This window comes from Myxacorys chilensis, from assembly GCF_059505265.1.
This window is the reverse complement of record NZ_JCACKG010000265.1, coordinates 1-41,536: the sequence shown is the minus strand read 5'-3', so window position 1 is coordinate 41,536 and position 41,536 is coordinate 1. Positions and strand designations below refer to the sequence as shown.

Annotated in this window: 38 protein-coding genes and 1 tRNA gene; 14 read left to right on the top strand and 25 right to left on the bottom strand. The window is 48.4% G+C overall.

What is annotated here, in order from left to right:
* Window positions 1–19: 19 nt before the first annotated feature.
* On the bottom strand, window positions 20–289 hold the full coding sequence (locus AC5JLB_RS27345; protein WP_495876989.1) for a hypothetical protein: 270 nt from the start codon (window positions 287–289) through the stop codon (window positions 20–22).
* A gap of 966 nt (window positions 290–1,255) precedes the next feature.
* On the opposite strand from AC5JLB_RS27345, the gene AC5JLB_RS27340 reads away from it, so the two are divergent.
* From AC5JLB_RS27340 to AC5JLB_RS27320, 5 genes are all read left to right on the top strand, one after another.
* Window positions 1,256–2,293, top strand: a complete 1,038-nt coding sequence (locus AC5JLB_RS27340) for a YaaC family protein (protein ID WP_495876988.1) — start codon at window positions 1,256–1,258, stop codon at window positions 2,291–2,293.
* 188 nt (window positions 2,294–2,481) lie between these two features.
* A complete protein-coding gene (gene pyrE, locus AC5JLB_RS27335) occupies window positions 2,482–3,018 on the top strand; it encodes an orotate phosphoribosyltransferase (RefSeq protein ID WP_495876987.1) in 537 nt (178 codons plus the stop codon).
* 249 nt (window positions 3,019–3,267) lie between these two features.
* Entirely contained in the window at window positions 3,268–4,203 is a 936-nt protein-coding gene (locus AC5JLB_RS27330; protein WP_495876986.1) for an alpha/beta hydrolase, read from the top strand.
* A gap of 68 nt (window positions 4,204–4,271) precedes the next feature.
* Complete coding sequence (trpD, locus tag AC5JLB_RS27325) at window positions 4,272–5,291, top strand: anthranilate phosphoribosyltransferase (protein WP_495876985.1); 1,020 nt, start codon at window positions 4,272–4,274, stop codon at window positions 5,289–5,291.
* A gap of 20 nt (window positions 5,292–5,311) precedes the next feature.
* Window positions 5,312–5,485, top strand: a complete 174-nt coding sequence (locus AC5JLB_RS27320; RefSeq protein ID WP_495876984.1) for a hypothetical protein — start codon at window positions 5,312–5,314, stop codon at window positions 5,483–5,485.
* Between the two features lie 83 nt (window positions 5,486–5,568).
* Here the strand turns inward: AC5JLB_RS27320 and AC5JLB_RS27315 are convergent.
* Window positions 5,569–6,319, bottom strand: a protein-coding gene (locus AC5JLB_RS27315; RefSeq protein WP_495876983.1) for an IS1 family transposase whose coding sequence is annotated in 2 segments (ribosomal slippage) — window positions 5,569–6,066 and window positions 6,068–6,319 — 750 coding nt in all. Because the reading frame shifts where the segments join, the coding sequence is not laid out codon by codon here.
* 322 nt (window positions 6,320–6,641) lie between these two features.
* Between AC5JLB_RS27315 and AC5JLB_RS27310 the strand changes: the two genes are divergently transcribed.
* A complete protein-coding gene (locus AC5JLB_RS27310) occupies window positions 6,642–7,055 on the top strand; it encodes a hypothetical protein (RefSeq protein WP_495876982.1) in 414 nt (137 codons plus the stop codon).
* 240 nt (window positions 7,056–7,295) lie between these two features.
* Here AC5JLB_RS27310 and AC5JLB_RS27305 read toward each other — a convergent pair whose 3' ends face one another.
* The 5 genes from AC5JLB_RS27305 to AC5JLB_RS27285 form a co-directional block, all read right to left on the bottom strand.
* Window positions 7,296–7,976: a hypothetical protein gene (locus tag AC5JLB_RS27305; protein WP_495876981.1), complete on the bottom strand. Its 681-nt coding sequence runs from the start codon at window positions 7,974–7,976 to the stop codon at window positions 7,296–7,298.
* Window positions 7,961–8,230, bottom strand: coding sequence for a hypothetical protein (locus AC5JLB_RS27300; protein WP_495876980.1), 270 nt, complete (start codon window positions 8,228–8,230; stop codon window positions 7,961–7,963). Before AC5JLB_RS27300 ends, AC5JLB_RS27305 begins: the two co-directional genes overlap by 16 nt.
* A 22-nt stretch (window positions 8,231–8,252) precedes the next feature.
* A complete protein-coding gene (locus AC5JLB_RS27295; RefSeq protein ID WP_495876979.1) occupies window positions 8,253–8,687 on the bottom strand; it encodes a hypothetical protein in 435 nt (144 codons plus the stop codon).
* Window positions 8,688–8,746: 59 nt separating this feature from the next.
* Window positions 8,747–9,058 (bottom strand): hypothetical protein, encoded by a 312-nt coding sequence (locus AC5JLB_RS27290; protein ID WP_495876978.1) that lies wholly within the window; start codon window positions 9,056–9,058, stop codon window positions 8,747–8,749.
* A gap of 226 nt (window positions 9,059–9,284) precedes the next feature.
* On the bottom strand, window positions 9,285–9,533 hold the full coding sequence (locus tag AC5JLB_RS27285; RefSeq protein WP_495876977.1) for a helix-turn-helix domain-containing protein: 249 nt from the start codon (window positions 9,531–9,533) through the stop codon (window positions 9,285–9,287).
* 199 nt (window positions 9,534–9,732) lie between these two features.
* On the opposite strand from AC5JLB_RS27285, the gene AC5JLB_RS27280 reads away from it, so the two are divergent.
* The 3 genes from AC5JLB_RS27280 to AC5JLB_RS27270 all read left to right on the top strand — a co-directional run bounded on the left by AC5JLB_RS27280 (window position 9,733) and on the right by AC5JLB_RS27270 (window position 13,488).
* Window positions 9,733–9,996: a hypothetical protein gene (locus tag AC5JLB_RS27280; RefSeq protein ID WP_495876976.1), complete on the top strand. Its 264-nt coding sequence runs from the start codon at window positions 9,733–9,735 to the stop codon at window positions 9,994–9,996.
* 148 nt (window positions 9,997–10,144) lie between these two features.
* A complete protein-coding gene (locus AC5JLB_RS27275) occupies window positions 10,145–12,571 on the top strand; it encodes an AAA family ATPase (protein WP_495876975.1) in 2,427 nt (808 codons plus the stop codon).
* Window positions 12,572–12,582: 11 nt separating this feature from the next.
* Window positions 12,583–13,488: a site-specific integrase gene (locus AC5JLB_RS27270; protein ID WP_495876974.1), complete on the top strand. Its 906-nt coding sequence runs from the start codon at window positions 12,583–12,585 to the stop codon at window positions 13,486–13,488.
* A 47-nt stretch (window positions 13,489–13,535) separates the two neighbouring features.
* On the opposite strand, the gene AC5JLB_RS27265 is transcribed toward AC5JLB_RS27270, so the two are convergent.
* The 4 genes from AC5JLB_RS27265 to gshA form a co-directional block, all read right to left on the bottom strand.
* Window positions 13,536–13,608: transfer RNA gene (locus AC5JLB_RS27265), tRNA-Met, on the bottom strand.
* Window positions 13,609–13,726: 118 nt separating this feature from the next.
* A complete protein-coding gene (locus AC5JLB_RS27260; protein WP_495876973.1) occupies window positions 13,727–15,667 on the bottom strand; it encodes a peptidoglycan DD-metalloendopeptidase family protein in 1,941 nt (646 codons plus the stop codon).
* A gap of 837 nt (window positions 15,668–16,504) precedes the next feature.
* Window positions 16,505–16,966, bottom strand: coding sequence for a tRNA (cytidine(34)-2'-O)-methyltransferase (locus AC5JLB_RS27255; RefSeq protein WP_495876972.1), 462 nt, complete (start codon window positions 16,964–16,966; stop codon window positions 16,505–16,507).
* 647 nt (window positions 16,967–17,613) lie between these two features.
* A complete protein-coding gene (gene gshA / locus AC5JLB_RS27250; RefSeq protein WP_495876971.1) occupies window positions 17,614–18,762 on the bottom strand; it encodes a glutamate--cysteine ligase in 1,149 nt (382 codons plus the stop codon).
* A gap of 233 nt (window positions 18,763–18,995) precedes the next feature.
* Here gshA and AC5JLB_RS27245 point away from each other — a divergent pair, with 233 nt between their 5' ends.
* Window positions 18,996–20,078 carry an AI-2E family transporter gene (locus AC5JLB_RS27245; RefSeq protein WP_495876970.1) on the top strand — a complete coding sequence of 361 codons (1,083 nt, stop codon included), beginning with the start codon at window positions 18,996–18,998 and terminating at the stop codon, window positions 20,076–20,078.
* 112 nt (window positions 20,079–20,190) lie between these two features.
* Here the strand turns inward: AC5JLB_RS27245 and AC5JLB_RS27240 are convergent, their stop codons facing one another.
* From AC5JLB_RS27240 to AC5JLB_RS27220, 5 genes are all read right to left on the bottom strand, one after another.
* Entirely contained in the window at window positions 20,191–21,270 is a 1,080-nt protein-coding gene (locus tag AC5JLB_RS27240) for a peptidoglycan-binding domain-containing protein (RefSeq protein ID WP_495876969.1), read from the bottom strand.
* Between the two features lie 154 nt (window positions 21,271–21,424).
* A complete protein-coding gene (locus AC5JLB_RS27235) occupies window positions 21,425–22,072 on the bottom strand; it encodes a DUF3318 domain-containing protein (protein WP_495876968.1) in 648 nt (215 codons plus the stop codon).
* A 245-nt stretch (window positions 22,073–22,317) separates the two neighbouring features.
* The gene (locus AC5JLB_RS27230) at window positions 22,318–22,500 is read right to left on the bottom strand and encodes a TLTLP motif-containing protein (RefSeq protein WP_495876967.1); all 183 of its coding nucleotides are present in this window, start codon (window positions 22,498–22,500) and stop codon (window positions 22,318–22,320) included.
* Between the two features lie 183 nt (window positions 22,501–22,683).
* Window positions 22,684–23,040 (bottom strand): DUF8631 domain-containing protein, encoded by a 357-nt coding sequence (locus tag AC5JLB_RS27225; RefSeq protein WP_495876966.1) that lies wholly within the window; start codon window positions 23,038–23,040, stop codon window positions 22,684–22,686.
* Window positions 23,041–23,218: 178 nt separating this feature from the next.
* Window positions 23,219–24,007, bottom strand: a complete 789-nt coding sequence (locus AC5JLB_RS27220) for a DUF1350 family protein (protein WP_495876965.1) — start codon at window positions 24,005–24,007, stop codon at window positions 23,219–23,221.
* Between the two features lie 225 nt (window positions 24,008–24,232).
* Here AC5JLB_RS27220 and AC5JLB_RS27215 point away from each other — a divergent pair, with 225 nt between their 5' ends.
* The 3 genes from AC5JLB_RS27215 (at window position 24,233) to AC5JLB_RS27205 (ending at window position 27,567) form a co-directional block, all read left to right on the top strand.
* Entirely contained in the window at window positions 24,233–25,723 is a 1,491-nt protein-coding gene (locus AC5JLB_RS27215) for a sensor histidine kinase (RefSeq protein WP_495876964.1), read from the top strand.
* A gap of 437 nt (window positions 25,724–26,160) precedes the next feature.
* Window positions 26,161–26,820, top strand: a complete 660-nt coding sequence (locus AC5JLB_RS27210) for a (2Fe-2S) ferredoxin domain-containing protein (protein ID WP_495876963.1) — start codon at window positions 26,161–26,163, stop codon at window positions 26,818–26,820.
* Between the two features lie 39 nt (window positions 26,821–26,859).
* Window positions 26,860–27,567, top strand: a complete 708-nt coding sequence (locus AC5JLB_RS27205) for an SAM-dependent methyltransferase (RefSeq protein ID WP_495876962.1) — start codon at window positions 26,860–26,862, stop codon at window positions 27,565–27,567.
* Window positions 27,568–27,632: 65 nt separating this feature from the next.
* On the opposite strand, the gene AC5JLB_RS27200 is transcribed toward AC5JLB_RS27205, so the two are convergent.
* From AC5JLB_RS27200 to AC5JLB_RS27175, 6 genes are all read right to left on the bottom strand, one after another.
* Window positions 27,633–30,527 carry a methyl-accepting chemotaxis protein gene (locus AC5JLB_RS27200; RefSeq protein ID WP_495876961.1) on the bottom strand — a complete coding sequence of 965 codons (2,895 nt, stop codon included), beginning with the start codon at window positions 30,525–30,527 and terminating at the stop codon, window positions 27,633–27,635.
* 260 nt (window positions 30,528–30,787) lie between these two features.
* Window positions 30,788–33,805: a hybrid sensor histidine kinase/response regulator gene (locus tag AC5JLB_RS27195; protein WP_495876960.1), complete on the bottom strand. Its 3,018-nt coding sequence runs from the start codon at window positions 33,803–33,805 to the stop codon at window positions 30,788–30,790.
* Window positions 33,806–33,938: 133 nt separating this feature from the next.
* Window positions 33,939–36,758, bottom strand: a complete 2,820-nt coding sequence (locus AC5JLB_RS27190; RefSeq protein WP_495876959.1) for a methyl-accepting chemotaxis protein — start codon at window positions 36,756–36,758, stop codon at window positions 33,939–33,941.
* Between the two features lie 107 nt (window positions 36,759–36,865).
* Complete coding sequence (locus AC5JLB_RS27185; RefSeq protein ID WP_495876958.1) at window positions 36,866–37,372, bottom strand: chemotaxis protein CheW; 507 nt, start codon at window positions 37,370–37,372, stop codon at window positions 36,866–36,868.
* A gap of 1 nt (window position 37,373) precedes the next feature.
* Window positions 37,374–37,736 carry a response regulator transcription factor gene (locus AC5JLB_RS27180; protein ID WP_495876991.1) on the bottom strand — a complete coding sequence of 121 codons (363 nt, stop codon included), beginning with the start codon at window positions 37,734–37,736 and terminating at the stop codon, window positions 37,374–37,376.
* Window positions 37,737–37,822: 86 nt separating this feature from the next.
* Entirely contained in the window at window positions 37,823–38,818 is a 996-nt protein-coding gene (locus AC5JLB_RS27175; RefSeq protein ID WP_495876957.1) for a response regulator, read from the bottom strand.
* Window positions 38,819–39,924: 1,106 nt separating this feature from the next.
* Here AC5JLB_RS27175 and AC5JLB_RS27170 point away from each other — a divergent pair.
* Complete coding sequence (locus AC5JLB_RS27170; RefSeq protein ID WP_495876990.1) at window positions 39,925–40,470, top strand: uridine kinase family protein; 546 nt, start codon at window positions 39,925–39,927, stop codon at window positions 40,468–40,470.
* Between the two features lie 20 nt (window positions 40,471–40,490).
* Here the strand turns inward: AC5JLB_RS27170 and AC5JLB_RS27165 are convergent, their stop codons facing one another.
* From AC5JLB_RS27165 to AC5JLB_RS27155, 3 genes are read right to left on the bottom strand one after another with little or no spacing between them, the layout of a single operon-like run.
* Window positions 40,491–40,658, bottom strand: coding sequence for a hypothetical protein (locus tag AC5JLB_RS27165; RefSeq protein ID WP_495876956.1), 168 nt, complete (start codon window positions 40,656–40,658; stop codon window positions 40,491–40,493).
* 29 nt (window positions 40,659–40,687) lie between these two features.
* Window positions 40,688–41,251 (bottom strand): acyl carrier protein, encoded by a 564-nt coding sequence (locus tag AC5JLB_RS27160; protein ID WP_495876955.1) that lies wholly within the window; start codon window positions 41,249–41,251, stop codon window positions 40,688–40,690.
* 9 nt (window positions 41,252–41,260) lie between these two features.
* Window positions 41,261–41,443: a hypothetical protein gene (locus AC5JLB_RS27155; protein WP_495876954.1), complete on the bottom strand. Its 183-nt coding sequence runs from the start codon at window positions 41,441–41,443 to the stop codon at window positions 41,261–41,263.
* Window positions 41,444–41,536: the final 93 nt, after the last annotated feature.

Genomic DNA, 41,536 nt, shown 5'->3' with positions numbered 1-41,536 from the left:
CCCAGTTATCCCCTTCACACTAAAACTCAGCAGATTTTGCCTGAGTAGTTACGAAATTTTCTTGCTCTATTTCCAGCTTCTGAATTTCCTTGTCAGCATTTTGAATCAACTCAATGCTATTTGCCCAAATCTCACCCCAACTTTTTTCTAATTCTTTTTTTATCAATTCCTGAATTTCCTCAACTTTCTTCGTAGAGCAATATTTTTCTATATAACTGAAACTCTCTTTGAACCGGGGATCATTTAAGACTTCTTGAGTTAACTTTGGAAGCACATCATTTTTCTTCATTGTTAAAACCTCTATGACAAAAATGAAAACACAGAAAGGACTATTGAAAAATCTAAAAACTATCCAATTTGTTTAAGTTTTAGTTAAAAATTTTGTCCTCCCTAGCTACAACACATAAATTTTCACCGATTGATCGAGCAATCTTTATCGCGGTTTAGCTACGAATAGTGCCTTTGATACTTCGTCTTCTGAATAACTGATTTGCTCTATGACGCCAAGCATCAACGCATCTACTTCAGCATTTAAATTCTTGATCTGTTGATCAATCTTGCTCATCCGCTGCAGCATGCCCTTACGTTGATCGATGCTCCTGCTAGACATGTGATGTGGTCTGGCAAGTTGACAGTTTTCAGCTTCAGTTCCTTAGGCTTTCGCACCAAAAAATCTGCCGCTACTAGGATTATGTTGCGCTGGACTTCATCAAATACCTGTTGCGTCGCGAAGATATAGTTCAAGTGTTCTAATAGAGGCGCAAGCTGCTGCTTGCCCGTATTTATGCGATATAGACAGTCAAGATATTTATTGGCGTCGATAAATAGCAAGGAATCATCGGCTGGCATTAGATCTCCTCAATATCTAGTTTATCTACACCTCCACCGCCTAACGCTCCGGCGAGCGGATTCAATTAACTTCTGTAACACCACCCAATCTCTCGACAGCCGGCTTCAGCCGGGTTGTATGAATGGCTGCAAATTCGAAGTAGAACACAAAGCAACGCGATTAATCTATTGAGTTCAGGTTTATTACTTGATTTCAATTCAAACCCTCTCGAACGAGAGGGCTTTCTGCCTCATCAAGCAGGAGATCGCGCTTCAAGGATCAACTGGACTTCGTACCCCTCTGCCACCCCGATTGAGTACATGGGTATTTTGAGATGTTTGGCGGGTTGCTCAGCTTGGGACTCTTGGCGTGGATAGCTGGTTATCGATATACTGACCGTAGACGCATTAAGTACAGATAGCTTGCATGGGAGACCCTTGGGAAGTTTTAATCAATTATGAGTCGAATGAGCTGGTTCGACGCCGCTATAAAGAAATACACAACCGTGAAGCTAATGCAGCACATGCTTTGGAAATCTCTGCAAGCTTTTCCCAAGGTGCTGCTTATTTTTCTAGCGCCAAGAACGCAGATAGAGTTGTTCGCCCATTATTGCTGTATTACGGAGTCCTTTCTTTAGCAAGAGGGACAGCCATATTTCTACGCCGAGGAATTCGTGAAGCAAGCCTTAGTCCAGCACATGGACTGAGTACAGTTAATTGGGGGCAAACATTAGCGCAGTCCAATAGCGATATTGGCGACATTCGTATTCGTGTCACCAAAGATGGCTCGATTCATGAGTTTGCTGAGGCAACAGGGAATCAAACATTAATGCGGATAAGCAAGAGTGCCATTAACCAGACCTCTACTCATGACACACTCGTTAACAATCAAGAATTCACGCTATCCGACATTCTCTCTCGCTTTCCAGAATTAATGCAGCAATATATTCGATGGCGTTCAGATGGAAGGTGTGCAATTGGTGGCGTCGAAGAAAGCTCTCCAGCAGGCAGCGTTATCATTCGTATCAACAAAAAATGGGGCACGTTTTCCGCCAATCATGACCTAGTGAAGAGAGTCGTTGAGCATCTTGACGTATTGAGTATCCAAGAAGCCCCAGACTTTTGGCATGTTTCAATTGGCGTTCCACTGGGCGAAGTTGCTAGTGAACGAAACATTCCGGGACATTGGGACTACGTTCCATCTGATGGGTTTGGGATTGGATTCTCCTGCCTAGTTGGCCGTTATCCAGGCGGTTGGCTTGGTTCAAAGCCTGTAGCTTTGTTTTTACTTGCATATATTCTCGGAATGTTAGCTCGCTATTTTCCCTCTCAATGGACTTCGCTAGTACGAAATTATGGGAATGATGCTGCGTCCCCGACGTTGTTATCGGCAATGGACACAATCGAAAGGCAGTTCCCTCAAACAATTGCTGATTTTCTGGATAGGTCAGCCTTGAATAGTTGATTATGCGTTAAGCATAATCAAGGACTAGACAAAGCAAAATCTATCTTGGGAATAGATAGTATATTGTAAGTCTGCATTCGGCCTAACGCGTCACGGCAACGGACGGTCGAAAGTTGCTGGTGCTGAGTTCTAGGTTATCTGCCGCCGCTGCGTTTTGCCGTTATGCCGCATTCGCACGTTCTAAAAATATGGAAGCCGATAAACAACTTGCTCAACAGATCAATAAGGTGGCTCGACTGAATGGCACGTTTCGGCTTCGCTCCGGCGTCACGAGTTCTGAATACTTCGACAAGTATAGGTTTGAGGCTGACCCGGTATTGTTGAAAGCCATCGCTACGTCGTTGGCTGCACGCTTGCCTGACCATAGTGAAGCATTAGCAGGATTGGAGATGGGTGGGATACCGATAGCGACGATGCTTTCTCAGGTTTCAGGGCTACCAACGCTTTTTATTCGGAAGAAGGCAAAAGAATATGGCACGTGCCGTTTTGCCGAAGGTGGGGAAGTGCGGGGACGCCGACTTCTGATTGTGGAGGATGTGGTTACTTCTGGAAGTGCAATTATCGAGGCCGTTCGTGCACTGCGAGAAGAGGGCGCGATGATTACAGACGTGGTTTGCGTCATTGACCGGCAATCAGGTGGCGTCGAGAATTTACAGAAAGAAGGGCTTTCCCTAGTCAGTCTTTTTACAAAGGCATATCTTGAATCCACAGAGTACGCTGCCTAGCAGATCGGATGCAGCGAAGCCCGCGATCACGTCCCGGTTGTATTCTGAATATCATTGGTGCAGGCTTGCTGATCCGGAGTGTTAGGCGGCTTCATCTCTCGGCTGGGAGCGTAGTTGTAGATTACTTGTTGAAGCCAATATCAACTACCGCTAGTAGTTTTGATGTGATACGTTGAAATTGGCGATTTGAGTAGAGTTTTGATCAGCAGGTTAAGGTACTCCCAAAAACGGAAGCAGTTTCTGACTGTTGTGACAGCGGTTCTTGCACTTGCTTACTTGTCAACCTGTTTATTTCTACTTGTACGGCAACGTTATTTAATTTATCGCCCAGCATCAGAGCTTTCGATGCGACCTGATGCTTCAGACTTTAATCTTCCCTATGAGGATATCTGGATACCAATCCCAGGTTCTCAGTCACAACTACACGGTTGGTGGATTCCTGCTCCTGCACACTCCGAAAACTTTGTTCTCTTACCTGACGAGCCTACCAACATTTTCACTGCTCCTAAAGTGATGCTGTATCTTTGCGGAGTTGGGCGAAACATGGGGGACTACAATTATCTAGCTCGCATGTCAGCTTTGCGGCAGCTAGGGTTTTCAGTGCTAGTGTTTGACTACCGGGGATATGGTTTGAGTAAGGGGGATTTTCCCAGTGAGTTGCAGGTTTATCAGGATAGTCAAGCGGCTTGGCAATACTTACGGGATGTGCGCCAAATACCACCAGAGCAAATTTTTATTTATGGTGAATCTTTAGGAGGAGCGATCGCCCTGGACTTAGCAATAAGGCATCCGGAAGCAGGGGGGCTAATCATGCAAAGTTCGTTTACCTCAATGGCAGAAGCAGTTAGACATAGAGCATTTCTCCAGATTTTTCCGATTAATTTTCTTCTCAACGAACGGTTTGATTCGCTCTCAAAAATTCAATCCCTCGAAGTTCCAGTTTTATTCCTACATGGGAAATCTGATTCAGTTGTGCCATCTGAGATGAGCCAACGACTATATGATGCTGCTCCTGAGCCAAAACAATTGTTTATTATCTCTGGTGCTGACCATGTAAGAATCTATCAACCTGGGGAGCAGTCATACCTAAAAGTCATTCAGAAGTTTGTTGAGTTGACACAACAGCAAAATGCCAGCCAGTCACCTAACAATTTGGGTGCAGCGGATTTTACCAAAACTGATTGAGTGAGACGCAAAAGTATTGGCAACCGCTAACCCAAGCCGTTAGACCGACAAGAGTGGGAGGCAAATCTGTGTTCGACGAATACCTGAATAGAGCCCGAAGCGGTGAAAGCTTCTCCGAAAAAGAAGCGGCGGCGATTGCCTGGGACATCTTCGAATCTAACGTTAACGATAGGGCCGTCGCTGACTTCCTTGTGGCGCTGGCCCAGAAGGGTGAAACAGCGGCTGAAGTTGCTGGTTTTGCCAGTGAGTTGGTTCGTAGAGCCTTACCTGTAAATGCTCCTGCAACTTGTGTGGATCTCTGTGGTACCGGTGGTAGTGATCTAGCCAGGTTTAACGTCTCGACAGCCGCTGCGTTTGTCGCAGCGTCATGTGGGGTACCAATTGCCAAACACGGTAATCGGGGATCTCGCCGTCCAAACGGTGCATTTGACTTACTCGAGGCCCTGGGGATTCCCATTGAGCTGCCTCCGAAGTTGATTGAAGAGTGCTTGGCGCAGGTGGGTGTCGCGTTCATCTTCGCTCGAATGTATCATCCCGGTATGAAGCGCGTCACCCAAGCACGGAAACTTGCAGGACGGCGAACGATATTCAATCTGATCGGTCCGCTGTCTAATCCAGCAGGAGTAACTCACCAGCTCGTAGGTACGGCGGACGCGGCAAGGTTATGGGTTCTCGGTGAGGCGCTCCAACGGATCGGGCGCACCAGGGCTTTGGTGGTCTACGGTGATCCGGGTATTGACGAATTCTCGGTCTCGGGCAAGTCAGTTGTCCTTGAGGTGACACCAAACGGAATCATTGAGTCCGAGTTTCAACTCTCTGAGGCGGGTATTGAGCGGGTTGATTACGCTGAACTCCCAACCGGGGATTGCCATGACAATGCGATCGTGTTTTACCAGCTCTTGGACGACAAGGCTCCTCAAGGTATACGTGACATGGTTGCTCTTAACGCTGGCGCTGTACTCTACCTGAGTGGACACACTCGCACGATTGCTGAAGGATATCGTGCTGCATCTGATGCAATCGGCGATGGCCGTATGAAGAAAAAGTTCGTGACCCTCAAGGATTACTTGGCTGATAACGTTCGCTGAAGCTTGGTCTAACCGATTGCATGGTGGTCCAACCGGCGTATCGAGCGGACGGGTCGATGCAGGATATTCTGGCGGAAGACATTCGTGCCGCCGCTCATACGCAACTTCGTTGTCAAATTCATTTTCTCAAGATTTGGGACTTCTACTGTGTGGAGCAGGACACCTATTTCTGTAATTGTTCGATTGAGGGGTAATATGCGGAATGTGAGTTGGTCTCATGTTTCTCATTCGGGTGTTAGGCAGAAAGAGGTCATGTTCTAGACGTGTGGAAGGAGAGCTAAATGGGTAATCCAAACTCAAATCGGTTGATGAATAACCCGATGACCACATCATGCAACCATTCTGATTTGGAAAAGCAAATGGTTTTACGCGCCAATCGTTTGATCCGAGTTCGCAACGTCAAATGCTTGCGCTCAATCGTCTGAGTATGTACTTTACCCACGGTATGAAATACAGGTTCAACATGACGTTCATACGTCCCCCAACCGTCGGTGTAAAACTGAGTGATACCGAAGGGTTCCAGCAAAGCTTTCAGTTCTAGAAAGGCTGCATCTTTGTGTTCCGCCAACACGTACGCCAACACTGCTCCAGTCTTGTGGTCAACAGCGTGCCACAACCAGCGTTGCTGCTGCTTTGAGCCAACGAAACTCCACATTTCGTCGAGTTCTGCTTCCGTATCCTCCCACTGACAAAGCTGCACAATCGTTTGGCTCGGTTCCAATTCTGCTAGTCGCGCTTCATTCACCGTCTTCAGGGAGAGACTTTTTTTTAAGCTTTTCAATCACGGTCGTTGGGCTGATCCTCAGCACTCGCGCCGTATCTCGGATGCCACTGCCATTGAGTGCCATCTCTACGATCTGCTGCTTCACTTCCGGCAGATAGCCTCGATAGCGGTAATCTCGAATAAACGTGCAACGAGAACACTCTGCATTTCGACATTTATAGCGCTGTCTCCCTGCCTGCGACTGACCATGTTTGACGACATCTTTGCTGCCACAACTGGGGCAAAGAACGGGTTCGAGAACCATCGGATTCATCCTGGCTTGAACGACACTCCTTCAGGATTATAGAATCCACACCTCTAGAACACGACCCAACCGCTGACCCGAACCGTTATCAAATTCATTTTCTCAAGAGTTAGAACTTCTGCTGTGTGATGCAGTTAACCTGATGATCGTCTGCGCCGTTACAGAAGCGGACGAGCAAAAGGCACCTGTAGGGTTGTCGAGATTATTTGCCGCCGCAGCCGTTTGCTTTTAAACCACTTGATTTAGTGGCTACGATATGGCCTGAAGATTACCTGTCTACATTAACATCGGGTGATTCTAGTAGGGGTTGACCTGCATCCTCATGCAAAAGCTTAGAAAGTTCGTTGTCCCCATTCTGATAGCCACCCCCTTAGTCCTGCTTCTAGCTCAGTGTAGTGTTGGGAACCTACTACCCGTTGTGCTCGGAAAGAAGATATGGCTCAATGATGACGAAAAGCTTTTTCAACAGAAGATTCGCCACCGTGTACCTGTTGGTATTTCAATCACAGAAGCTAAAAATCTTCTGCAATTGAATGGATTTAAATGTGGCTATCACAAGAATTCTAAGCCTGTAGATACTATCGAAACAGATATAAATATCAAGGATGCAGATTATTTATTCTGTTATTTAGAGGTATCTAGGCTAGTGTGTGCTAGGACCTATAAACCTTTTATCTACTACAAAAATGAAATTGTTACAAACGTCAATGCTGCTATCGGAGGATGGTGTTTGTAGCGAAGTTTAAGATAAGAAACAGTGTTTGAGTTAGGGATAAAATTTAAGTGTAGTGGTGTCTAACACATTGTTGGATCGACTGTTTCTGTCACTTCAAAGGTCAAAACATGTAGGGTCATAATTTTCGGCGTACTCATCGGCGCTATTGCGGCATAGTCATCGGCGTTGGGGTCGGCGTACTCATCGGCTTAAGGTTTGCCGAAGACCAGGCCGTGACCCCGAAATGCCGAAACTAATCGGTCAAGGTGTTAGGAGAAGTCGCCATTCCTTCAAGGTTGAATCTCGCCATTCTCCTAGTTGAATGTTGGAAAGAGCGATCAACAATTGTTTAAGGTGTTCAGTATTTAATCCAAAATGTTTGCCCCAATTAGAGCGCAACTTTTCAACTGTGATCCAACCCTCTGAATCACAGTACTGAGCACCTTTTCCTGACGTATATTCCACTAAGGCCCATCCCACATCGCCGCAAGCTTGCATCACTTCTTGTTGCACCTTCAGCAAGTAGTTGGCTTTGTCCGCAATCGGCAGTTCTACATGTGGAGTGGAATGTCTCTCTACTGCCTCATCCGCTGGGCCGGCTGGTGCATAGAGTTCTGATAAAACCTGCATCTCTGCCATGTGATCGACGTCGATTGCGGCCACATTGAACTGATGCCGGTTCATCACTTGACGACTCCATTCCCGCTCACTCAATGACTCTACTAAATCCGTCCGTCTACCCTCTTTCTGCCATTTGGGGAGAATGGAGTAGGCATAACCGAGACAGAGCAGAGGGATGAGCATCGTCAGCAGTTGCAATGGAGGGGGCAGCAGTTTCGCGAAACAAATTGCCGCGAACCAAGTAAACCCTCCCAGACCGAACGAAACGGCCCACTGTCGGCCATATCCCGTTTGAGGCAACCATTTCAAGAAACTAACCATCCGATCAGCCCCCCTAAAAAATAAGTTCCCGCCACCCCGATCGCTGCCCCTAGTGTCGTGTCGTCACTCCATCCAAAGTGCTGATCCAGCAATGGCCCTGCAAAATAAGCCATCAGAACCGACACCGCGAGAAGAATGAACACGACCCAGAGGCCCACGCCGATCGGGGGAATGTGTCTAGCCATTAGCCCTAATAAAGAACTAATGGCTAGACCGAACCCCGCGAGGGTAGCCAGTCTAGCCAATTTGAACATATTTAGATTCCTCTTAGAACAATTACCAACGCTTGTTGACTTCACTGTGCAGAGCCTGCAACTCTTGCACTCTCACTGCCGCTTCAGATTGAGCCGCTCCCAACGTGTAGCCCATTCCCGCATAAGTGGGAGTGAGGTTCGCTAGAACCTTAGCTTTCGCAACATCGGCCCCCTTCTTACCAGCAACGGCACGGGCCACCGTGGTTTGGTAGCCTCTAAACGCCACTTGATCGCGAACGTCAGCCGTCTCAATCTTGCGAAGTGCAGCATAGGCGGCTCGATTGTCCTTCGATTGTTTGGTTCGCGTTGCGGCTTTCACTCGCAACTGATCGGCCTCTTTCTTCGTGAAGTTCTGATGCTTTGAAATGACTTCCTGGGTTCTAATCTCGCTATTGTCGCCAGGATTCCAAGGAGTCGGAGCGCCCGACACAACCTGCATCACATCGTTAGGAGTCATACCCCCAGCTTTGCTGCTATTGCCGCTTCTTGTTTGACCTAATCTCATCATAAGAACCTCTATTTACAGAACAGTAGACAATTAGTCGGAACTACAACCTGCTTTTCGACGATGGTAGGTTTCTCGACCACCATCGGAGCCGGGGCCGAAATTTTGCTCGTGATGGCAGCCGTGACCCCAGCGATCGCCACGGCGCAGACGCCGATCGCTAACCAGGTTCGGTCAATTTTCTCGGCCTGCATTTGGTTAAACACTTCGGTCGGGATTAAGTGAAAGTCCTTCCCCTCATGGTTATAGGTCGGGAAGTCATAAGGCCGTGGGGCTTTGTGTTGCCACGCTGGGGGTGATCTGTGCTTGTCAATGTTTGGCATGTTAGGTAGCCCTAGTAGATGAACGAAAAAGAGCGATCGCACTGCTACCAAGGTGCGATCGCTCTTTTGTTGAACCTTTTACAAATAGAACAGGCATAATCTAAATCTCTGTAGTGGTAACTGAACTACGGAGCGCCGCCGGGGGAAGTGACCGCTTCCGCCTGGCTCTATCGAGTCTTTGATGCACCTCCTCATTAAGTAGTGATCGAGCGCTGAAGCATTTGAGTTAGGCTTCAGCGCTTTTGCTTGAGTAAGTATTGTTGAACGCTTCTACCAACTCATCAATGGACATCCCTGTAGCGTCCATAATTCGCTTCGTCTGTAAGAACGTTAAGCGAGGCACTTGAACACCTCGTTCCCAGTTACTCACGGTAGAGATGGTCACACCAAGAAGATCGGCTAATTGCCGTTGGGTTAAGCCTGCGTGCGTTCTAACTTTCATCAGCGTCAATGGTTGATCATTCGCTTCACTCATATTAGAGTTAACTCGTATACGAGTCAATTAGTACTGATTGGCTCGTATATATTTGATGGACGACATCCACGCGGGGCAAGATTGCTGTTCCTCCCCGCGTGGCTATCAAAAATCATCCCTCAAGGGGGTGACGGAATGCCTACGGATTACCGCCGTAATCAGTAGCTTTAACCAAAACACTTGAGCTCAAAAATAAACTATGCAGACTCGACAACTATCAGACGCAGCCATCCTCGAAGCTATTGCCGCCGAATGGGGCACGGACCTCGAGCAGTTCAGTTACGCCCAAAAGGCAGAAGCACTCGTCGTCCTGGGCCATCTGGTTCACAATGGCGACCTTGCAGACGTGCAGAGCAACTTGCTCCCCAGAAAGTTCCTGATGGTCGTCAACCAAATCAGCATCCGTGGAGTTCTGGGACTGATTACCAAGATTACGGCTGGGCTACACAGCGTCCACACCTAAAACTGACCTGAAACGCAAAAGGGGAAAGAGTGTCACTACCACTCCTCCCCCTTTTTTAGATGCTCGAAAGCTCGGATCTTCGCTCACGGTTTCACGATGTGCCCTTCAGTACAACGGTGAAACCACCTACCCTCATGCAATTAAATCAATGGTAGCCTCCCTCTTCGACATTCGCAATCACATTCAATTCAACGCTAAAGGTCGAGCCGAATGCCCCTCTTGCATTCTCTCCAAAGGCAATGACACGAAGTTAAACCTCTCCCTCGTTCCCCATACCGACGGCGCTTACAAATGCCATCGCGGTTGCACTCCCCAACAGATTCGAGAAGCGCTGGGGGCCGAGAAAGAACGAATCATTCCAACGGCAATCGCCAAACCCACAGCCAACATCACCGTCTCGCCTCAAAAGGTAAAAGAAGCGTGCGATCGCTTGCTGCAATCAGACGGACCTGCGAAGCAGTGGCTGCACGATCGCGGCATCGATGAGGGACTAATTGTGCGTCATCGGATTGGCATCTCGAGAGCCAAGGTGAACAACGGTCAGCATCTTCCAGCCATCACGATTCCGATTCCCGCCAATTTCCACGGCACACAGTTCTACCAGAAGAAGCGCCTCGCCCCTTGGCTCTCAGCAGAGCAACAGCCCGATGGCTATAAACCGTGGTCTCAATACGGCATTCCTAATAGCGTCTGGTTCACCTGGCTACCGGTTGAAGCGAAAACAACCTACCTCTGTGAAGGGGAGTGGGATGCCATTCGATTGGGGGCACTGCTGGCACAAGCTGACGCGCCAATCGCTTGTGCCACGTTTACGAGCGGCGCTGGCAATGTCCCAACGCAAGATCAACTCGACCTGCTACCCGGAGAAGTGGTCATCTTCTACGATCGCAATGACAAACCACTGCCGAGCGGGGAGCTGCCCGGTGAGGTGGGAGCGCTCAAGGTTGCCAAAGCATTAGGAGAGCGAGCCAAAATTGCCTTAGTGCCGATGCCGGATGACTGCGAGGTGAAAGGCTGGGACGTATCAAACGCTATTGATGCCGGCTATGGGGTAGAGGACTTCAAGACAGCAGCTGCGGCAGCTGCGACGCCTCAACTGAAAGAGCAGAAATCACGAGTCAACCCGCTGCGAGCCCGGATGGTAAAGAACCGTGACTTGATTGAGCGAGCGGCAGATTACATTGATTGGCTCGTGCCTGACCTGCTGACACCGAACGAACTCTTCATTCTCGGCACGCCTCCTAGAACAGGTAAATCGCTCTTTTGCTTGACCTTAGCGAAAGCGATCGCCACGGGTAGCAACTTTCTCGACCGGCCCACTACTCAAGGCTCAGTCGTGTATGTCAACTGTGAGGACGGCGAAACAAAGGTGAAGTACCGACAGACGGCGCAAGGCTGGGAACAGTGGGGCTACGACTTGCCCGTGTACTGGTTCAACGAATTTAAACTCTCTGAGTTAAACGACCTGGGAGAACTGATCGACGAGATTGGCGATGTGAGGCTATTGGTTCTCGACACCCTCAGCCGAGTGCGAAATGACAACGTGAAGGAGAGTAGCTCTGAGATGGGGCGTGTCCTCGAACCCTTGCAACAGATGGCACGGGATAAAAACATCTGCGTTCTCGTAACTCATCACGTCTCCAAAGCGGTGATTGAGGAAGGGCAAGACCCCTTCAACATGCTGCGCGGCAACTCCTCCATCCGCTCGACATGCCGAGGCGCGATGGTGATGATTCCCGACGATCGCAACTACCGACTGATCAGCGAGAACGGCTGGACTGACCAACTGGACTTGAAGGTGCAAATCAACCCTGACACCCTCGAATGGCGCTTGCTGGGCAATTGGAATCCGCGTGTCGATGGAGATATGAAGCAGCAAATCTTAGATCATTTCAACCTGGTTGGGCAGGCAACAATTCCCGAACTTTCGCAAGCACTTGGCTTTAACGCGGGGTCAGTGAGCACAATTCTCTACAGACTTCAGCGAGAGGATATGGTGGAAAAACAGGGGGGAAAAGGTCGCCAACTGGCACAATACCGCCGTAGCGCCAACTTGTGCCAACAGCTAGATGGGTTGTTGGCGCACCAGAACCCAGACGGGGCAGGCGATACAAGCTTGCGCCAACAAAATATAAAAGATAGTGCTCTAGGTTTAAAAGTGATCAATTCACCCAAAAGTGATCACGAAGCAGGGGTAGAAGAAAATTCTTCGCGAGAGAAAGGTGATCACTTTTCGCCAAATGATCACCTTTTTGAAAAAAGTTCTAGGGTGTTGGCGCAAAGCTGTGACGTAGACAGTGAAAGCGATTCCATGTGTCAACAGAGCGATCCGTTGTTGGCGCGAGTTGGCGCAAACTGTCACACCGAAAACAGGAGGATCGACCCTTTATTGACAGCCCTCCGGGTCGGAGATTTTGTCCTCTATCGCGGCTCGTACGGTCCAGCTGGAGTAATGTGCGGTGACCGACAGTTAGAAATCGTGGAGATTCATAACGGTTTGGCGACCGTCAAACACAAATCCTGGGTAGTCAATCAAACCTATTCAATAACAGACCTCCGCAAGGTGAGGGTTTAGGATAAGAAGCCATGCGACGGCACAGCGTCAACTCCTACGCGTTGCTTCAACTGTGGCTCGCCTACAGTGAGTTTCAATCCCACCAGCTTGAACCGTCCACGATCAAACGGGACTACGGCAAAATCTCGAAACGGGTTGCCTCTATGCCAGAGCTAGAGGATGAGATTGCGGTGAGGGGTTGGATCATGCAGCGCTACTCATCCGAAACTTGCAGGCGGATGCTGCAACAATTCTCTGCCTGCTGTGATTGGGCCGTGAGATCGCGCTATCTTCCATCCAATCCGTTCGAGGGACTCCATAAGGACTTTCGGAAGCGGTCCAACCAGGACAGGCGAGCCTTTACCGCCGGGGAACGAGATTGCATTTTGAGTGCGATCGCCGAGGATCTGTATGTCAATCCCTACTCGCAAGTTCCTCATTCCTTCTATCTGCCCTATCTCCGGTTCCTCTTCTGGACCGGCTGTCGGCTGGAAGAAGCCAATGCTCTGCACTGGAAGAACGTTTCAACAAACGACTCACGGGTGCGATTCTGTGAAGCATTGCCCTCTGACACACGCATCTTGGGAGATATCAAAACTCACCGACAGCGTGACTTCCCATGCAACCCGCGCTTGGTGGAACTGTTGCAACGCATCGAACGGGTCGATTCATTCGTCTTTCTCTCACCGAAGGGACACGCGATCGACTCACACAATGTTCTCAATCGCACCTGGAGGCCCGTGGTAGAAGAATTAGTCGATGAGAAAGTTGTGAGAGAATACTTGCCACTGAAGCACTGCCGTCACACGTTCATTACGCTGGCATTGGAAGCGGGAATTGAAGTGAAAGACGTCGCGGCACTGGTGGGAAATTCACCCGATGTCATCTACCGCCACTATGCGGCACGAAAACCGATGATGGAAATTCCAGAGTTCTGAGGTAATGAAACTGCCTCAAAATATCAAGTTAGAAATTCTGAAACGTATGGCTCAGGCGAGATTTGAACTTGCGACCTTGGGCTTATGAGTCCCCTGCTCTAACCACTGAGCTACTGAGCCGAATCATTTGCTTAGACAGTATAGCATCTTCGCGAGGTTAATGCTACGCTGCACTGATTTATGAAAGGAGATCTGTAAGACTAGATCTCCTTTCATAAATCACAAACTAGCGATATCTTTAGCCACGAGATTGAGGCAGGTATGCGATCGGATTAACAGCACCCCGTCCCGGCACATGTACCTCAAAGTGGGAATGAGGACCCGTACTGTAACCCGTGCTGCCCATTAGCGCAATTTGCTGACCTTGGGTGACCTGTTGACCTACCCGAACTAAAACACGGCTATTGTGGGCGTACAGAGTAACACTACCGTCACTATGCTCAACCTCGACCAAATTACCGTAGCCACCATCATTCCAACCTGCTGTCACAACTTTACCAGGAGCAGCAGCAACAATGGGAGTCCCAACAGGACCTGCAATGTCAATTCCTTTGTGCATGCGACCCCAACGCCAGCCATATGGAGAGGTCAGAACACCTTTAGCAGGCCACGCATACCCTTTAAAGCGACCATCAGTAGCATTCGGTAAATAGCTATCTGACTTGCCTAAAGGAGGGAGATTTGGAGAAACGGCCTTACCTACCTGAGTGCGAATCAAAGGAGTGTAGGTTTCAGACCCTAGAGCAGAGGTTGCAACCAATTGCTGTTTAGGCTTGGGGGCATCTGCCAACATCGCTTCCATTTTAGAGCTTGGCCGCTTAACACTCCGAGCTTCTGTCTGCAATGCTGCTAACCGACGGCTAGCCTTAAATTCTGGATTTTCACGGCGAGGAGCAGCAGATATATTTGGAACCGAGATTTTTGCAGATGGCTTCAGCTTTTGAGCGGCTGCTCGCGACTGATAGCTCTGGCGCAGTTTAGCAATCTCAGACATCAAGCTGTTCACATACGGAGAACTACCTCGCTGACCGGCATTGTAGGACACTGAGTCTGCACTAGAGCTTTTGCTATTTGCTCCGCCAAAGGCAAACTGTTGAGCATCTCCTCCAACGGCAAGAGGAACTGAAGCACTATCTACATTCTGAGTTGCAGCTAGACTAGGAACAACTGGTATTGCAACAGCAGCCTGACGTGGTGCAGACATCCCTGCGGGTTGAGCTGTCAGTGTAGCTTGAGGAACCTGAATGACCTGATTTGCTTTTAGCAGATTAGGATTGCTTAGCTGGTTTAGCTTCGCTAACTCAGCCATAGAGACGCCACGGCTTTGCGCGATCGCTGAAAGCGTTTCGCCTTTCTGCACTTGGTAGGGCGCTAAGTTTGCTGCTTCAAGTTGAGTATCCGTAGTGGAATTCACTTCGGGAACTGCTTGGGCAACGTTAGTAGACTCCTCAGACTTCAACTCCGCCAGACTCTGCTTTAGACGGTCTCGATTTTGCTTCAAACTGCTCAGAGCATTGGGCTGCTTAGCCTTGGGAAGCGTTTGTAAAGTGGATTCCGATGCCGCATTGTTGGGAATTGAATTTAATGCGACGGGAATTGCCGGAATCGTAGGAACCTGCTTCAGTTCAGGCATCTGCTTGACCGCCAGTTGAGGGATGGTCACCTGAGCATCAGAAGGAACTTGTAAAACTTGTCCAACGTCTAGAACTGCATTGACCTGGAGGCTATTCGAGGCTGCCAATTTTGCGACGTCAATGCCATAGAGTTCTGCAATTTTCCAGAGAGTTTGCCCATCTTGAACGGCGTGGTTAACGGTTCTAGGCTGTGATGAAGATGCAATTGAAATGGACTTGGTTACAGTCGGCTGAACAGAGGACGTGGAATTGGCTAGTGTAGGCTCAGCAACAACCTTAAAGGAGGCTTGCCCTGTGGGTTCTGCGGAGTTGCGCTCTGCATTAATTGCGTCCGATGTTGGCTCAGCAGCAGATGCATTATCGCCTTTCTGAGGGGCTAATAAGCCATAAGCTCCTACTGATATCGCAAGTCCTATCATAGCAGCAGAGGTACAAGCACGGCGATTATCCTCTGGGAGCGTCTGCCTGGGGTGCTCCTCTACAGCTTCGGCATCGGTGCCGTGCAAAGGAACTGAATTTGCATCTTGCGGAACTGCTCGTTTCAAAAAACGACCTCCTAAAAGTATCCAGCATTTAACTGTCTCGAGTTTCAAACCTTAGACGAACTATAAGGTTTGTTTGAGTGACTCTAACAGGATTTCGAGCGATCAAGACCGCAGTCGGTAAATACACTTACGCAAGGTTACCCTGCTTTCTTGATTTAGACAAGTTCACATCACTCAACGTTTCTCAACACTGCACTAGACCAAATCAGAATTGATACTAAAGGCGCTGAATGAGAGTTAACTTTTGTCAGTCGCGGCAATAAGCGTAACCCATTTTCTCAAAATGTCAAACCGAGGAATCGAAATCCTCAAATTTGGCGATCGCAAAACATGAATTATCAGCTTATGCCCTCTCTACCAAAAGAATCAGATTTAGAGATCAGCCTATTGGAAGATTCCCAAAATAAGCTGAAGTCTTAACGCCAAGTGGTTGAGATGTTTGTCTTCGCTGGCGCGAAATTAATGCAGAGTATATCAGTCCTCAACTGCAAATCCACGTAGAAGATCAACGTTTCACTAAAAATATTTCCAAACGAAAAAGATATGAGAATCGTCTGGAATCTTTTAGGAGTAAACTTCTTAGCCCTTAAGCTAACGCGATTGGAGAAATAGAAATGCAGCCTAATCTATTCGCTTAATGCCTGAGTTTTAGATATAAATTTCTTATCAAATAGAAAGGATTTAGTAGTTTATAACACTTAATTTAGGTTTCATTGCTTGCCATTTAATGCTGTCTAAACTCGTTCTAAGGTGACAATCGCGGTGTTCTTTCAGCTTCAAGGGCAACTCATCCTCACATATTTATATAGACATCTATATAGAGATAAGGACTGTTTTCTAATTGAGATATCCCAGTTGACGATGGGCTTCAAACAGTCCAATTGCCACACTAACTGAGAGATTTAGACTCCTAACTCCTGGCTCAGCAATGGGAATATGAACTGTTGCTGGGCAATCGTTTACTACATCAGTGGGAAGCCCATTCGTTTCGCTACCAAAGAGAAGCCAGTCATTCTGTTGAAACTCGAAGTGACTGTAATTTGTGCTGCCTTTGGTGCTAAAGCCAATCCAGCGTCCGCTCTGCTGTTGATGGAAGGTGCGGAAGGCATCTATCGATTCATGAATATGTAGCTTGACGTAGATCCAATAGTCGAGTCCAGCGCGCTTGAGATAGCGATCGCTGATTTCAAATCCTAGTGGGCCTACTAAATGTAATTCGGTCTGAGTAGCGGCACAGGTACGGGCAATGTTTCCAGTGTTAGGGGGAATAAGCGGATGAACCAAAACGACTTTAGGCATGGGGAAATGATACTTCGGGCACCTTAAGTGAACTACTCACACAACTTGAAAAAAATAAGCTTCCTATAGAATTTTTTAATGATTCGAGTGGTAGCGAGATAGATTAGATATTTTAATCGCTGATGACCGTGATTCTTACATCAAATTGAATTTCACATTCTGTCAAAAAGCGCTGATTTTCAAGAATTTCAGCTTGATTGCATCTCTAGTAAATGGCCGAGAGGTCTACTATAAATGGCGTAGATCGAAGTTAGGGCGTTTAGAAGTGGGTGATGAGGGAGAAGAATCTCGATAGTTTTCTGGATAATTCAATCTTCACAATGTTAGCCAAGATGAGTGTGAACAGGGTCTAACTCACCTTAACCGGAACGATCGCTGAGCCGTTTCAATCGCTAATAGAGAAATATCGATGATAAGTTTAGATATTTAAATTTAATTCAATGATTCATCAGTAGACCACCTTTAATCTCTAGTTTAGCGATCGCATTTTCCTCGTCTGTCAATCTGAATTTGGAAGACCAGTGAAGCAACAGATTGAATTTCATCCCTTTTGTACAACAATCTCTGACTTCTTCAGGAAATCAGAGATTGTTGTACGCAGCTTTAAGTTGACGCTGTCGTGATGGACTAACCTTGTTCAATGCTTGCTAGGCGACAAGCGGTAGGCACAATTCATCCTGAAACTCCAATTCCCTAGCCTGCATAGTCTGAATTTCTTGCATCAAAATCTGCTGATTGTCCCATCCTTGAGCTTGCAGTTTGAGCCATCGCTGCGCTTCATTGCCCTCTCGCAAGATTTTCTTTAGAGGAAGTAAGAAACAACTGAAGCCTTGCTGTTTCGCAATCGGCCAAACTTCACTATAAATTTCTTCAACCCACTCTTTAGCAAGAACGGGTTTGCCCGTGCGCCAATGAATCAGTTCAGCCTCTAAGCTCGATTGGGCAGCACGTTCCTCATTAGAATTCGTGAGGGCAATCAAAGCTTCAGCGCGAGTCGCTGTGGGTAACTCGCTCAGTTTTAGCGGATCTAGATTTGGATTTTCAATCAGTTGTATCAGCCGAGCTTCTAAAAGAGCGGTGATGGCAAGAAGGGCGATCGGGTCGGATACCAAATCGCAAATTCGTAACTCTAGGCGATTGAGATTGTAGGGGCGGCGATCGCCATTAGGACGCACCGACGACCAGAGATGCCGGACATTTTGCATAGTTCCGATCGCAATTTGTTCTTCTGTCCACCGAATGAAGTGAGCGTGGCTCTCAAATAGAGGAACATGCGCCGGAGTTTTTGGAAACACTGCCCATCGAGTCGAGTGAGCGCCAGTTGTTTCACCATTAAACCAAGGGGAGGCCGCACTTAACGCTAAATAAAGCGGAGCCTCGACACGAATTAATCGACAGGCACGCATTAAGAGTTCCGGATCGCTGATTCCAACATTAATATGGACGCTGGCGGTCACAACTTTAGTGCCGTAGGTCTGCTCGATATAGGTGTGATAAGGATTGCCTGGATCAGAGCGGTGAAAGCGATCAGCTCCTCCAAGGGCAAGAGTGCTGCCCGGAATCAAAGTGTAATCTCCCAATTGCTTGAGATATTGGCGCAATTGAAGGCGCGGCAGGACGAGATCGCACAGCGATCGCTCGTAGCGGTAACACGGCGGCGTGGTGTATTCTACATTGCGGCTGTCTGGCTCACGGACAAACCCATCCAGCGTCGCCACAATTTTGTCCGACATACCGACCACTTCGCCTTGGGGTGTCCCTGTGTAGACTTCAATTTCAAACCCTTTCGACAGCATGATTCCTCCACGAGGCTAGGCAGTTCTTCATTTAGTATCGAGGAAAAAGGCTTGGCATGGATCAGCGTGAGGGATGAGAGAGGAGCATCGTTCCTAAAGAATGATGTGAGAGACGGGTTCAAGCCCGCAAAGTAGAGATACAACTACAAAAGGGCAGAGAGAATAGTCTCTGTTCAAAGCATTTTATCTTGTGATTTGACTGTTTTTTGACTATTTAATGGTGAGGAGTGACGATGGCACTAGGAAAATGGGTTGGATTTCTCGCACTTGCGATCGCGCTCTATATATTGTGGGAAATTCGCCAACTGTTGCTTTTGGTCTTTGCGGCGGTTGTATTTGCCACGGCTCTAAATAGTCTGGTTCGTCGGTTGCATCAAGCAGGGGTGAAACGGGGCGGAGCAGTAGCGATCGCGCTCGTCGTGTTAATTATTCTGTCGATTGGCTTTGTCGGTTTAATTGTGCCGCCGTTTGTCAGTCAGTTTCAGCAGCTTGTCGAGCGAGTGCCTCAAGGGTTAGATCGGGTGCAATCGTGGGCACAAACTCTGCAAAATATGGTTCCAGGCTCATCGCAGTATCTTCCCGGAGTGAATGATTTAATTCGGGAGATTCAGCCTTTCGTAACGCGACTCGCCGGAAATTTCTTTGCGTGGTTCTCTAACGCGCTCAGCATTCTATTGAATCTATTACTGGTGCTGGTGCTGATGGTGATGCTGCTGATCAATCCGCAGCCTTATCGCAAAGGATTTATCCTGCTTTTTCCGTCTTTTTATCGTCGGCGTGCCGATGAAATTCTTTCTCTGTGCGAAATTGCATTAGTAAACTGGGTCGGCGGTATTTTGATCAACATGGTTGTGATTGCGGCGGTCAGTGGCATTGGGTTACTGATTCTTCGTGTACCGCTGGTGTTGGCAAACTCGCTCTTAGCTGGACTGCTTGAAGCGATTCCCAACGTTGGCCCCGTGCTGAGTGTTATTCCTCCTATGGCGATCGCGCTCTTAGACGCGCCTTGGAAAGCTGGTGCTGTCCTGATTCTTTACATCGTGATTCAGCAATTGGAGCAGTATTTGCTGGTTCCATTTGTGATGTCGAAACAGGTTTCGATTTTGCCCGCAGTGACGTTGCTCTCTCAAGTTGTTTTCGCCGTATTTTTCGGATTTTTGGGGCTGTTTCTCGCGATTCCCCTAGTGATTGTGGGAGAAATTTGGGTTCGGGAAATTTTAGTCAGAGACATTCTCGACCCGTGGGACAAAGAGGGACGCAGGCAAACGCCTCAGGAGTTACCTGAACTGCCCGAAGTTGAAGACCACACTACTTAATGGCATTGCCACACTGAATCTTTATTGCGATATGTCAAAGCAACGGATAAGCAGACCCTCTCCCACTGTTGGGAGAGGGTCTGTCTGTGAGAACAAAAACGCTTACAAAAAATTAATAGCCATCGACCGACCAGTGTGGCGGGTCGTATTCTAATTTGTAGACCCCGTAAGTTGCCCCGATATCCCAAAGACGAGGATTTTGATCTCCATTACGAGGCGACCCAATATTGACGATCGCACCGTTACCATCTCGAATTCTCAGCGTATCGTTCCACGTAATGCCCCAGTCAACAGCGAGGGCTTGAGTGTGGCGCGATCGCAAGGCTGCCGGATTGCTGCCAATATCAAAGGCACGAACCATATCGCGTGCGGCTTGATAAGAAATCGGATCGGAGTAATGCACCCACTGAATGTCAATGCCCAACATCCCTGGTACTTGGGCAGGCGTAATGTCGCGGTTGTTAAGCAGCACCGCGTAGTGCATCATATATGCTCGCTCTGGCGGACGGTAGGTGTTGGTGATATTGACTTTAGCGCCTGCATCTAGCAAGGCTTTTTGAAACGCTTGCGCCCGTTGCCGAAATGGAGAAGCCAGATCATCGAGAGAGCTACTCGCAGGAAAATAGCGAACCCACTGTGCTCCACTCAGCCGCGATCGCTGCCGCCGAGCGTACTCGGTCAAGATGTCGAGCGCGATTCGATAGTCTGATCCAAGCTTTTGCTTGGTTGCAGAGGACAGTTGCTGATCGAGCTTGGGACGGAAGCTCGTGTCTAGCACCTTGTAGGTTTCGGCCAATCCTCTCGTGCTGCCGTCTCCGAAATTACCATCGGCAACTAAGTCTGGTGTGAGGTTGCCGATTGCACTCAAGCTTTGCTGCAAATTCTTAACTTCATTGACGCCGAAGTTGAGATACTCCAGCAGTTTGGCAGAGGTTAAACCTGAAACCCAGTAGATAAATCCTTGGGACAACGCTTTTCCGTAGGTTCCGCCACCGACAACGCCATCTGCAACCAGCCCGTTTTTTTGTTGATAGGAGATGGTTACTTTTTCGGTCGTGCTGCCGAACCCGCCATCAACGCCCCCAAGTGGATAATTTAGCTCCTGCAAAAATCGCTGCCACGCTGTTACGGCGAGGCCAGTAGAACCTTTTCTAATCAAAGGCAGATTGAGGGCGCTGACCTTAAAGGGCATAAGCTTAACTCCTGATGTCGGGCAATTACAATTCTGTACGCCAACTATCATACTGAGAAATATTAGACGCGGGCCCTCAGCCAAATGGACGAGAAATTAAAATCTCATTCATATTAAGATTCGGTTATCCACACCAGGAGTAGAAGCGACTAGACTACTGAAAGTCGGCTGGAGCCGCCGATCGCATCTTTGCTTTTGCTTTTGCAGCGCTCTTTTTTAACGCATCGAGTCGGGTCTGATATTTAGCACGCTGGCGTTTTTTGGGCGTTTGATCAATCAATGTTTTTAGAGCACTACCAAGGCTTTTGTAAGCGTTGGGCAAGGTGTACCCAAACCGGGTGGCTAGCGCGATCGCGCGTTCATCTGCCTCAATTCCTTCTTGAGCACTGCGATCGCTGTTGTTCTTTTGATAGAGCCGCCAACCTGCTACGCTCGACAAACCAACTGCCAATAAGAGCAGCAGCCCATCTTGCACCCAGAGTTCGCCCACAGCACCACCTAGCCCAATCGCGAGTGCCGCCATTTCCCAGCCGTCTTTGGGGATCGTATCAGCTTGAACTCGCGCAACTTCATGCCAAAACAGCAAATTTCGCTGGTCGATTGCCAGCTGATCCCATTTGGGCATGTCAATCTGAATCTCCACCTCATCGCGACCAATCTCCTCACTGGTGATGAGGGCAGGATTGACGGCGGTAGTTACTTCAATGGTGACCCAGCTTTGCAATTCGGGTGGCAGTAGCGTCTTTAGGCGACGCAACTCGCTCATGTCGGCTCTGGCAGTGGAGGTTGCATACGATGTCATGGACTCAGCCTCAGAATTCAGTCTGTATCCTCTTTGACCTGATCATAGCGACTTTTCTAGTTGCCTAGTTTTATAGTTACCTGGCGATCAGATGCATGGAGTGCGTCCATTGTCACTGATTCAGCCCGATCGAGCAAGACTATAGCTGTCGCAAATGCCGAACCTCCATGTCCTCCTTATATATTCACCCCTAATTCTAAAGTGTTTTGAAGCTTGACGAGTTGAAGTCGCTTGGTTACTTCGCTCTACGATTTAACATCAAGCTTTACGGCAGGAGGTGGAAGGGGTGGAGCAGCATTCGGCGTGTAATAAGCGATCGTAAGGAGGGGCAAAGCCAAAGTGACCAGCGCGATCGCAGAGCCAATAAGATTTGCAAACCTGTGAGCAGATTCCCCTGATGAACTGGTAGTCGGGCTACCTGATTGCATAAAGATTATTTAACCAATTCGGCTAGACCAACCAAACTAAAACAAAGCAGTCTTATCTAGTTAGCCCAAAATAAAGCAGAAAATTTTGCTTGTATGAACAATCTTAGCGATATCTACCGCTATTTTCCTGTTCGACCTGAACAATCTTGATTAAAGAAGATCTAGTTCTGTTTGGATTCACCCTTAAGAGCGAGATTTTAAAGACTGGTGGATGGCTTGAAGCTCTAACAGAATTGCCTGTAAGAGTTCCTGGGTTTTGTTCGGCTGCTGTTCCTGGATTTCGATTGTGACTTGCTTAATTCTCAAGATCTCTTTGGCAAACCGAGCCACCTCATTCGGATGAAAAATTAAGGGTTCGTTAGGACTTTGCCGCAGTTCTGGATTCAGCCGTTTCGGGTCATAAGCAGGATTGAGAACGTCGGGATCAGTGTTGGAATACCGATAGACCGATGCTCTAGACCGATTTAGAGCTTTCTGAACGGCCTCAATATCCATTAGAGGGGATGAATGGATGCCCACTTCCGATTCTGGAAAACTCATGACTGGCGATTCTTGGGTTTAGACTCAAAAAGCTTAGCATAAGACGAGAGCGAAGAAGGGATGCCTTTGGCAACGCTAGACGAATAGCCAGGTCTTCGACCTACTTCGCGATTAAGCGCTTTGCGATAAGAGACACCTGCGGCAACACTACGTCAACATGAAGTCGCGTAATGAAAAACTACTTGGACTTAGAAGCGCTTAGGGGATCAAGCCAGAGCAGAATGGTTTGCTCGAGGGTTTGAAGTTCGCGGTAGAGTTCTTGGCGCATCCACTGCCCGATCGCATCAAAAGGAGTGAAGCTTTGTCCGGTTTGCCATTTAAGATCGGGGCCGAGAGGCGTAAGATGGCTGCCAGTTAGGCGACGAGACGTGACCATGCTGGGAAATTTCTGTTCGAGAACTGTCGCAAGGCTGAGCGTTTGATCAATCGTGTCATTGGAGAATTTGATCACTAAATTGCGCCGGATTTCATAGCGATCGCTGATAATCTGCTGGGTTTCAAGCGGTGACGGCGTGAACTCGACGGAGAAGACTTCTGGCGAGAGAAACTGAGTAAACTGCTCGACTAGGGGCACAGCTTCACGCGCAGAATAATTGTTGTAGGAAATCAAAATATTCCCAGCCCGTTCGGCTGAAAAGAGACTGCCAATCAGCAGGTGAAGCTTGCAACCCATGCTGTGTCCCATGCCATAGATTGACAAATAGCGGTTTTGCAGCATCTGCGAGCGTAAAGTTTGCAGCGCCCGCTCAAAACTGCCCAACACAGATCGCGCAATCTCTACGTGATCAAATGTATTGACAAACGGCGTTGCAATTACGACGTATCCCTGATTAGCTAGAAACTCCAGCAGGCGGCGGTAGGTCAATTGAGGGGCCGTCGCCACAAAAGCACCCCCCAGAAAGTGAACGATTGCGATCGGGTGCTTGGGCACTAAGATCCAGTTACCAGAGATTTCTTGCCAATCCATAGAAAAACGGGGTATCGGGGAAGGATAAGAGAGTATCGCTTGAAGACCCTTCAGGGGTTTAGCGCAGTTCTAGATCTTCAGTGTAGAGTTTTCGTTATTCCTCATTTTCTCTTGATTGGCAGGACATTGCACCCCTCGTGGTTCGGTTCTACGATCTCCCTCAAGATGCAGATCTCGATATGCTCATAGCAGGACGAAAGTGCAGGACAAAAGTAGTGTGTCAGTATGTCTCAGTGGATTTTTCCAACCTTAAGCGAAATCTTGGCGCATAGCGGTGATGCCAGCAATACGGCTAATGCGTGTCATGGGCTTGAATTAGAGACGCCCCGTGATGGAAGTTCGATTGCTCAAAAGCAGCTTCGCGCAGAGCGAGAATGGTTTGGTGCGATCGCGGCGCTAGAAGTGCTGCTGCAAAAAACAGAATCAAACGATCCTTTGCAAGGAGTTGTGCTGTCGGCTCCGCTTCCAGTTTTGAGCCAGCCTGACTTGCTAGAGCAGTTTGCAACTTGGTCGTTTACGGCAAATCCTTTAGCCATACTGACAGGATTACCGTTTCAGCTTCTGCCTGCTTTAGAGGAGTCAGATACGACTGAAGGCACAAGCGCTACGCTCTCGGTCTTGCCTGGAGACCCGATCGCGGCTGAGCCGTTTTGTCTGGTGCTGACTCGCCGCTTTAGCTTGGTCATGGTGTTGGGCGAAGATGCCGATAAAGCACCTGCGTTCTTGTTCTCGTTTGATCCGGAGGTTATTCATCAACTGTGGCAGAACTTGCGCTTGCGAGTGATGTTGATGAATCCAGCGCGATTGAAAAAGCTGGATGCTCTGTACGCAAAATTTGCGCCCGTCGCGCCAGATTATCGGGTTGTGACTCAGTTTAGTCATATGCTGCTGCGGCATCTGCCGAATGGAGAGACGCATGTGCCTCCATCTCGGAGTCATTCAAATCAGGCTCACACGGTTGATACGACTCAGATGCCAGAGTCGCTAAAAAGCCTCGACGTAGAATTGCTGCAAGCGATCGCGCATGAAGTCCGCACACCCTTGACCACGATCCGAACCTTTACCCGACTACTGCTGAAGCGGCGAGACTTACCTCCCGATGTAATCAAGCGCCTAGAGATCATCGATCGCGAATGTAGTGAGCAGATCGATCGCTTCGGACTCATCTTCCGAGCCGTTGAGCTTGAAACCTCAGCGACGAAGTTAGAAACGACATCCCTAGCGTCCACGTCGCTCGCTGAGATGTTAGAACAAAGCATTCCCCGTTGGCAGAAGCAAGCGTGTCTGCGAAATCTCACCCTAGATGTAATTTTGCCCCAACAACTGCCGCCGGTTGTGAGTGACCCGACGATGCTTGATCAAGCCTTGACAAGTTTAATTGAGCGATCGGCGCGGAGTTTACCCGCAGGCAGCCAGATTCGAGTAGAAGTTTCATTGGCAGGGCATCAGCTTAAGTTGCAGCTTCAATCTCAACTACAGGACGAGAAAGCCTCTGAGCAACCCTGTGGCTCACACAGACATCACACTCCACTTCTGAAGTCTTTAGGACAGGTCTTGATGTTTCAACCGGAGACGGGAAATCTTAGCCTCAATCTAAGTGCGACTAAGAGTTTATTTCATGCTCTTGGCGCAAAGTTAATCGTTCGAGAGCGCCCCGAACAGGGCGAAGTGTTTACACTGTTTCTGCCCCTAGAACCTGCTCATAGCTTTAGATAGAGATTCAGGCAGGGACATGGAGTTTCGGATTAGAAAAATTTATTTCTAAACGCGCGAATCGTTTGATCAGGCTAATCCACTAGCGTTAGCTTGATTAGATGATTCGCTTTCTTTTTGGTTTCTTAATGAGAAAGGTTTGCAAATAGAAAGATTTGAGATATTCTTGGTAGTAGAGTGCTGTTGACGCAAGGTTGCAATAAGCAAGGTGAGATGTCAGCAGTCAGAGCGGTTGAGACAGGATTTGTGAGTTGAATCCTTAGCAACTAGGTCCTTGGAGGTTCTCTGTACAGATTGCTCCACGAAGTTTCAAAAAGCTTCGTTTCGCAAAATTCAGTTGATTGCTTCACCCTTGTTGCCTGTGTGATTTTGAATGAATGCTCGAAGAATTTCTGAATTGCTCTCCCGTTAATGTCCACCTCTCTTAAGAACCAATTGCAATGAGTAAGAGCCGCAAAGAATCTAAATTCCAGCTAGAGGGACGGTTTCTTGGCTACGTCTTTAAAGACGGCTATAAAGTAAAACGTTTAGAACTAGTCACACCTGATTCGGAGTTTTCGATTAAGGTGACTAAAGAGTCAAGAGCGACCCTTGAACGATCGCTGTTACCTGGAGATTTGATTCGAGTTGTAGGCGTGCAGAAGCGCGACGCCAAAACGAATGCGGTAAAAATGAAGGCGACCTCGATTCATTTGACATCGGGCGCGATGAGCGGCAACTCTGTAGAAATCGTAGAAGCACAGCCGATTGCTCAGACGAAGCCTGCGAAAATGACCGTTCTCTACTGTCAGAAGTCAAGCTGCATGAAACGAGGCGGTAAGGAAGCGTGTCATGCTCTTACCCAAGCCTTGAGCGATCGCGGACTTTCAGAAGAGGTTGCAGTGAAGGGAACAGGCTGCATGAAGGCGTGTAGCAAAGGCCCAAATTTTGTATTTATGCCAGGAAAAGTTCGCTACACCAAAGTCAGCGCGAAGGCAATTCCTGCTTTAGTAGATGAGCATTTCCCCCGGTTGGTCGAAGTTCAGCAGCCTGTGATTCCAGCACGGCTTGAAGTGACGGCAGAGACTCAAATTGTTGAACTGGCAGGCGCAGTACGGTAAGTTTCTGTAGCTTGCACGTTGCTAGTTTAGGGGTGAACGATGGGACTGCGACTAGACCAGGTAGTGCCGTGGGGACGATCGCGCTTAGAATACTGTCAGATGTTTGGCCTCACCGCTAGTGATTTGCATCGCACTCTGCTAGACGTGGCCGGAGGCCCTGCAAGCTTCAATGCTGAGATGACTCAACAAGGCTACTCGGTGGTCTCTTGTGATCCGCTCTATCAGTTTTCGGCAGCAGAAATTCGTGCCCGAATCGAAGAAACTTCTCCGGTTATTTGTGAGAAAGTTCAAGCATCGCAGGACAAATTTGTGTGGACAACGCTGCAATCGCCGCAATCGCCAGAAGAATTGATCGCCACGCGAATGATGGCAATGCACCAGTTTTTAGAAGACTTTCCGGTAGGATTGCAGCAAGGTCGCTATCATTTAGGCGAACTTCCAGAGTTGCCGTTCGATCAGCAGCAGTTTGATTTAGCCTTGAGTTCTCACTTGCTGTTTACGTATTCAGACCAGTTGCCGTTGGAATTTCACATTGCATCTATTTTAGAGATGTGTCGAGTGGCATCTGAAGTGAGAATTTTTCCGCTGCTGATCAATATGACGGGAGAACGTTCGGGGTTTGTGCAGCTTGTAATCGATGCTGTGCAATTGCAAGGTCATCGTGTTGAAATCTGCACTGTGCCTTACGAATTTCAGAAAGGTGGTAATGAAATGATGAAGATTACTCACTCGCGATCGCACAAGTGAGCTAGTAATGCTGAGTGGGTAAGGTCGCTGGTAGATGCTGATTCAAACATTCCTAATTGTAGCGGCTAGGGTGTCGCTGGAGAAGCACTGACTTTAAAGACTTCCACCGATCGCTGTAGTTCTTCTGCCACAGCAACCGTTTGACGCAGTGCCGTCGAGACTTGCCGTGACGAGTTAGAGGTGCGCGTCGAAACTTGAGCAACATCCTTCACTAAATCTGTGACCGAATGGGTGGTTTGCATTTGCGAATCCATTGCTTCTACAACAGATCTCACGAGTTCATCGATCTGAGTGGATAAATGGACAATATGCACCAAGCTTTGTTTGGAGTTTTTCACCGAGTGGGCACTATCTACCACCTGCACCGCGCTTTGTCCCATCACATCCACGACTCCGTGCGTTTGTTGCTGAATCGCCTCAACAATCTTTTCCACCTCACGGGCAGCCGTGGCAGATCGAGAGGCTAACTCTCCAATTTCAGAGGCAACGATCGCAAACCCGCGTCCTTGCTCTCCAGCGCGGGAAGCTTCGAGACTAGCATTGATCGCTAAAACATCGGTTTGCGTCGCTAATTCCTGAATTAGGGACACAATTCGCGCAATCTGCTGAGATGATTCACCCAAATGTTTTACCGTTTGAGTTGCGCCTTCAATGGTCGATCGCAATGTCATAATACTGCGAACACTCGATTCCATTGCAGTTTCTCCCATCTGCGCCGCCGTCGAAGCAGATTGCGCGACGCTCGCCGTCTGACGTGCCCGTTCAGTGACCGTTTGTACCGATTGGGTCATCTGCTCAACCGAGTCTAGAATACGAGTCGTTTCGTAGGTCTGTTGCAGCGATTCGTCACTCAGTTGCTGTACAGCCCCCTCATTCTCATTCAACAAACTATGCACTTGAGTTGCAGACTGCTGCACTTGCAGAACAATTTGACGAAGGCTCTCGACGATCGCATTAAAGGAACCTGCAACCGTACCGATATCACCAGAGACAACGCTGGCGCGAACCGTTAGATCTCCCCGCGCGACTCCTTGAACTTCACCTAACAATTGAATGATGTGCTGCTGCAATGATTCTTTTAGCATCTCCGACTCTTGCAGCGCCTCTTGACGCTCTTGCAACATTTGCGCCTGATCGAGAGCATAACCAAGCTGCACGACGATTTGAGAGAGGAACCTGAGATCTGATGCTTGCCAAGACCGAGCGCTAGAGGAAGTTGAATTCAACGTTTGAGCGCACAATAAGCCAACGAGTTTTCCATTGCGGTTGAGCGGAGCAACGATTTCTGCTCTAGTCTGTAATTCCTTTAGGTTTTGTCGGTATTGTGAATTAATCTCGTTGGCTTCCGCATCATCGGTTAACCAAAACATTTGATTTTGATATTGCTCGATCTGCTTTAATCCTAGTAAATCTGCGATCGCACGCCCAAGGACGCTACTGGTTGCATTAGTGATTGATTCAGCGATGATAGTTCCGTTAGTTGAAGCTTGGTCGAACTGATAAATAATTGTGCGATCGACTGTTAGAAATTTGCGAATTTCATCTAAAGCCGTTTGCAAGATGTCATCCGAATGGAGCGATCGCCGCATTTTAACGGTGATATCACTTACAGATTGCGCTTCTTTCACTTGACGCTCTTGGTCAATTGCTTCTTTGACCAGGGTTGTTTCAGAAGTGTTGATTTGGTCTGCCATCTGGTTGAATGCGATCGCCAGTTGTCCCACTTCATCCTGAGACGCGATTTCTGCTCGAACGGTGCGATCGCCCTCTGTAAATCGCTCTGTGGTGCGGTGGAGATTCTGAAGCGGTTTGATCACCGTTTGTCGAAACAGGGCACTCCAGGCGGCGATCAGGCCTAGCGATGCCAACAAGACAAAGAATTCTTGCTGTAAACTTGATCCCAGCAAACGGTTAAGGCTTGTCTCCGGTGTTCCCCGCACTAAGAAAGCGGTAGCTCTATCATTCGGAGTTGCTGCTCCTGCTGGAGCTTCCATCATGAGGTTTGGCAAGGCTTTAGCTGCGATCGTATAGGTTTGCCCACTGATCGAACTGCGTCCCGTTACGGTTGCGCCCTGAGCAGTCGCTGCCTCTGTCAGAATCGAGGCATTCGAGAGTGGAAGTCCAGACTGGGGTTGGTTAGCATCACGTTGCAGTTGTGAAGTCGCGATCGCAAATTCCCCGTTAGGACGACGCAGGTAAATCGCGCTGTAACCGCCTGAAAAGGCATTCTGAGTGTTTTCAACGATCGCTAATTTCCCATTCACGATATCGCCAAACACTAATGCTCCAATGACTTCTTGAGTATCAAGATTTTGAACGGGCGTCACCACATACCGAATCAGCGCCTCTTGTGGAGCAATGCCTTCTGGTAGAGGAGCGCCTTCTTTTTGCAGTTCATCCCAACTAACAACTTCACTGGCTTTGAGTTGCCGATTCTCTTTCAACGCTGTCTGAATCAAGCTGACTAAGGCTGATTCAGTTATGGTCTCTCTGGCCCGATCTGCGTTGGCATTGGCAACAATCTGTAAGTCTTTTCCGACTAGAGTTGCATACTCAATATTGCGTGCCTTCGCTTCATTTTTGAGAATTTGCTTGACCTGATTTTGCACGTTAATCGATAGTGCTTCTTTACGTTGATGAAGTTTAGCGGCGTCGATGATCGCGGTGTTGTCAGATTGTCCCCGTGAACCGAGTCCCATCTGATCGACTTTAATGTTGTAGTTAGTTTCAACAACAGCAACTTCAGACTGAGCTTGGGCGCGAAGCTGAGTTCTTAAGCTATTAGTTAATACCAGTGTCGAACCAATGCTAAGCCCTAAAATTGGAATGAGTTGGCAGGCTGCTAAAGCGGCAGTCTGCTTGCGTTTAAGAGGCAGATTATGGAATCGTTTCAGCCAAACAGAGGGATTTCCAATGATTGATATATTAGATTTCACAGCGATGGGTTGCTTGATGAGCATTGTGTTTTAGCAGCGTTGCACAAAGTGCTAATCGTAGATTCAACCCTGTAAGCATCTATCAATTTCAATTGCTTGAAATTACTAAAAGAATACCATTACCTCTGTACATTCTTTTAAGCTGATTTCACAACAAGAAGTGTTGTCTAGTCAATATCCATCCTATTAACGTAATAAATCATGGTGAAGGTGCGGCAGTGCCCTTCCCAATCATTTATCTGTAACGAGTATCTTTAACTTTGATATTACAGAATCAAGTAAAATTACACGCTAACTGTTTTTTCTAGCGTTTGCAGCAATTCTTGCTCATTGTACGGTTTGGAGAAATAAGCCGTTGCTCCTAAGCTTTCTGCTAATTTGCGGTGTTTGTCTCCCGTCCGAGACGTGAGCATCACAATCGGAACCTGAGTAAACGACGGATTCACTTTCGCTTTTGCCAAAAATCCGAATCCATCTAGTCGCGGCATTTCAATATCACAGACCACCGCTTGAACAGCTAAGCCCTCTTCCAATCGCTCCAGCGCATCTTGTCCATCTTTCGCTTGCTCAACCCGATACCCAGCCCGCTCTAAGGTTAACGCTAAGAACCGACGAACATTAATCGAATCGTCTACCACTAGAACAGTCGGAATTGAACTAGGAGGGAGACTCAGTCGGTGCGCCCCAGTCGAGCGATAAGGTACAAGCGGATCGTCCTCAGACCTTTCGCAGCTTGTAATCCAGCGCAGAAGCTCGGCAGCGTTCACTAGCGGCACGACGCGACCATTGCCTAAAATGGTGCAGCCACTAAAGCCGGACGGCAATGCCAACGTCCCTTCAATGCGGCGATTGGTGGCTTCTTGTTCACCCCAACAACGATCGATGGGAATGCCGTAGAGTTGATCGCCTTGATGAATTAGCATAACGCTGGCTGCCGAAATGCTGGGCGGCGTCTCGTAACCGTGGGGCGATCGCGGACAGTTAAAGTGCAGCCACTTCTGCAACCGCACCACTTGCACCACCTTGCCTTGCCAGTTGATCACCTCGTTGCTGCCCGTGTTGATCAGGTCTTCTGGTTTGAGTAAAAACATTTCAGTCACGACATCGCTCGGAAACGCGAGCAACATGCCTCCACTTTCAACCAACAGCACTCGCACCGTGGACAGCGTAAACGGAACCGATAGTGTAAACGTTGTGCCCTGCCCTGCCTCTGTGTTGACGGTAATCTCTCCGCGAATCTGTTTGAGGTTGCTGCGGACAACATCCATCCCCACACCGCGCCCAGACATTGAACTGACCTGCTCTCGGGTGCTAAATCCTGGCTCAAAAATCAGCGAGAGCAGATCGGATTCACCTGCCGTCTTTAAAAGAACCGGATCAAGCCCCATTTGCTCTGCGCGATCGCGAATCCGATCAATCGGAATTCCTTCGCCATCATCTCGAATGGTAATCACGGTACGATTGGCCTGCTGAGATGCCCGGATTTCGATGACACCTTCTGGCGATTTGCCTTGGGATTGCCGCACATCTGGCGTTTCGATTCCGTGATCAAACGCGTTGCGTAATAAATGCATGAGCGGATCGTTTAGCGTTTCGAGAATGTTGCGATCGACGAGCGTTCCGCCGCCGATGATATTAAGCTTGACCTGTTTACCATACTGTAATGACCACTCTCGAACCGCGCGGGGAAAGCGATCGACCACATCCGAGAGCGGACGCATTCTCAGTTGCGTCAATCCGGTTTGCATTTGCTTTGCAGTTTTTGTCAAGCCCCGATACGCTTGCTCACTCTCATCCAGGCTCAGTTCAATGTCTTCTGCAACTTCCTGCAACTGAACGATCGTTTCCATCACTTGCTGAGACTGTAGATTGAGATCGGTGTATTGATCGAGTTCGAGCAGATCAAATCCCGATCGCGAATAGGCATTTCGCACCACCAAGCTTGAACTCGTTTCGTCTACTGTAAGGTGCTGACCGAGTCCGGAAATCGAGATTTTGTCGTAGGCCGTCCGGAGTTTAGCGTTGACGGCATCGAGGGTTTGAATGCGATCGCGCAAACTCTGCGCTAAGGTTCTCAGACGTTTGAGATATAGATCAATGCCGTTGCGATCAATCGTGAGTTCACCAAAAAGATCGTTCAACAGATTCAGTTGCCGCGCCGGGACGCGAACCGTAATATCCTGATCCTCTTCAACTTCGGACGTATTCGCGTCTAAAATCTTAAAATCTGAAACTTGCGATTCGCCGAAAAATGGCAATGCTTCAGACGTGGGCTGATAGTCGGTGTAGCCATCATCGCTGACCGCCACGGCTTCAGCCGCTAAAATGTCAGTGTACCAATCGCCCTTTTCTTCAACTGATGAAAAGATTGAGTCGAGGGTAGCAGAATCGGGAAAGGCAATGTCTGTTGCGTCAATTTCTCCGTTCAGTCCGATGTCGTCGGTCACAAAATGAGTGTCTGGCTCGCCAAAGTAGTCGGGTAGCGGCTCTAGGAGCGAATTGATATCGAACTCTATGACATCCACATCGGTCGGAATTTGATGATACTGCCCTGACAGCACCTTAACCTGTGCATATCGCCAAGCTTGCAGTGCTTGACTGGCAAAGGCGCTAATGTCTTCAATTTCTGTTTCTAAGCGTTGCGTTACCGATTCGCACAAGTGAGTAAATGCTGACAATTGCAGCATTTCTCCTAATCCCCCTAATTCTTGTGCCAGAATTGCAAGTTCTTCCCGCAAACACGGTTGCGTTGGCGTTGCAACTACCGCTTCTAACCGTTGCAAACAGCCTTCGACCTCCGTTTCAAATAGGAGCGGAATAATTTCTTGTCCGTCTTCCGGCGAGAGAATGGAGCCAGCATTTTCATCTTGAGGATCGCCCAACTGTTCGTGCAATTGCTCGAAAATAGGCGTCACTTCCGCCGCCAGCCAGGTCGAATCGATCGCAGAACGGTGAGCGTGGGGATGAGCGAGAAACTGGCGATCGCGATCGATCACCTGACGTAACCCTGTGAGTGCCGAGAGCAGCAAATTTTCAAGATGAAAGGTCGGTGCAATGGATTTATCAACCTTCAGGACTTTCAGAAAATCTTCGAGACGATGCGCCAGCGCACTTAATACCTCAAATCCCATCATGCCTGCCCCGCCTTTGATCGAGTGAGCTGCCCGCAGCGCTGCATTGATTTTCTGAGCATCTACATGGTGGTCGGCAAGTCCTAAAATCGTTCCGTCTAAGGTGTCTAGATACTCCTGGGCTTCATCTAGAAATTGGCGACGAATTTCAAGCTCTTTGTCCTGTGACATTGTGATGGTTTAGGTAATGGCTGGGATAGTCCGAAGATCTGGCGTTTGCCCTCATTCCACCCTATCTAATAAGAAGCGGCGGTCTTGCGCCCTGCTCTGAAAAAGGGTTGTGGATGAAGGCACGTCGGAGAAATTAGCTCACCTTGAATGTGCCGACCGAGTCTTTAAGCTCCTGTGCGATCGCGACTGTCTGGCGAATCGATTCGGAAACCTGTAATGTCGATTCAGAGGTGCGCCCCGACGAGCGTACAATGTTCTGCATCAACGAGGTTACAGCCTGTGATGTCTCAACCTGAGACACTGTTGCCTGTGAAATCGATCCGACTAATTGGTCGATCTGCTGAGACACCGTGAGAATTTTCTCCAAGCTGAGTTTAGCATTATCGACCAAGCGCGTTCCCTCGACAACTTGCGTGGTTCCCTGCTCCATTGCTTCTACCACCTCTGAGGTTTCGCGCTGAATCGTGGCCACAATCTGTTCGATATCGCGAGTGGCGGCGGCTGATCGGGCTGCGAGTTCTCCCACTTCTTCTGCGACCACAGCAAAGCCTTGGCTGTCTTCACCCGCTCGGGCGGCTTCGATTCCAGCGTTGATCGACAGAAGATTGGTCTGCACCGCAATTTGATTGATCAGCGATACTACTTTCGAGATTTGCTGCGACGATTCACCCAGGCGCTTCACTTTCTTCGCCGTTTCTCCGATCGTTTCTCGTAGCCCCAAAATATTTTGCACCGTCAGTTCCATTGCCACGCCGCCTGCTTCTGCCGTGGAGAATGCCGATTTTGCCACATCAGCAGCTTGCCGGGCACTCGACGATACAGCTTGAATTGACTGCACCATCTGCTGCACTGAATTCAGCGTCCGGTTGGTTGCTTCGGCTTGCTGCATCGCATCTTCTGACAGTTGGCGCACCGATTGCTCGTCATTGCCAAGAGCATCGTTCACCTGAACTGCTGCCGATTTCACTTGAGTCACAATCTGTCTCAAGCTCTCCACGATCGAGTTAAAGAAATCGGCAACCGTGCCGATCTCATCGGCGGTGACATCTGCACGAACGGTCAAATCGCCTTCTACGGCCCCTTCGACTTCTCCTAGCAGTTGGAGCAACTGCATTTGCAGCGCTTCTTTTTGCTGCCGTTGGTCGTCCGATAGCTGCTCAGCAACTTGGCGAGCCGTTTGAGCCTGGGTCAGCAAGTCCACTTGATCAAGGGCATAGCCAATCTGAGCCGCAATCTGCCCAAACGAGTCGATTTCTTCGGGTGTCCAGCGTCGCGCAGACGAACACTGGTGAGCGCACAACAGTCCCATCAACTGTCCCTCAACAATCATCGGTGCAACTAGATTGGCTTTCACCTGAAACGGCTCTAGCTGACTGCGGTAGCACGGGTCTAGGTCGGCAGCATCAAGGTCGTAGATGAAGTGCATTCGTCCTTGACGATATTTGTCTACATACTCTTTAAAGCAAGGATCAGCAATGTTGGCGTTCAGCGCTGTGGGATAGCCTAGTGCTACAGACTCAGCGATGACCGCGCCGTTCAGGTAGTCTGGGTCGAATTTGTACACCACGACCCGATCGCTCTTGAGAAAAATTCGGACTTCATCGACGCTCGTTTGCAGAATTTCCATTAAGGTCAGCGATCGCCGAATTTTCACCACGACTTCGCTGAGAAACTGCGATCGCTGGACGCTCTGCGCTTGATTTTGCAGCAATGCCTGCAACTGCTCGGCCATCACGTTAATGTTGTTGCCCAACGTCGCCAGTTCGTCGTCTCCCTTCACGGTCAGCCGCGTATCAAGCTTTCCTGCTCCCAAATCTTGCACTGCGTTCGTAGCAGCCAAAATCGGTCGAGTGGCGCGATTGGCGAGCCAAGCCGCTAACAGCCCGGTCAGCACCGCAACGGCTCCTGTTCCCAGGGTAAAAATCCAAAACAACTGTCGCTGGGGAGCAAAGGCAAGGTCTGTTGGCGTTCCTAAAATTGTCCCCCAGCCGAGGTCGGGAACGTTCTCACCGCCCACCCACGGAACATAACTCGCAAACAAATGGACTTTACTGGTCTGTGAGTCTTGCTCAATCACGCGGGTATTAGTCTCCCGACGAGATTGCATATCCAAAAACTGGCTATAGACCTCTCCCGCAGACCGTCCAATTAGGCTGTCTTGAGACGACAAGAAAATTTGATTGCTGAAAACCAGATTGCCCCCATCGACGATGCTGAATTCTGCACCTCCCTTGCTGTAGTCGCGCAACTGATCGGTCAAACTGCGAACCGGCAGAATAGCACGCGCGATCGCAATCTTTTTCCCGCTGCCTGATTCTTTGATTGGGGCAGTCAGGTAGATCACAAAAGGCCCATTTGAAGTGGCTCTTACCGGACGGCTAATCAGCACTTTATCTGACTCTAGAGCAGCTCTAAAGTAATCTTGGTCAGACTGTTTGGGAATGGATTGCTGATCGCTTTGCAGCGTAGCACTGCCATTGAGATCAAAAATCGCAATACTGTCATATACTCGATACGCCTCAACAAACCGTTCTAGAACGGCTCTCCTTTCTTCAGATGAGGTCGCGTTCCGCACGGCGGGAATGGTTAACGCGGGCTGAGTTGACAGAATCTGCATATCGCCATTTCGTTCTGTCATGAAAGACGCCAACTTCTGGCTCAGCGTCTGAGCCAACCGTTCTTCGTTTTCTCTAATTTGATTGGTGATTGAGCGATTGGCTAATTTATACGCGATCGCACCAATTCCCAATACCGGCAATGTCGCGATCGCAATTGCCAGCGCCGTTGCCTTAGCGCGAAATCCTAACCGCTTGACGCGCTGGAGAACCGTGATCTGAGACGGGCTGGCTTTACCTGCTTCAACCGGAACCGCTTCGACAGCCGCAACGGAATCAGCAGATTGGACAGAGACAGGAGCATGGCCATTTTTGGCAGCGTCAAGTTGGTCGACCATAGGATGATGAAGTGATACGGCGGTAAGGAGCATTCAGAAAGCAGAGATGCGTTTAGCCTGATGACTAATGCTAATGAACAACGCGAAAGAACAGAACCATCACATTGTTAATACCCGTTCCCTTGTAAAATTGGAGCTTGTAAAATAGCTTCTCCATCGAGTAAAAACACAATTTCTTGCGGCTGTAGAATACAGCCTCTGGAATAGGGAATTAGTCCCTTTGCGGCGTGACTGGGAAGCGGTTGAACCTGCGTTGGCTGTACGCCAGCAATGCCCCCGACTTGACGAACGGCAAGCGCGATCGCGGCTCCCCCCGTGCGAACAATCACAATGTCATACTGCTGGGGGCTATAGTCAAGGACGCCGACCCCCAGCAACAGCGCCAGATCGACGACCCACAGCACGCGACTGCGGCGGTGCATCAGTCCGAGAACGCCGACAGGCAAATTCGGAATTGGAGTGAGTTGAGGCGTGGGCAAGACCAAAACTTCCTGCACCTGTTTCATGATCAGTCCTGCCTGAACCCCTTCAGTGACTTGAAACTTGAGGTACGGTTCGCCTTGATGGGTTCGAGTGCGGGCGGGTGTTAAGCTCAGTGCTGACGGATTGACCACCTCACCCTCCCACCGACTGAACCGTGCGGATCAGTTTCTCACGGGTAAAAGGCTTTGTAATGTAGGCATCTGCGCCTTGCCGCATTCCCCACAATCGGTCAATTTCTTGCCCTTTAGACGTACAGATAATAATGGGTACTTTCTGCGTTTCAGGATTTTTCTTGAGGTTGCGACATAGCTCAAACCCGCTCATTCCGGGCATGACAACATCCGTTACAATCACATCGGGCTTTAGTTCAACGGCTTTATTAAGTGCTTCTTTGGCGCTGACGGCACCGATGACGCTATAGCCTCCTTCCCGCAGATAATGGCTCAGTAACTCCATCTCCGAAGGAGTATCTTCGACGACTAACACGGTTCCCATCAAGGTTAAGCTCATGATTTTGAATGCGTTTAGCGAAGGGTGAAATAGCCTGGATCAGACCACAGTCAAGGGAGTACAGCATTAAGTTAGCGTTCATTTTTGACCCCCAAAAACTTAAATACGGTATTGACCAATTCTGGCTGGGTAAAGGGTTTGGTTAAGTAGCCTGATGCACCCACTAGTCTTGCTTTCGCACGATCGATAAATCCGGTGTGTCCGGTCACCATCACGATGGGAGTTTGTTTGAAGCTAGGATGCCGCCGCAGCAATGAACATAGCTCATATCCATCGAGGTTTGGCATCCCGACGTCGAGTAGAATGAGGTCTGGTTTTGTCCGCATGATCTGCATCAGTGCTTTCACTGGGTCGTTGATCATTACGACAGAAACGCTGGAGTCGTGGAGAAAGCTGCTGATGGCTTGCAAAATGGTCGGGCTGTCATCGATGCAGGCGATCGTATGACGAGGTTTGTCTGACGGGGTGGACGGTTCTTCGGTTTTGTCTGGAGCAGACGCACGAGGAATCGTGGCACCTGAGCGAGAGACGGCAGGGCGCGGTTCGGTTGGCGTTGGACGTTGGGCACGGGTATGACAGTGTTCAACGATCTGCCGCAAATCGAGTTGGCATAAGTTGGGATAATTTGAGATTGCGGCTTTTGCGGTCAGTTCGTACATGCCTTCTGTCACCGCTAAGAAGGATTGCAGCACCTCTTTTGCGATCGCATCAATCAGACTCACCGCTTGAGGTATCGTCAGATACTGCTGCTCAACCAGCCAACGAATCGCTTGATAATCCACGCTACTGGCGGAGAGGGAGGCAGGCTGATCGAATTGTCGCCGCAGCTGGGCATAGTCGAGCTTGCTCAGGGCAGGGGCTTGGTCGCCTAATCCCATCAGATGGTGCTGGAGTCGATCAAACGGAGCGGTCGAGTTCGTCGCGTAGACGAGCTTACCGCGATCGAGGTAGAGCAACCATGAGGTTGAGCCACTGATGACTTGCAAACAGCCGTCGATCTGACGGCTGATGAGTTGAGCTAACAAACTCAGGGGTTGGAGTCGTTGAAACGGTCGATGACTAACCATAAAAACCGGTATCGATTGAGAAACTCTTGAGACCTACTGCAAGTAATCTCTATATGAGAAATAGAAGCTTACTGCAACTGCATTTTTAGCGGAGGATTAACAGGAATGTCTAGAAAGCAAAGCCTCTTGCAGACTAACAGCAATAAGAAAAACAAAATCAACTTAATAAAAACTTGACAAACAGAAACACAATCTTCGTGCGATTACACAAAAACTGGCCTCTTTAACAAATGACCTTTTTATAAGAGAAGAGTCTTGCAATAAAACAGCTTTCTCTTACCGAATTAGGTGAGGCGGAGGGAGCCGCTAGTCGATAGTAAAACGTTTGTAATCGCTTTATGAAAAGACCTCCTCAATCAAGACTGAATGGGCACGAAGGTTGATCCCAGTATGGAATGTAACCTGGGTGATCAATCTGCACCATGTTAGCCGAGTTATAAAGAGATGAACCCAAATGCACAATTTCTTTATTTAGCAGTCCGCAGTTAAATGCGGTCAACACCCAAGTCATAAATAGAGTACTGTCTACTACTTCAAATAACAAGCTTTGGTGCTAGGAGCCGCAGGCTGTATGTGCTTTATGATACTAAAAAATTAGCTAAGAATTGACGTTTTCTAACTTAGATGATTTAAAGGCAGCTAAAGATAAGAACATTTTGAAGGACTTAAGGCAGTATTGATGTTTTTAGATTGACACAAATAATACCTGTAGAAACCGCGATTTTATTACAAAAGCTCACTTAATTTTTTATACCTGTTATCTACGATATGTCCAGTTTTCGCAACATCGCTCAGACGCAAACCACAAAGTCCATACTTTATATTTGATGTAATATTTGATACGCAACAATGCCTGCTTTTACTTAAGTTCTGCCATTTTGGTAAAAGGAGCATCATAACTGAATCGTTTGTTTTCATTACAAAAATTTGCATCACTTAAGAAGAACTACAGTGGCACTGCGATCGCTATCTCACCCTTTCTGGCTACGCACTAGCTGATGCTAAATGATCTTGCCGTTCTCATCAGAAATAGTGGAAATGAAGAAACAATGTAAAGTCCTGACAACTCGAACTGCACGTCTAAATTCGCTCAACTCACTGAAGCAATTCTTGGGCTACCAAACACACAAGAGCAACCGATCTCAATTGGCATATCAGGATTTGGAGGGTCTGGCAAAAGTACGCTGTCGAGACGACTAGTGAAGCAATTGCATGCTGCTGAAGTAATTTCAATGGATGAGTTTTGGGTTCCAGAGCGAGATGTACGATTGTCAGATTGGACTGTGTTTGATCGCGATCGCTTAGAACACCAAGTTCTGATTCCTGCCACTCAAGGCAATCCCATTCGCTACCAAGTGTTCGATTGGCATCAGGGCAAACTGAAGGATTGGCGAGAAATAGAAGTGGTCGATTATCTCATCATTGAGGGTATCAGTGCGCTGCATCCAACTTTGCTGCCGTATTATCGATTCAAGATTTGGGTGGATTGTTCGTTGGAGGTGGCACAACAGCGCGGATTGCGTCGCGGGACGACCGAATACAACATTGATGAAACTGAGAGTTGGGTGGAGCGGTGGACACCCAACGATCGCGTCTATTTTCAGAAGTACCGTCCCGATTTGCAAGCTAATTTTTTATATCCAACATTCTGATTTATTTAGATTTGACAATACTATACCAAGGCGAGTTCAGGCAAGGCTCCCTGCATTCGGCTGAGCCAATTGATCAGATTCGACAATTGCTGATCGGCGCTCAGCATTCCCAATCCTCGTACCGTGACTTTTCCGGGGGTAAAGACAAAGCGCGATCGCAGATGCTCTGACAAGTTTTCTTTCAGCAATTTGATCCCATTACGAACAAATACTGAATCTAAGCTAAGAGTATCTTCTGGATAAGATTCACGAGGTTCTTAATAGTGATCCACCCATCCTCCACTATTTCGTTGGGTATCTCAATATCAAACTCTTCTTCTAGTTCCATTGAAAGGTTAACCCAAGCTACTTCATCCATGCCTAGATCTTTCACCAAGTGGCTGTCTAAGTTAACTTTATTTTCATCTACCTGCAACTGCTCACTAACTATTTTCTGAACTCTTGCAGGAACAAAAGCTTTAATTGCATCCCTTCGACGAGCTTCCTCAGCCCTACGTTCTTCATCTTGACGAGCTTCCTCAGCCCTACGTTCTTTATCAGCAGCTACCTGATGCTTCATGCCTTCAATTCTAGAATCAACTAGCTTTCGTATACTGTATAAGTCAACTTTGTGCCCGCTCTGGCTGTAAATTTTCGTAGCTAAATTCCACACGGTCCGATCACGATTAGCCTCAAGTGATTTAAGCCCTTCCTCCGTCATCGCCGATGCGATTTCGTCTAAGTAGGTATTGAGTACCATTTTCAGCACTTTTAATTCATAATCTTTCTCTACTTCACTCACGATTTATCCTCATACGAATCTATTCAAGCGCTCTTCCGCTTCTTCTTGAGTCACTGTTCCTTGAGTGTCTGCTGCTTCTAATTCCTGTTGAACTTTAGCTAAAACATGGAGATGATACTGCACATCTTCGATCGAGCAGTCATCAGGAAGCTTTCTTAGAAGCGATTCAATTTCTCGCTTTGTAGTATTCATAATACGGAGTTCCAAAATTACACCTGAGTTTGAGGATATTTACTACAGTTGTAGATGTTGAATTTAGAATTGCATTTCGCTTAGAATCAGTGT

What these genes read in the sequence shown, in the direction of transcription:
- AC5JLB_RS27180 (WP_495876991.1), bottom strand. Translation starts at nt 37,736, where the DNA reads ATGGGAACCGTGTTAGTCGTCGAAGATACTCCTTCGGAGATGGAGTTA.
- AC5JLB_RS27155 (WP_495876954.1), bottom strand. Translation starts at nt 41,443, where the DNA reads ATGAATACTACAAAGCGAGAAATTGAATCGCTTCTAAGAAAGCTTCCT.
- AC5JLB_RS27255 (WP_495876972.1), bottom strand. Translation starts at nt 16,966, where the DNA reads ATGCCTAAAGTCGTTTTGGTTCATCCGCTTATTCCCCCTAACACTGGA.
- AC5JLB_RS27230 (WP_495876967.1), bottom strand. Translation starts at nt 22,500, where the DNA reads ATGCAATCAGGTAGCCCGACTACCAGTTCATCAGGGGAATCTGCTCAC.
- AC5JLB_RS27340 (WP_495876988.1), top strand. Translation starts at nt 1,256, where the DNA reads ATGGGAGACCCTTGGGAAGTTTTAATCAATTATGAGTCGAATGAGCTG.
- AC5JLB_RS27210 (WP_495876963.1), top strand. Translation starts at nt 26,161, where the DNA reads ATGAGTAAGAGCCGCAAAGAATCTAAATTCCAGCTAGAGGGACGGTTT.
- gshA (WP_495876971.1), bottom strand. Translation starts at nt 18,762, where the DNA reads ATGCTGTCGAAAGGGTTTGAAATTGAAGTCTACACAGGGACACCCCAA.
- AC5JLB_RS27310 (WP_495876982.1), top strand. Translation starts at nt 6,642, where the DNA reads ATGCAAAAGCTTAGAAAGTTCGTTGTCCCCATTCTGATAGCCACCCCC.
- AC5JLB_RS27305 (WP_495876981.1), bottom strand. Translation starts at nt 7,976, where the DNA reads ATGGTTAGTTTCTTGAAATGGTTGCCTCAAACGGGATATGGCCGACAG.
- AC5JLB_RS27190 (WP_495876959.1), bottom strand. Translation starts at nt 36,758, where the DNA reads ATGGTCGACCAACTTGACGCTGCCAAAAATGGCCATGCTCCTGTCTCT.
- AC5JLB_RS27245 (WP_495876970.1), top strand. Translation starts at nt 18,996, where the DNA reads ATGGCACTAGGAAAATGGGTTGGATTTCTCGCACTTGCGATCGCGCTC.
- AC5JLB_RS27215 (WP_495876964.1), top strand. Translation starts at nt 24,233, where the DNA reads ATGTCTCAGTGGATTTTTCCAACCTTAAGCGAAATCTTGGCGCATAGC.
- AC5JLB_RS27295 (WP_495876979.1), bottom strand. Translation starts at nt 8,687, where the DNA reads ATGACTCCTAACGATGTGATGCAGGTTGTGTCGGGCGCTCCGACTCCT.
- AC5JLB_RS27200 (WP_495876961.1), bottom strand. Translation starts at nt 30,527, where the DNA reads ATGCTCATCAAGCAACCCATCGCTGTGAAATCTAATATATCAATCATT.
- AC5JLB_RS27195 (WP_495876960.1), bottom strand. Translation starts at nt 33,805, where the DNA reads ATGTCACAGGACAAAGAGCTTGAAATTCGTCGCCAATTTCTAGATGAA.
- AC5JLB_RS27220 (WP_495876965.1), bottom strand. Translation starts at nt 24,007, where the DNA reads ATGGATTGGCAAGAAATCTCTGGTAACTGGATCTTAGTGCCCAAGCAC.
- AC5JLB_RS27275 (WP_495876975.1), top strand. Translation starts at nt 10,145, where the DNA reads ATGGTAGCCTCCCTCTTCGACATTCGCAATCACATTCAATTCAACGCT.
- AC5JLB_RS27205 (WP_495876962.1), top strand. Translation starts at nt 26,860, where the DNA reads ATGGGACTGCGACTAGACCAGGTAGTGCCGTGGGGACGATCGCGCTTA.
- AC5JLB_RS27280 (WP_495876976.1), top strand. Translation starts at nt 9,733, where the DNA reads ATGCAGACTCGACAACTATCAGACGCAGCCATCCTCGAAGCTATTGCC.
- AC5JLB_RS27320 (WP_495876984.1), top strand. Translation starts at nt 5,312, where the DNA reads ATGGTGGTCCAACCGGCGTATCGAGCGGACGGGTCGATGCAGGATATT.
- AC5JLB_RS27290 (WP_495876978.1), bottom strand. Translation starts at nt 9,058, where the DNA reads ATGCCAAACATTGACAAGCACAGATCACCCCCAGCGTGGCAACACAAA.
- AC5JLB_RS27345 (WP_495876989.1), bottom strand. Translation starts at nt 289, where the DNA reads ATGAAGAAAAATGATGTGCTTCCAAAGTTAACTCAAGAAGTCTTAAAT.
- AC5JLB_RS27175 (WP_495876957.1), bottom strand. Translation starts at nt 38,818, where the DNA reads ATGGTTAGTCATCGACCGTTTCAACGACTCCAACCCCTGAGTTTGTTA.
- pyrE (WP_495876987.1), top strand. Translation starts at nt 2,482, where the DNA reads ATGGAAGCCGATAAACAACTTGCTCAACAGATCAATAAGGTGGCTCGA.
- AC5JLB_RS27270 (WP_495876974.1), top strand. Translation starts at nt 12,583, where the DNA reads ATGCGACGGCACAGCGTCAACTCCTACGCGTTGCTTCAACTGTGGCTC.
- AC5JLB_RS27225 (WP_495876966.1), bottom strand. Translation starts at nt 23,040, where the DNA reads ATGAGTTTTCCAGAATCGGAAGTGGGCATCCATTCATCCCCTCTAATG.
- AC5JLB_RS27285 (WP_495876977.1), bottom strand. Translation starts at nt 9,533, where the DNA reads ATGAGTGAAGCGAATGATCAACCATTGACGCTGATGAAAGTTAGAACG.
- AC5JLB_RS27300 (WP_495876980.1), bottom strand. Translation starts at nt 8,230, where the DNA reads ATGTTCAAATTGGCTAGACTGGCTACCCTCGCGGGGTTCGGTCTAGCC.
- AC5JLB_RS27235 (WP_495876968.1), bottom strand. Translation starts at nt 22,072, where the DNA reads ATGACATCGTATGCAACCTCCACTGCCAGAGCCGACATGAGCGAGTTG.
- AC5JLB_RS27240 (WP_495876969.1), bottom strand. Translation starts at nt 21,270, where the DNA reads ATGCCCTTTAAGGTCAGCGCCCTCAATCTGCCTTTGATTAGAAAAGGT.